Origin of the sequence: Spartinivicinus poritis (assembly GCF_028858535.1) — a bacterium.
GTDB lineage: Bacteria > Pseudomonadota > Gammaproteobacteria > Pseudomonadales > Zooshikellaceae > Spartinivicinus > Spartinivicinus poritis.
This window is the reverse complement of sequence record NZ_JAPMOU010000009.1, coordinates 57,672-114,661: the sequence shown is the minus strand read 5'-3', so window position 1 is coordinate 114,661 and position 56,990 is coordinate 57,672. Positions and strand designations below refer to the sequence as shown.

Below are 56,990 nucleotides of genomic sequence, written 5' to 3'. Positions count from 1 at the left end.
GCAGCTCCTGTTCCTGGAGAAAAGACGTTATATTGGTCCTCTAATTGAAAGGCTTTTATCAAGTTTTGGTTAATCACTTCACAGGCCCAGCCAATGGGGCAGGAATAAAAGCGGCCTTTACCAGGTGCTTCGCGATCTTTAAATAAATGTTTGTACTTGGGTAAATCGCTGACAGATTTTAAATCAGGGTATTTTTTCGCTAAGTACTTGGGAATAAACCAGCCTTCAATTCCGCCGGTATAGACATCGCCGAGGCTTTTCACTTGGCCCTCTTTAACGGCTTTATTCCAGGCTTCTGAGACACTGTTGATCCAGACTTCTGACATAATATCTACATCGCCGCGGCTGATGGCTGCCAGCATGGGTAAGGTATCACCAGTTTCAACTGTTGTTTTACAACCATAACCCTTTTCTAAAATAAAACGCTCAATTTCTACTGTAATTTGGTTGGATAACCAGTTCATTCCAGCGAAACGGATCTTTTTATCAATTTCGCACTCTTTTGCTTGTACTGTGTTCGCCAGCGTCATTGTTAAACATAAAAAAAACAGTAACTTTTTCATTAACGTAAACCTAATTTATTTCTTTTCATTTGAGATAAAAGGGCTTTAATCAGAGTGCCCAGAATCTTTTATGCCTGCTGAAATATTCAGACTGGAATTATTATTGTTGTCATATACTAACTTAATATTGTTAGTGTTCAAACTAAAAATTGGTTATGCCTCCTGAATAGCTTTAGCTAATATTACAACACAAAATTGATGAGTATGCCCATAATTTCCTTTAAAATCCGTTATATTGAACGATAGTTGGTGATATTTCATGGTTTTTATTGTGATCTGGTTGGTGTATTGCAGTTGCTGTAGTACTGATTTGTTTGAACTCTATTGTTTAGATGTGTAATATTTTGACTTCGTTATACTAGGAACAGGAGTGGACTAAGCTCCTTGGCTGGATAAAGAGTATTTGACGAGGGAACTTGATAAAATAGAGGCATAAACAAGCCTGCTACATTAGGTAAAGGCGCTGCCTGATGAGCGCTTGCACTGTATTAGCTTGCTTGGAAAGACAACCGGCTTTACACTTCGCAAGCTGTCTTGTTCACGACCTGTGCAGAGACCATAAACCATTATTAGCGGTGCCTTTAAATAAATACTTGAGTTTAGTGGTTCTTTACTAAAGAAAATGTGTTGTACAATGGGGCTAGTATCAGCATTAGCTGGTAGAATTTATTGTGGTATATTTGAGCATGGAAAAATATGAAGAACTGTTAGTTGCCTTGCGGAAAGTTATCCGGGCAATTGACTTGCACTCTAAACAGTTGAACAAAAATTTAGGTTTGACTGGCCCCCAGTTGTTGATTTTACAGGAAGTAGGGCGCCAAGAAGGCATTACCATTAGCGCAGTCGCTAAAAATATTAATTTAAGTCCAGCAACAATCACCAATATTACGGATCGGTTGGAAGCGCGTAGCTTGCTAGTGAGACAGCGTAGTCAACAGGATAAACGACGGGTGGGACTTTACCTGACAGAACAGGGGCAAGCGGCATTACAGTCTGCCCCTCAGCCTTTGCAGGACCATTTTATTAAAAAGTTTTGTGGGCTCAAAGAATGGGAGCAGTCTTTATTGCTTTCATCAATGCAGCGTATAGCCAGTATGATGGATGCTCAGGATTTGGATGCAGCTCCGTTGTTAGAGGTGGGAGCTATCACTTCCGCGAGCAAAAAAGACTTGCCTGAATAACAGGCTGTTAAGCTACAGATAATGAAGTTACACGGTGAAGTGGGTGATCATGGATAATAAAGTTTTTACCTTATTTTACCCATGAGCTACTCCACGAACGACTGGTGATGCATACATCCAGTGTGATTCATGCGCAAAGTAGAGTAGCCTATTTATTTTACGCATGGACCATTAATCACTGGAGTTCTGAGTGTGTGAATTAGTTGGGTAGCTAGCCGCCTGGTCGGTAAACTCTTCTGTGGTAGGTTTGGCTTTTGCGTCTGATTTAATGGCAGGTGGGCTCTGGATATAATGGACGATGAGCCTTGCACAATGAATTAATGCTTCAAGGTGAGTTCTTTCATAACCATGAGTGGCATCGGTGCCAAAAGTAATTAGCCCATGGCGTACATCATGTCCGGCATTGATTGCAGATACCGCATCACTGTAATAATAACGAAAAACGTCCCGGCTATGGGGAATACTATTAGTACGACACAAGTCGATTAAATGATGGGTTAAGTAATAGTCGTAAGGGCCGCTGGAGTCTTTCATTGCAATGGTAACGCCTCGTTCGATGGCATTTTGCCCCTCAGCAATAGGGCCAATGTCAATACCCACACATTCTGTTACATGGCAATCTAAGGCGTGTCCCAATCCCATTCCAGTTTCTTCGGATAAGGTAAAAATAGGGTGGCAATCAATAGTCACTGGAATGTTGTAGTCTTTTACGGCTTTAATCGCTGCTAATAAACTGGCGGTGCCGGCTTTGTTGTCGAGGTGGCGAGATACTAAATAACCATTTTCAAGCACTTCTGAGTTGGGATCGAATGCAACAAAATCGCCAACGCCTATACCATGATTCAGAGCATCTTCCTGAGAATGGATTTCTAAATCGACTCGCACTTCAACATGATCCCAGGTAACAGGCTGGGTATCAATTTCCTGATTAAATACATGGCCAGCAGCAAAAATAGGTAGCACAGTACCCCGTAGCTCTCCTAAATCGGTAAAAATACTGACACGCCCCCCCTCGGCAAAGCGGCTCGACCAATGGCCAACGGGGGTGATGGCCAAGCGCCCATTGGCTTTAATCTCTCTTACCATTGCGCCAATGGTATCCAGGTGGGTAACTACTGCGCGATCAGGTGATTGCTGTTTGCCCACCAGGTTACCAATGATCGTTCCCCGTCGAGTGAGGGAGTAATCTATTTTCAGCTGATCAAGTTCATGGCATACATAACACACGGCTTGATCTGTAAAACCTGTTGGGCAAGGGATAGTCAATAAAGACTGCAGTTGGTTAAGTAAATAATCTTGATCAATCGTAAAAGGAATATTTTTCATTTTATTTTTTTGTTACTTAGTGGAAATAATAAGTCAATAAATTTTTCTGCCGTGGGTTGAGGAGCGTGATTTTCCAAACCAGGGCGTTCATTTGCTTCAATGATGACGTACTCATTAGCACTGGGGCTTGGGACGATGAGGTCTAAGCCTACCACTGGGATAGCTAAGGCTTGTGCTGCTTGTTCAGAAACCGTGCGTAATGTGTCTGATAGGCTGGTTGTCACATCTTGCAAGGTGCCACCTGTATGTAAATTTGCTGTTTTGCAAACAAATAACTGTTTACCCTTTGGCAGTATAGTGCTCCATGAGTAACCTTGTTCAGTAACACAGCGCTCAGTTTCGCTATCAATAGGTATACGACTTTCACCGCCTGTTGCTGCTTGACGTCGGCGGCTTTGGTAGGTAACTAACCGTTTGATGGAGTGTATGCCATCACCAATAATTTCTGCCGGCTTTCGAATAGCGGCAGCCACCACTTGATAACCAATAACCACGACACGTAAATCCAAACCCAGATAAAACTTCTCTAATAAAATATCGGCAGACTCATGTTGGGCACGTTCGATAGCGCTCATTAGTGTCGTATGATTTTGTATGTTAACGGTAATCCCTCTGCCTTGTTCGCTATTGGCTGGTTTTACTACGATGGCTTGGTGCTTGGCTAAAAAAGCATTGGCTTGTAATTCTGATTGATAAGTACAATATTCTGGAGTATTTAAACCAGCATTTTTCAAGACTTTATGGGTGAGCGCCTTTTGTTGGCACAGGTGCATGGAGACCGCAGGTGTTACATCAGATAACGATTCGTGACAGCGGATTTTTCGTCCTCCTAGGGATAATGTAAATAAATTCTCAGCATAGTCTTGCACTGTGACATCAATGCCTCTTCGCATGGCTTCATCAGTAATGATTTTTGCGTAAGGATTTAATTTTTCAGGTTGGTTATCGCCTAAAAATAACTTTTCATTAATGGCATTTTTATTTTTGATCGCAAAGGTATTAATGGGTTTGAAACCAATTTTTTTATATAGCTCTTTGGCCATCTTATTGCTATGTAAGACAGATAAGTCTAGATAGTGACAACCCCGAGCGGCACAATATTCAATAATGTGCCGAACTAATGCCTCACCAACACCCGCGACTTGGGTATTAGGGGATACAGCCAATGACCATAAACTGCTGCCATGAGTTGGGTCGCCATAAGACTCTCGGTGATTAACGGCAATAACAGTACCGATAATTTCTTTGTTGGCAACATGTTCTGCTACAAAAAAAATAACTTTTCGAGAATTTTTATAAAACTCAACCTGTTGAGGATCAACTGGGACCATTTTACGTTGTTGGTAGAGGGCGTTGATAGCGGTTGCATCTTCAATAGAGCAGGCTCTACGAATTTGTAAGTGAGAAAAAGGCTTTTTAGCGGCCCGATAGTTATCCATCCAAATGCGCAGTGTATCTGAAGGGTCTAGAAATAGATGCTGAGGGGAGTAGCTCAATACTACATGGGGGTTTGATACATAAAGGGCGATGTCCCGTTGGCCTTCTGATTCTTCGGCTAAGGTGTTTGCCAGTTGTTGGGGGTCTTGAAATGTATTGCCGATTAATAAACGTCCCCAGCCACAGGGAATGATAATATTCTCTGGCAACTGCTTATCTTCGTGATGGTTAGCGACGGCTTTCAGATTATTAAATGAAGGTAACTGTTTTCTTAAGAGTCGTTCATTAGAGACTGGCTGATCAAGTTGCATGACTAAATTCCTTGGGTTTGAAGCCAGAGTTCAAGCAGGCCCATTTGCCACAGTTTAGAGCCATTTAATGGTGATAAATGGTTTTTAGGGTTGCTTAGCAAGGTATCAATATACGCTTGGTTATACAGTTTACGCTGCTTGGCTGTGTGGCTGGTCAATGCAGCAGCAACCCAATCTAACGTTGGCCCTTGTAAATACTTTAGAGCAGGAACGGGAAAATAGCCCTTAGGGCGATCAATAACTTTATCAGTGACAAACTGTCTGGCGACGGATTTTAGTATCCACTTACCATCGTTAGCCTTGACTTTGACTGCTGCGGGCAAGGTTGCACTAAACTCAACCAGCTCATGATCGAGAAAAGGTACTCTTGCCTCTAAACCATGGGCCATTGTCATGTTGTCCACGCGTTTTACTGGGTCTTCAATCAGCATTACGGTTGTGTCAAGACGTAACGCCTTATTAATCGGGTCATTGGCACCTGGTTGTGAAAAGTGCCCAGCAACGAACTCGCTGGCATAGTCTTGAGTTAGCCAGTCAGTTTGAAAAATTTGTTGATATTCTGAGTAATTGCGATCAAAAAAATGTTGCTTATAGGTTTGGACAGGCGTATTCGAGGTTAATAAGGGTGGGTACCAATGATAGCCACCGAATACTTCATCAGCCCCTTGACCACTTTGCACAGCTTTGCAATGTTTACTAACTTCAGCCGCTAATAAATAAAAGGCAATACAGTCATGGCTCATCATCGGTTCAGCCATTGCTGCGATGGCACTTGGTAAATTGTCCATGAGCTGGGTAGGGGAGACAAACAGCTTATGATGGTCCGTTGCAAATTGTTCGGCAATTAGATCAGAGTATTTAAATTCATCGCCTGCTTCATCATCAACAGTATCAAAGCCAATAGAAAATGTTTGAATCGGTGTGGATTTTACTTCAGTTAGCAGTCCTACTAATAAGCTGGAGTCTACACCACCGGATAATAGTACGCCAACATCAACAGCAGCGACATTTCTGCGCTTTACTGCCGTTAATAATTGCTCTGTTAATTGACTTTGCCACTCTGCCAAGGTATCGGTATTAATGGGTTTTGAAGTAGATGCATAATTTAATTGCCAATATTGATGCTTGGTTAGCTGGCCATCACCATCAAGCCATTGATAATGACCTGGTTCTAGCTTATGAATATGGCTAAATACAGTATCAGGTGCTGGCACGACGGAATGAAAGTGCATATAAAAATGCAAAGCTTTTGGATTTAACTGTTTGCTGATAGTGGGCACTGTTAATAAAGCGGGTAATGTCGAGGCGAATAAGCAAGCATTGGGTTGGAGTGAGTAATAAAGTGGTTTAATCCCCAGACGATCACGGGCCATAAATAATTTATTTTGATCTCGAAGCCAAATAACAAAAGCAAACATGCCATTAAATCGTTGTAGACAGTCTGGGCCCCAGGCATGGAATGCTTTTAATACGACTTCTGTGTCACCTGAAGAATAAAACTGATATCCCAATTGCTCAAGTTGCTGGCGAATTTCTGGGTAATTATAAATTGCGCCATTAAATACCAAGGTTAAACCCAGTTGGTAGTCATGCATAGGTTGGGCCGATGCAGCACTTAAATCCATAATTTTTAATCGAGTATGCCCAAGCCCTATATTGTCTTGGATAAATAACCCAGAGTGATCAGGCCCTCGTGACGTTTGTCGGGCATTCATTTGTTGCAGTGTTTTAATGGATGGTGATGTTTGGTCGAAGCGAAACTCTCCACAAATGCCGCACATAATTAACCTTTTGATTGATAAGTAATCCAAAAAAAGATAGCAGATATTTATTTAGAGTTCAAATCAAAAATGTGAAGGTATTTTGTTGTTTTAAGGGTTAAATGTCGAAAAACTATTTAGTATTGAATTGATATGAGTTCTAAATATATTTTTAGCAAGAAGTGAGTTACATGATGCATCTTTAACTAACTATTCAGTCCCGTTGAGTCATCCACTTGATGTAAAAAATATAGCAGTTAAAAAATGAAGTAGTGGCGATTTATTTTTGAATATAGTCTGTACCTTTATAAAATTATTTTTTTAAGTGATTCACATCTGCTTGATGGAATGTCAGATTCAAATACAGTCGTTAGCTGACACGTGCATGCTATAGTGATTAGCAGTAAATAGCCAATGACAGTATTGCTACCATTCTGTTAAATGGTGACTATACTAGAAAGAAACTTGCCAACTTGGCTCGACAGTATTATGAAAAAGCTCATTGTTTCGGTTGTTTTATTAGTAATCATTGTTGGTGGTGGCGGTGGTGCTTATTGGTACTTTTTTGCAAGTACTGATGCTAAGTTAAAGCAACATTATCAATCTATTCAAAATAAATGGTTAACAGATAAAGCACTGATCGATGCAATTATTGATTCCAATAGCAAGGCGGCTGATTGGGATGAAGCTAAAATTAAAGCACTTGATGATAAATGGCGACTGGAAAAAATCAGTGGAAAATATGACTTGATTAATGAGGTTGTTAACAGTCGGGCATCAGGTGTTGTGCGTGAAGTTCAGGAAAACAGTAATGGATTGTATAAAGAAGTGATTGTCATGAATAATAAAGGAACGAATGTGGGGGTAAGTGACATTACATCAGACTACTGGCAAGGAGATGAGGCTAAGTGGCAAGAGACTTATTTAAAAGGAAGTGGAGCCATCCATATTGCTGAAACAGAGTTTGATAAATCGACGCTCACTTATACCACTCAACTCAGTTTTACAATAACCAATCCAGCGGATCAAAAACCGATTGGCGCAATCACGCTGGGAGTGGCACTTGATAAGCTGAAATAACGCAGCATTGTGTACTAGCACTATACCTTGTATAAGAAGGTATCAGTGTTAGCGTTTATTATGTTTAGGCGTTACCCTCTGAAGAGAGCGCTGCAATTAAATCGGCTAATTTCACTTGTTCAGAAACACCGTGCACAATCGGCCTGAGTACATTATCTCTTAGTACTTGCTTACCAATATGACGCATGGTTTCTTCAAAAACGTGCACATTGTCTTTACCTGATGCCATATAGACTTTATTAGCCTTTTTTGTTATCCAATATTTAGCATCATTAGCTAATTGTTCAGTAAATAGCATTTGACAGGTTTTATTAAGATAGCTTGCTTCGGGGGTATTTGGTTTTAATTCAGTTAAATCCTGTAAAAAACGGTCACGATTAAATACATAAACGCTAGTATCTTTTTTGCCCCAGTTCATCGGTATAGAAAGGGTGTTAGATAACAACTTGGGATGGGCAACGGGCTTAATTAATTGTTTAACCAAGCGGCCTAAGTTGATTATAGGTGCAATTGGATTAGGAATTTGCCATGGACGTTTGGATTTATTAGCAGTAATTTTCTTGATGTAAGGACCATGTTCGAGTTTTTGTTCTTTAAGCAGCGGATAGCCGTTCTCGTTAACCAAACGTTTGACAATTCGTCGTTCAAACTCTTTAAGAAAACCTTGTTGCTCAGCAAACTGAAATAGCTGCTTGATTTGACCTGCTGCAGTATCAGATTGTTCTGCTACCCAAGGTACTTCTTGTAGCTGCTGAATATGTTGACTAACAAATGCTGAAAAGGCGGTATTGGAGCCTTTTTGTTGTAACAGTGATTTTGCTTGATTAATAATATCAATTGTGTTCTGGCTATCAGCTTTAATATTGTCTAATGCCTGTCTGTACAATTGACGGTAATGGCCAGAGTGCTCGGCGTCGTATTTTTGATAAGGTTTACCTGCGGCGGCCAATACTTCAAACGCATCTGCTTTGGGGTTTTTCATTATGGTCTGATAAATAGTAAGCCATACTTTGGGGGTGGCTTGTTCTTGACTTAACTGGTATAGATTCTGGATGCGTTGTTGAATAATATCCAGCGGTTTGGCATCTGGATCGGTTTGTTGGCTAATGGCTTCTTCTGCGGCAGACTTTTTATCTGATACATTAAATACTTTGTTGGAGTATTGGGCCGCTGCCTGGCTAATCGCAACGCCACCAATGGTAGCTCCGACACCTGCATACAGCACACTACTCACACCCACCCCAAATGGCCCACCTAGAATCATGCCTAATTGCCCCAGTGTTAGCACACTGTTACCCAGGGTTTCTGCAACGGTGACATTTCGTTGATGACGATAAAACTGGTCAATGATCGCCTTGGTCTTAGTTAATTCTGGGCTATTCGGCTTGTCTAATGCTTGCGTAGTATTAATTTGGTCTAACCACTCATTAAGCGATTTGATTTCATGGATGCCTAGCCCAGCTTTAGTTAGGCCGGCTATAACCATTTGTGCCTGGCCAATGACATTAAAGGTATCACCCATTTGGCTTAAAATGCTGCTAAAGGACTGAGCGGCCTCACCGGCTAATAGTTCGCTGGTGGCGCGGGCTTCAAACGACACCATCCCCCAATACATGCCACTTAATCCAGACTCAGTAAACGCAGCGGCAATGTGTGTATCAGCAAATTTTGCCAGTTTATCATCTTGATTGGCTTTATAATCCGACAGTTGTTGGATAAGAGCATGACAGTCTGGCGAAGTGGGGTCAAACAGCTGGCTGCTTGATAGTGTAGTCAGCAACTGTTGTAGTTCTGGTGATGGTTGTTTATCGGCTAATTGTTCATTGACTTGTTGATTATGATCAGCCAGCTGAGCTTTTAACGCATTCAGTTGACCAATAGTGGATTTTAACTGCGCTTGATCGCCATCGCTTTTTGCACTTAATAAGGGTTCAACACTGGCTAATAGATTAGTTTTAAATCCATTATGTTGGTTTAGTAGGTTCAGTAACTGTTGTTGTATATCATCATTGTCAGTGGAATTGAGTAACTGTTCTTTTATTGCTAATTCTTGGGTGACCAGGCTACGAACTTCGTTTTTTAAGGCTTGTTGAGACTCAAGCAGCTCCTGATATTCCTCTCGTGCTTCGCTATATTCGTCATTAGCACCTTGCCAGCCTTTATGCACCACACCAATAAAAGCCGGGTAAAGAGCCGTACTTTGTACTGCTAGCACTAACGAGCGAGGCAGGCCAGAGTTTTCTAAGCTGACGGCCAAATCATCACCACCATCAATCACTAATACTGGACCAGTGTCCATTTTAGTGATTGAAGTGACATTATGAATATCTCGGCCACGTATAAACCTCTCTGCTGCCGCCATATGCTTGGCAGTACGGCGTAAGTAGCCTTGTTCTAAGGCCTGTGCCATGTCATCAAGTGACTTAAAACGGAAAGTTTGCTCAAGCATATCGCCAGTGACTTTCCAAGGGTATTTTGCGTTTGCTGAGCGACTGATTTCAACGCCCCATTGTTTTTCCATCGTTTTGGCTTGATCAAGCTCTTTTGGGTAGCTTTCTTCTAGAAATGCTTCTAACTCTATACTGGATTCAAATGTCCTGGGTCTTGTATACAAATCACTGGCTAATTTCCAGCAGTAGGTGCCTGGCCGATTAATTTTAATGTCATGCTGATCAGTGAACTGAAAAACTTGCTGATTGCCGGGTGATATTTCATTGAGTTTATCTTTATTCAGTGCTGACTCTAGTGGCGTTGGGGCAGGGGTAGGTTCAGCGAGCTGCACACTATGTCCACCAATATCACCCTGTATAAGAGGTTGTGTAGAGGATTGAGATAAGGATGGATTGTTTAATATGCTGGGTTGAGTCGCGTTTACTGCTGTAGCTGGCATGGTCAGCAAATACCCCATTTGTTGTCGTATAAAAAAGTGTTGTTTGGTAATAAATACGTCATAAAGTAAGACGGCTGAATGAGAAAGTATGCTAAAAACAGTCGAGAATTATTATCATTTGCAATGATGGGATTAGGCTTAGGCTAGTCAGTGTGCTGCTACACTTTTTGATAAAGTAGCTAAGCCACACTTTAAAGCTGACGGTTGAGTTAATTTAAAAGAAATATGGGCTTAATAGGGAATAATTGGATGAAGGGGGCGGTATGCGTAAGTGGCAATGTATTGTTTGCGGCTTTATCTATGATGAAGCGTTAGGCTTACCAGAGGAGGGGATACCACCAGGTACTCAGTGGGAGGATATTCCAGAGGACTGGCTTTGCCCTGACTGCGGCGCAGCCAAGGCGGATTTTGAGATGATTGAACTGGCTTAAATGCTGATAACTCAGAGTTGTGAATATATACGGCTTGCATTTTATACATAAAAATGGTTCATGATGGGGGCTGTATATTATGAATGAACAATTCAGGAAAATTAGTTAAAAACGGTTTTTATGTTTTTTCAAGCCGCGATTAAACATCTCCAATAGCCCATTTTATTATTACAACAGCAGACTTGCCCGCCATGAGTGAAAAAATAGTGTGTTGTTATTTCCTGTCAGGCACTAAAGTTATTTTTACACCCATGCGCGACACCTTCTACTAGGGCAGAGTGTGTAAAGGTTAAATGAAAGCCCTACTGCCTCAACAGTCGTACATTGGCTGGTGGTGCACTTTCAAAATTACTGCGGAAGGGATTAATGTCCAGACCACCACGGCGTGTGTAACGAGCATAAACGGTGAGTTTGTCTGGTTGGCAATAGCGTTGAATATCGGTAAAAATTCGCTCGACACATTGCTCGTGAAACTCATTATGTTGGCGGAAAGAAATAATATATTTTAATAAGGCGGCCCGATTAATTTTAGCGCCAGCATATTTTACCATTACACTACCCCAGTCGGGTTGGCCGGTGACCAGGCAGTTGGATTTTAATAAGTGAGAGTGTAAGATTTCTTCAACAGGCTGTTGTGGGTCGGCTGCATCCGTTAATAAGGTTGAGTCAATTTCATAGCAATCGGTAGAGACATCCTCTTCGTCAATGCATTCGCCAGGTAAATTGCCAATGGTGGCGTTATGCTGATGCCATAAATTTACTTTGACTTCACCATTGGCAATTTGGCTTAAATCTTTGATAAGCGTGGCCTGAACGGTTTCAATATTGTCAAAATGGGTTTGATTAAAACTGTTTAAATACAGCTTGAATGATTTGGACTCAATAATATTGGTCGTTGTTGCATCAACAAAGGTTTCACCAACGGCAATGGCTGGTTTACCGGAGGGGGTGAGCCAGGATAATTCGTATAAATTCCACACATCTACCCCTGAAAAAGGTAGGCTTTCTGGGTAAAGACCAATAGGCTCCCGGTTGAGGCTGCGGGGCACACCTTCCAGCAATTCAGGGTTATAGCTGAATTCGTATTTAACTGACTTCCCTAAGGGTGTGTTGTCTAGTGGTGTATTCATTCTGATCCTTTTGTTTACTGTCTTCAGTTACAATGAATTGTCTCATCAATGCATGGGCAGCATAAGTCATGGGAACGCTAATTAAAGCATAAATTGACTTCACGATGATTTGTGAGGTGATCATAACAAGCACAATTTCTGGCCCAAGGGTGTGCCAGAAAGCAATAGTACAAAATAACAAACTATCAATGATGGTGCTTGGTAGCGTACTTCCCAATACTCGTAAGTATAACCAGCGGCTGTTGGTAAGACTACGGATTTTTGACAGAATTACCGCATTTAGGTTCTCGCTGACTAAGTAAGCAATCATAGAGGCAAAAAACACACTGAGTAACTCAGTACCGATCAAGTTAAAGCTGTCATCAAGCGGCCAGTGGTTGATAGGGGAGATTTGCAAAGCTGCAAAAATAACAGCACAAAAAAAGATGTTGGATAAAAAAGCAATTTGAATACCTTTACGAGCCATCCTCAGGCCGTAAAATTCATTAATCACATCATTAATAATATAGGTAATAGGATAAAACAGTAGGGCGATGGGAATAACCAGTTCAGTACCTAATAAGTTAATAGGCTTAAGGCCTGAGAAATTACTGCTGATCAAGATAGCACTTAAAATGCTGATCATGATGGCATAAGCTGTCCAAGAGCGTTCGCTGCGCTCTTTTTTATCAAATAAAATCGAGGTGTTGGTTTTTTTGTAGTAATGCATACAGATGAGCTTGAAGTCTCGCTCTGATACACTGTCCATCATTTCATCAGTAAAAAACAGCTCAATAGGAATGGCTAGCCGTTTACCTATGCCTGTTACAGTAAGAATGACCTTCCCTTCAATACTGTCAAACCCATGTAAAGCATATTTATGAGTGGTTTTATCCTCGTCACGAATACCTTTCTTCAATGAGCACTCCTTGGATGCTGTAGGTTTTTGAGTAAAGCATGGTGTTATTCGCATCGTTAAGCGATTGTAGATAAATCAGCCCATCAGAAAAATTTTTACATTTAACTAACGTCGGTTGCGGTTTATCTGTCACGGCTAGCACAATATTGTCTTGTTCAGGGGGGCGATTACCACTAAATATCAGGGTGACCCCTGGGTTAAAATAAGGTAGGTAATTTTGAGAGTCGATTGTTAAGGCAAAGCCTTGGCCGATTTTTCGTGAGGCACAAGTGGTGGGACGGTGCTGATACCAGTAACCAATAGGAAATCGTTTAAAATGAACAATATCTTGCCATTCTAGTACTGGCACAGCATAAAGTGCTTTACTCTCTATATACTCTATTTCGCTGTTATGGTATTTTTTTTGGCTTAAATCGACTTCGGTGAGTTCCCATACTTCAACACCAAAAAAGTTGGACAGAATACTAACCGTTGATTTCTTTGTGCTGGCAACATCACCATTGACAAGTTGGTAGATGGTGGTTTGTTTCACCCCGGTTTGTTGTTGAATATCTTGTTCCGATAAACCATTTTCTTTTAATAAAAACTTTATATTTTGCGCTAGCGTTGTTTTCGTCATGGCGATTTTTTGAACACTGCCATCCTTGTTTAATAAGCACAAAAATACTACCTTGTTTGTTAAAAAAAAACTAGCTAAACTGCCTCATGCTGCATTAGTTGTATATTATACAAATGTCTATACCTGACCTTGTGTATACTTTAGGCTATCATTAATAATTGTTTTCTGTAAGTATGCACTGATTAGCTAGTGGTTCATGCGTAAAGTTGGGTAACAGTCTTCAAAGCCATTTATTTTCTGGTAAGGCGCTTTTTTGCAGGCATAGTGGGTCTACGTCAAGAAAAAGTAACACAGCCAGAAGATAAATGGAGAAGAAGTTGTTACCTTAATTTTGCGCATGGACCACTAGCTGGTGATGCACATTTTAAATACAGCACTTGATTAATAACCCGTGAGCTCGACAAATCCCCAGCCTTGATGACTACCGGTTATTTTTACAGCGCCCTCCCAGTAAGTGAATAAATGTTTAATAAACTGATTAGGTTGGGTTGGAGTCAGTGTCAGTGATAAATGATAGTCAGGAAGGGTAATTTGCCATGCTACCGGCCACTGTTTATGGTCAATTGTTTGTTGGTATTGAGTGGCTTTGATTGTCACTTGGTTGGGGGTTAGCTGAATAACGGTTTGGTCAGCTTGAATAAGGCCGGCAAATAGCGTTTCTGGGTAGCCTGGCTGGCTGCGAATCCGATAAATCATCAACTCTTGTTGGTTTTCCAGTTGTAAGGAAAACCAATCCCAACCGGTTTGGTAATGATCAAGGGCACTAGTAGCCCATTCATGATCAAACCAAGCCTGTCCAGTAACAGGTATTTGCTGTTGATCCCACTGAATGGAGCCAACAACATTTAAGCGAGGGTAAGAGTAATAATAAGAGGCGTTACCCTGGGTAGTGCTTTTTTGACTCAGCCCTTGGTTGCCTTGTAAAACCCAGGACTTAAGCTTGTCGATGGTGAGCGCTAAACCGATGTGTTGCGCTGGTGCCTGGGCTGTTAATTTGGCGGGAAAAAGTGACTCTGCTGTGGTTGATTGTAGTTGCCAGTTTTCTAACCAGGCTTGCAGGGGAGGGGATGTAACACCTGCCAGCCCAGGCCCTTGGCGGCTGAACTTGGCAGCACTGCGATGGGTTTGTTGTTGAGTATTACTCAAAGCCAGGTGGGCCATATAAAACTGAGGTACCAACCAGGGGTTAGCAGCAGTTGAAGAGGGCTGGCTGGCAAAACGAAATAAAGTAAATTGAAAGCCATAATGCTGTTGATTACGATCAAATAAGTGACCAGTCAGATACCACCATTCAGTACGATAGGCAAAGTGGGGGCCATGGTCGCGAGGAAAAAGAAAGGCAATCGGTTGGGTTGCTTGTTTAAATGGGCTGTTTTTCTGCGTACCCAACAACTGTTGTAAAGTAACTGGATTATTTTTAGTGGTATGCTGCGCTGTGAAGGGTTTTGTCGAGTTGAGTACCCCCCCAGTGTTGATAAACAGCCAGCCAAATAGGCAAGTGCCTGTAATAATCGTACCTAAAGTGATGAGTGTTCGCTGACTCATGATTTTATAATTGATTGTGGTGGGCGAAGGAGTGGGTAAAGGCAGGCAACGCCTATTGCAGCTAATGTAAAACCCAGTGTGGATAGTGAGGTTGCCCAGCGAAATAACAAAGGCATACTCCAACCAAAGGCTCGTATATTCACCCCGGTAATTAACCAATGGGATAGCCAATAACCCACCGGTAAGGCAAGCAAACAACATAAGCAGCCAAACCACAGCATTTGACTGACTTGAAAACAATTAATCTGCCAGTGGGTAAAACCTAATTGATGCAGCAGAGTCACTTCATTGGCTCGGCTGAGTTGCAATGCCATTAAGGTGCTGGCCATGCCGATGGCTGCAATGATAATAGCAATGGTTCGCAGGCCATTGGTGACTAAAAAAGTTTGGTCAAAAATAGCCAACGAGCGCTGTTTAAGTTGTTCTGGAGTGGTTATTGCTAAATTAAGAGAATTATTATTTTCATCTACTGCAAGCTGATTAATTAATTGAATAATGGCTTGTTGCTGTGCAGGGTTAATTAAATAGACGGCAATTGATGTGATAGGTAAGACAGGCCAGTAACGCTGATAATTTGTTTTACTGATTAACGCTCGGCCATACTCACTGGCGTAGTCATAATAAATACCGGCTACTCGAAACGTTTGGATACCGTTAGGTGTATTAATTGCCAGCTGGCTATGTTGTTTTAAGTTTAATCGATGAGCTAACGGTTCGCTAATCAGCAGTTGGTTGGGTTGTTGCCAATTCTGCCAAATTTGGTTGGGGTTGCCGCCTGTAAATAAATACCCTTGCTGCATGGGTGGAGGGGCATTACTACTGGTTAAGCGAAAGAGCTGGTCTTGACTGTTGACTTGCCTGGACTGGAAATGAGCAATGTGGGCAATAGCTGGATGTTTAGTTATTCGCTGTAATAATTTGTCAGGTAACGGTTTGACCGGCTGCTGCCCCCATACTTCTTGTTTTAAGTAAATATGTGCAGATAGACGATGCTCAAGCCAATTAGCGACTGTCAGTCGAAAGCTGTCAATCATAATGCCAATACCAATCGCTGTGGCCAGTGCGATGACCAGCGCCATCATAGCAATGCTAGTGGTTATGCTGTGTCGTTGATTATCCTGCCAAAAATATTGCCATAAAATGCCTTTTAGTTGAGCAGGCCAGGGTTTTATTTTGCTAGCCAACTGAGCCGTTAACCAATTAACCACGGGTAGCCAGGCTGCATAGCCAAGCAGTAAACCACCAATGGCAATAAAACAGTGAGTGAGCCCAGTGGTGAAATAAAACACGCAAATACTGACAGTCAAGGTAATTCCCCCTAGCAAGACAAACCCCAGTAACTGGCTTGGTTGCCACTGTAATCGGGGATGTTGGGTGGAATAGCGACTGGCTTGCCAACAGTCAACACTGATGACAGCTAAGGGCCCAAATATACCAATAGTGACTGCTTTTATTAAAGTGGGTGCGGGCACATGAAATAATATAACAGGGGTTATGCCATAAAGATTACTGGTGGTTTGTTGTGCTATTTGTTGTATTTCACTACTGATCAAAATACCTGACAGGATGCCTAACAGGGTTGCAATGACGGCAATGCAAACGACCTCTAATAGTAGAAAGAGGGTTTTTTGTTGAGTGGTAATCCCCAGCTGTGTTAGTTGGGTGAGTAATTGGTGGCGTTGGAGTAGTGCAAAGCGGACGGTATTAAACACAATAAAAAATCCAGTGGTCACTACTAATAAAGCTAAAGCTGATAAATTAATACTTAATGCTTCACTCATTTGCCCTAATTGAGAGGTTATTTCATTGCTTGCTGCTAACTGGTAAGAGGAGGGAAGCCACTGTCGAATTGCATTAAGCTGCTCAGTTTGATGAATAGTTAAATCAATTCGACTCAGTTTGCCAGGTACATTTAACAGCTGTTGTGCCTGGCCAATATCCATTACTAATAAATGGTCAAATAGTTCACTAACCTCTTGGTTAAAAGCAGCTATTAATGTCACGGGGAATTGATTATTTTCGGTAAACAACGTTAGCTGATCACCTATTTGCCAGTGGTGTTGGTTAATATGCTGTTGAGCAATGATGACAGCAGGGGGGGATGACTGAATAAAATCCAATAGAAAAGCCGTTGTACTATGGGTTTGCGAGTTCGTGGCATAGGATTGAAAGTGCACAGCCTTAAACAAGTCTACGGCTAATAACGTATATAACTCGCCGTTTTTTGCTAGCTTGACGGAAGCTTGAATAACCGGGCTGGCAGTTACCGAAAACCGTTGGGTGAGTTCTGTATAAAGCTGCTCTGACAACCAGCCTGTTGTAGAGGTAATATGGTGGGTAGCAGGGCCACTTAGTTGTTTGGCTGCTATTGAAAAATTTTCCTGGCTATTTTTGATCAGTAAGTCAATAGTTGTCAGTAAACAGGTAGCAGAACTAATGCCGATTAAAATAAAAAATAATTGCCAAGGATGGAAACGATAATGCCTAAGCAAGGCAACAAACAGCAAATAGCTCATGACTTGAATGAAAGCTGTCCATAATGAATAACTGCAACTCGGTTAGCCCATTGGCAGAGTTGCTCATTATGGGTGGCAAGTAATACCGTTTGCCGGTTGGCATTGACTTGTGAAAAAAAAAGTTCAATTACCCTAGCAGCAGTTGTGTTATCTAAACTACCGGTGGGCTCATCTGCTAACAACACGCTGGGTTGATGAATTAAACTACGACAAATGGCAACCCGTTGTTGTTCTCCGCCTGAGAGCTGATGGGGAAATCGGTTGAGTAGCTGGCCCATGTCAACTGTCTGTAATAAATCTCTGGCTCGTTCAGCCACCTGACGTTGTTTGTTTAATAGTCCTGGCAGCATTACATTTTCCAACACAGTAAGTGATGGTAATAAGTTGTATTGCTGATAGACAAAACCAATATGCTGTCGTCTAATCGTGGCCCGAGTCGTTGCTGATTGGTGATGCATAGGCTGTTGGTGCAGGTAAATCTCGCCTTGATGGGGTAATTCAAGGCCTGCAATTAAATTAAGCAGAGTGGTTTTGCCAGAGCCGCTCTGGCCTAACAAAATCATTATTTCTCCTGCCTGAACCGTTAGGTTAATATTGGTAAACAAGGGGGTAGACTGATTACTGACAGGAATATAATGACTCACCTGTTTTAGTTCGATGACAGCCATTGACGACCTATCTCTTTAATATCTATTGTTTTTGGGTATTGGCTATAATGGATTGAACCACAAGAATATGTAAGGATAACTCAATGAATAATGTAGACCAACATTTAGGCCAATTAAATGAGACATTAAGTAATATTAATGACCAGCTTCATATTATTACTGATACGATTAATAATGTAATCAGTCTACAAGGCTCTGCTGATCAAGATGACCCTATTATAAAAAAACTATTACATAGACAACAGGAGTTGTTTGGCCAGTCTGATGCCATACTGAAAAAAATCGACGCATTATTAGGTGTTACAGTAGATGCTGCCTAGCAGACTGGACAAACCATAAGGCAACTTTTTTCAATCATTTAGTTATTGGCTGAGTTGCTTTTCTTTTATCGCGGCCCTTCCCACTATTATTTATAGAAAAGTGCGTGCGAAGTGCTATGCCAGAGAATAAAAGGCCCTGAACACGACTATTCAACTTTACACATAAACCACAAGCCTAGGTAGTTTGGTAGGTTACCGTATTTTTCAGGCTTATTAAGTGGTTCGTTGTACAGTATAATTACGTCGGCTTCGTTGTCGGTTATTATCAATGGCTTTATTTACCTTAATTGTGCGTCCTTCTACTTCTATACCATTGTGTTGCAGGGCTTGTTTAGCAGCCTGCTCGGAGGCAAAGGTAATGAAGGCAAAGCCTTTAGATCGCCCGGTTTCGCGGTCTAAAATTAATTTAATGTCGTCAATTTCGCCGTATTGAGAGAACAGATCATCTAACTGTGACTCGTTGATGCAGTAGGGTAAATTCCCTACATAAAGCTTATTTTGCTGCATGAGCTCCTCTAAAATCGCTATTTACAAAAAGCATCTATAACACCTGCATTGTTCTCACCACATGCTGGTATTTTCCTAAATGGTTAAACCTACTACTTGATGCTCTTGGTAAACAAGAACTGATGGGGCAGCAGATTATTAGGAAGAGTTAGATTGTTTAAGGTTTGCTTGATATTAAGTCACTAACATGAATGAAATAGTGTTTGGTTTTATATTACTTCTATTCACTAGTTTAGTGCATATCTCTAATTGATCAACACGTTGTTTAAATGCTGATATTTATTTAAAGAGCGCCTCTAAACCTGAGTATTCAGCAAGACAGAATATAAGAGTAAGGCTATGTTTATAAATAAGAAAGTGAATGAGTCATAGTGGATGTGCAAATCCGTCATATGACAAGATAAGTACACTTTTAGCAATAACCAAAGTGAATGGTAAAAATGTCATAAAGAAGGGAGAAACTATCAGAAGATAGCATCATTTCGTTGGCCTATGCCTGTTGCCAGTTACGATGAGGTGTCTGAGTTAGAAAACCACGCGTTTAAGCCTGGCTGGGCCAAATAGGGGCTGTTAGGCACTACGCTAAAGCCATTCGCAGTGCCCTTTATGTCAAAATAGTTGTGGGTAATTAGGTGTGAAGCAGACTGGTGGAATGGTGGGTAAATATGATTCGTGTATTAAGGTTGAATAAATCCGGGTTGCCGACCGCATGGATAAGCCGAGAAGAAGCAGCCACCTTGTATGTTAAACAGCAAGTGTTATGGAGTATCGGTGAGCAGCCACTACGTATTGTTGGAGGAATCAACAAGTTTGGCGTTCGCTCTGAAATCAATATGGACCCCATCATTGCCTGTATGGGGGAACATCGTCGACAAAACTTTGTGCCTGGTTTAAATAATGCACTGTTATTTCGTCGTGACGACTATTTGTGTATGTACTGTGGCAATACGTTTAAAGAAACGGAGTTGACCCGGGATCATATTGTGCCAAAAGTACAAGGTGGCAAGGATGTATGGAAAAATGTAGTCGCCGCTTGCCAACGTTGTAACCACCATAAAGGCGGCAGAACTCCAGAACAAGCAGGAATGGAATTATTAGCAGTACCTTTTGAGCCTAATGTGTTTGAGTTTATGTATTTAGCTAACCGTCAAATTCGTGGCGACCAGATGGAGTATTTACGATCACGCTTTACCGGCCAGCGTTGTTGGCAAATGTAGCTAGGCTTTAATTAACAACGGTTTCTGATATTGACTGCATCAGTGCTTTTACTGTGTTGGTTAATTGTTGAAAGATGTTTTGCCAATCAATATTGCGCAGCACTTCTTGAAAAGTATTGATTAATTCAGCAACGGCTTCTCCACCAGGACCAATTTCAGCGTATGTCAATACTGCTGCAGTTACCAGTGTCCATTCAAATGTTTTACGTAATAACCAAAAAAATACTAAACCCATACTGCCTAACATAAGTGGATATCTCTTCATGCCAATAGTTGATAGTTGCTATAAAAATTAACCTGAATATGTCGTGGTAATCAACAAACTAAACGATGTTTTTAACTGAATGATGGTTAATATTGCGATATACATAACATTTGGCTGAAACTACCTGAATTGAGGAAAGACTATCAAACGACGAATCGCTATCAACCTATAAATATAGTCACAGAGAAAGGTTTTTAGGGTGCTAACATACTACTGTGAGGTTAGTAATAGCAGCACGAATTGAAATAAAAAGTGCTAGCTAGGCTATCGGAAGCTATCTGGTGTAATAAAAAATTCAGAAGGTAATTTGTAAAACAAAAATATTACTATTTTGGGGTACCTTCAAAAGAATCCTTTTAAAGGTACCTTTCAGTGAATATTAACAATTTCAGTTGATATTAAAAATTAAGGGTGCGCTTAAGTGAGACTTCAAGTGGCTCTGATGCTTTACCCATCTCATCACAACCATTCGCACCAATTACCCGAACCAGTTGCTCACTTTCAGGGGCGAGATTGGATATTTCTGTCATAGTTGCTGTAGTACTCACTTCATCTTGCCAGGTTCCTTCGATTAGCCGTTGAACAGTATAGTGCTGGGCGTGCTCAGGGGCTAACCAAGATAATTGAAAAGTGTTTTTATCAAGAATTTGAGCGGTTAAGTGGGTGGGAGAGGCCGGTGTATGACACTGATGGCTGCCTGCTTTTAAATTAATTGTCCAGGTAAAAGCATCTTTAAGTCGATTGTTGCGGTCGACAATAACATGCTTTGTCTTATCTTGTGCTTCTACTGTTAGTTGGTAAGTACCGGGTGGGTAATTGTTACCCATAAAGGTAAAGTCAGTTGCTGAACTTACCTGCTTATCATTTAATTGCCATTTTGCTGTGACTGTCTTGGTGGTCGGCTGAAGTAGGGAGGCAGAAAAAGCCTGCTGTTGTTGTGTGCTAATATTAATTGTTTTGGTATTAGGCGTTTGTGATGAGAGCGGTGTAGTAAAACTGTAAATTCGTCGTATAAGTTGTTCACTGTTGACGGCATAAAATGGCTGACCTAATGCACGCATTAGTGAATTATTCGTTGGGCGATACATACCATAACGGCAGTATTTCGCTCCTTCAAACACGTTGACATTGTTAGCGACATCAAACCAATGGGACCATTTGTTGCCTGAACGATTATTGGTGACATTGGCTTCTGAAGCGGGAGCTACTCGGCAACTGCCGTAGTCGTATTCATCCGCTAGTAAACCAAAGGTATGTGCCACTTCATGTAAGGCTAAATCAACCGCTGATGAGTGGAGTGACATGGTAGCAACAGCACCGCCAGAGCCGCCATATTTGTCAGTATTGACCACTACCACAATAATATCCCGAGAATGACTGCTTAAACGCTGAGAGACATATTTTTGCACTTCACTAATATCAACACACAACAGCCGGTCGATATTATAGCAATTAAAATACGACTTGAAGCGGGTGTCTTTGGGATAACTATAGCCAGCACCAGATTGATTGCTGATTGATTCAACGCCCCACACATTAAAATAGCTTTTATACAGGCTTATCGGATGCTCTTCAAAAAAACCGTTAACGACGGCAGTTAAATCCTCTTTAAAGCGAGCAATTTCATTTTGAGTATAGCCTTCTGCTACAAATACCAAGTCGACCCGGTTACTGGATGGGCCATTATCAACCAGCTTAAAAACGGACTCTCCGATTTTTTCTTTAATTCCAATATTGGTCAAAGCTACATTACGCTCAGTAGAAAATTGCCAAGTTAAGCCAGTTTCAGGCATAGTTTTAGGTGAAAAAATCAATATTTTATTTATGCCCTCGTTTTCATCAATATCCAGGTAAAGGTTACCAGTGGCTAATGGTTGGTTAGTCACTGACTCAATAAGCCCAGTTTGTGGGTTGAACATTTCTCCTCTTAACACTAATGGGCTCGTTAACTGCTCTATCTTCACTGTTTGGTTGTGGCTATTTAACTGAATAATGGCTAGCGTATTTATGGATTGCGGTTGCCCCAGTTGTTTATTTAATTGGCTAAGGTAATCATTATAAGGCTGACTATCCCTGTCTAGTAATAATTCCTGGTTAGTTAAAACAAACTCTACTAGTTTTGCGTGACCAGCCAGAGTGACACAATAAAACAAGAGTAGTGTGACTAGTCCTTTAGTCATGGCTTTCATAACCGCTCCCTGTTTGCTCTCTACCGTTTGAAAAGGTGTTGCGTTGGTAGCTTATAAGTGTAGGAGAACCTCGTAAAAGAAAATAGAATAAATTGGTACTATAGTGTCAATTACTGATTATGACTGGTAATAAACATGTACCTTTCGCATTAAGGCTGTCGCAAAAGCACTTCAAATCAAATCCCTTCTCTCTGGGGGGAGGGTCGTCGCGAAAGTCACTTTTAGCTCCCTCTCCCTTTGGGAGAGGGCTGGGGTGAGGCTAAAAATACCTTTCGTAATGGGTATAGACATTGGCTATTTGTCCCTTAACTTTTTGGCTTTCACAATAATGGTTTCAGCTTTAAACGATTGTTTGTCTGGCATTGGGATTGCTCGGTTAAGATGACCTTGTTTGTCTATGTATAGGTCGGGTGCTACCGCTAATAACAGTGCAGCAATATCCTTGGCTGGAGAAAACAGGTGGGAAATATCCTGGTCGCAGTTCATATCGCTGCTAGCAATACCGATAAAGAGTAGGGTACCACCAGGGGCTAAAGCGTTAATAGCATTAGCCAGCATCTGTTTTCTTTCTGCCAGAGGTAAGTGGATAAACACCATATATACTAAGTCAAACTGTTGCTTTGGCTGATAAGTTAAAATATTGCTTACCTCGGTATTAATTGTTATCTGCTGTTTATCTGCCTGTTGGTTAATTCTATCGATGGCTTTTTGAGAAAAATCAATGGCAGTCACTTGCCAACCAGATTTAGCTAAAAACAAACAGTCTGCACCTTCCCCGGCACCTAATTCCAATGCATTACCTGGGGTTAACTCAGCCACTTCTGTGGCAAATACCTCATCTGGCTGGGTCCAAATGGTAGATTGTTCTTGGTAATAATGATTCCAAAATTCTGGGTTCATTTTTCAAGCTCCATACTTTATTTAATAAATGGTTAGGTATTTTGTTAGGCTAACTAACTATTTGATTAAAAAATAAATCTTAAAACATCTATCTCAGGTGGTGCTATTTACTCCTTTCCGCTAAAGCTCTAATTCCCCCCCCCTTTGGCAAAGGAGGGGTAGGGGGGATTTTAAATTAAAATAATACAACAACCTCTAAAAGTGTTTACACACCTTATCCATCACCTTCTCAAACAGTCGATATTCCTCCTTGGTTAATTGCTGTTTAATAGCAGTAGCCATATTTTTATAAATCGCCTGCTCTTTGCGTACCAACGCCATCCCGGCTTTGGTCACGAGTACATGCTGGGCTCTGGCATCGTAACGACATTGTACTCGCTGGATAAGACCACGCTTTTCCAGTTTATTGACCATGGTACTGGCTGATGCCCGCTTTACTTGCATTTTTGCCGCTAAATCAGTCAGGTGCGGCCCATCAAATACAGTGTCTTGGTGGGCATCGCAAATACCTTCAATAACGGCTAAGCAGGTTAAGTATTCATATTCATTAAAACTTAACTCTGCTTGCTGTTGGTCCTGGTTCCACAGCCGAGCCAAATAACGGTGAAAGCAATCCAGAGACTCATCTAACTTCATGATCGACCATCACTTCTCACTAGTTTGTTAGTTAAACTAACCAAATGTTACGTCGTTGTCAAATGCTATATCACTGTTAAGGTGACTTTGGGGCACCTCTAATAATTTTCTGCTGATATACCCAATACGAATGGTTTTTAGGTGCGGCCATCAAATGACGAGACCCCATGAGCCTATAAATAATAGGTGATTGGGGCGAGGAATGAAGATAACAAAACCTAGAAAGAAGGGTATAGTTTGCTGTTTTTGGCCTTTTGTCCGTCAATAAGGTTATTTGGAAAGGCTGCCAGCTTTACCACAAGTGTGTGGAGTTATATTATTCACTTTGAAAAAATAAGCACTGAAACTCAGTGAGTTTTGCCGAAGGCCCTAGTGTTTATGCTCAAAATTGGATAAAGCGAAAATGAAGTATATAAAGCAAGGTTCGGGAGAGTATTTAATATTGGTACATGGTGCTCTCACAGATGCAACCATGTGGTTACCGCATATTAACCACCTTAAGGCTGACTATGAAGTCATTTCAGTTACGCTGCGTTATTTTAATGGTGAGGATGAGGATAAAGGGGACTTTGGATTAAATACCCACGCAAATGATTTAGCAGAATTACTTGCCAAACTTTCTACTGATAAGCCAATTAATATTGTTGGCTGGTCTTATGGCGCTGATGTAGTACTTAATATGCTTTTACAGCATAAGGTAGAAAATATTTCAGGTATTTTCCTATATGAACCAGGTTTTCCTGGATGTTTAGCAGAACAAGAAATGGAAATGTGGTTATCAGATGCAAATACCATGTTTGGAAAGGTGTTTAAACACTTTTCCGAAGGAAAGCTTGAGCTTGCAGTGGAAACGCTTATTGATGCTTCAGGGAATAAACAAGGGTATTTTAAAAGCCAACACTTGGCGATAAGAGAGCTGCAACTGTCGAAAGCATATACATTGGCTTATCAACTTAACCAACAAGAACAGCCTGAAATAACCTGCACCAACGTATCAAATATACGCAACCCATTGGTTATTGGATTTGGCTCGCAAACACGTGACATTTTCAGGCTTGTTTCCACAAGCACTGCAACATTATCGGAAGCTATTGAAGTTAAAAAAATAGTAGGGGAAGGACATATGCTGCCACAAGAGAACCCTGAAAAATTCTCAGCACTGGTTAAAAATGTAATTTCATCACTAGTGGTACACCAGTAGGCTAACGGTTGGAGTATTATTTGAGCCTAAATAAGGAGATAGATATTGTCAGATATAAAATTTAGTAAAAATGAAAAGGATATTTTGATACAAAAGGTCAAGATGTATTTTTTGGAAGAGTTAGATCAGGAAATTGGTGGTTTTGATGCTGAATTTCTTATTGACTTTTTCTCCGAAGAAATAGGGGCATATTTTTATAATCGTGGTATCTACGATGCCCAAGCGCTGATTGCCAACAAAGTAGATGAAATTTCTGAATCAATATATGAGTTAGAAAAGCCAACTGAGTTTACCAGGTAGGGTGGCTATTCTCTGTTGGTTAGGCAAATCACTTCTGTTGCAATACAGTTATAAAAACCTCCAATAAGGTTAATAGGTTTTTTGGTAATACCACTCTTCCTCCTATATAAGAGGTTGTCGCAAAAGCTAGCGGATATGGGGCAACGGGATGTTCTGTAGCTGTGATAAGGAAGTCGCTTTAGCTCTTGATGGGGCAGGGATGGCACTTCAAGAGCGGTGGAAGAATATCCTGTTATTCCATATTGGACACTAGACTTATTTTCAACACCCTCATAAAAAGAGGGATGGTTGTATGTTGTTACATTGATGATAAGAAATGTAACAACATACTTTTTCATGATAAGTATAGTAGGTGTAACTGTCTGCTATGCTTTAGTAAATAGGTAGGTCTGGCTATCTCATCATATAATGAAAAACTATTTTTTTATCCTTCTCCTTCTTTATTATTCACTATCAACCAAAGCACAAAATTTTATTGAGCTAGCAAATGGCGAGTGGGCGCCTTTTTTATCACAAAACTTACCCTATTTTGGTTTTGCCTCGCATATTGTAACTGAGGCTTTTGCAGAAGAGGGTATTCATACTCAATACTTGTTTTTACCATGGGGTAGGGCAGAACATGATGTGAGGACAGGAAAAGTGTCAGGGTCAGTCGTATGGATGAAAACACCTGAACGAGAAAAGTTTGCCTGGTTTAGCAAGCCGGTTATGTCCTTAGGGGAAGTGTTGTATTATCGTCGTGATAAACAACTTAATTGGAAAGAGTTCAGTGATCTGTATGGGTTGCGTTTTGCCATTCCACTAGGGTCTACCCTTGGAGGTTGGCATGAGCATGAAGGTAACGATAAAATCAAGTTTATACGTGCTAAGGATATTAAACATAGCTTGTTATTGTTACTTAAACAACGAGTGGATGGTTTTCCCTATAATAAAATGGTGGCAGACCATGTGTTGCGAACAGAGTTTCCTCTGGAAAAAGACCTTTTAACACATTCAGAGAAAATTATATCGAAAAATATATATCGGTTGATGTTGTCAAAAAAAAGATCAAGCAATAAAAAAATATTGATGAAATTTAATAAAGGTCTTGATACTCTAATGCATTCAGAAAAGTATCGGAAAATGATAGAGTCATATAACAATGGAGAGTATGACTCTATTAAATGATATTTTGCTATTTTTTGTACAGTAGTTGATTATGTTTTTTCAATGAGCGAGAATAAATAAGTCATTAATGCTAAAGCTCCAAACCAGGCTAAACCCCAGCTGTATTTACCCCAGGCTTCAAAGATAGATGACCGTTGTTTATAGTCTTTATAAAAAAGTTGGAGCGGTTCTGGTAAATCAGTTAATGCTGATTTTCTTTTGCCTTTAATAGTATTTTTATCGATCCACTCTCTGATAGCAAAATATAAATTCTGGGTGATTACCTTGTTGGTAGGGTCGAGTTGGACAATGTTGTAAAGTACATCAATAGCGTCGCGAAGTTTTCTTTTTTGGGCTATTAAACTCCTAGCGAAACCATTTAGTAAGCTGATGTCTTCAGGGTCATACTTAAGTGCTTCTCGATAAGCATGTTCAGCTGCAGCATATTTTTCTTGTTCAAGCTCAATATCACCTAATAAACGAAAGGCTTCTTCGCTATCAGGTTCAAGTTTGATGACTTGTTGAAGTATGGTATGTGCTTGCTTAATTTCACCATTTTGCAAGTGTGCCTTGGCTAAACGTTGTAGGAAATCTGGGTCTTCTGGGTCAATCTCTGCTGCTTTTTTAGCGTAGTCAAGTTCAAGGGTAAATTTACTTAAACAGTGACTGGTAAAGCTAAGTAAATAGTAAGCACCACCAAAATCAGGGTTGAAACCTAATGATTTTAGCAATGCTTCTTCTGCTGCTTGATAATTTTCTTGGCACATTAACACTCGACCTAAATTAAGCAACCAATAAGCATCTTCAGGGTCTTGGGTAAGCTGCTGGCGTATTTGCTTTTCTGCTTCATCATATTTACCTATATCAAACAAGGCATCTATACGCACATCAATAGTTCTTGTACTATTAAAAGTTCTGTCGCAAACTTTTACCCCACATGATAGCCTTTCCCGTTCCTGCTAGCCCTATGGTTGTTTGGTAGTCACTATGAGTGTTGATGAACGTTTTAAAGGTTGTCACTTTCCCAAGTGCGTTGTACTACAAGCCGTGTATTATTACCTTCGGTTTGCATTGAGCTACCGCGATATAGAAGAACTCATGCAAGATCGGAATGTGCCTGTCGATCACTCCAGTATTCAACGATGGGTAGTAGCCTACTCAGCCAAGCTCGAAAAATCGTTCCGAAAAAAGAAGTCACCTGTTGGCCGCAGTTGGCACATGGATGAAACCTATATCCGGGTAAAAAAAGACTGGTACTATCTGTATCGGGCCGTCGATAAACAAGAGCGGACCATTGACTTTTTATTTACCAAACACCGGGACACTAAGGCTGCCAAACGTTTTTTCAAGAAGGCCATTCGTGCGAATGGCGTGCCAGAGAAGATCACCATTGATGGCAGTGCAGCGAATAATGCCGCGATTGAAGAAGTAAATGAAGAGCTGGAGAAGCCTGTTATTATAAGGCAAGTGAAGTACCTCAATAATAGGGTTGAGCAGGGTCATCGCTTTATTAAGCGCATGACTCGACCCATGTTAGGTTTTAAATCATTTAATAGTGCTCGATCGACACTGATGGGTATTGAGCTGATCCATAGGCTTAGGAAAGGTCAGTCTGCTGACCCAGCAACAAAACATAAAACACTATTTGAGAAATTTTGTGCATTAGCAGGTTAAGTGTGTCTTGAAAACAGGCATTTTTGAAACTGAGAAAAGTTTGCGACAGAACCCATTTAACTTCCTACCTTGACCTACCTTATTTAAGCATCTAGTTTTTCTCATAGGTTTGTCTTAAAAGCATGTGTTAAGTACAAATAATAAATATAATTAACTAGTAGTAAAAAGAATAATGATATATTGGGGTAGTCAGGTTCCTACTAATCAAAGGTTACTCTGTTTACTATTGTCGTTTGTCTTGCCCTGCCATATTGAAGCTAGTGAAGATAACGGAAATGAATTGCTAGAATTAGAGCTTGAGGAGCTTTTAGCGATAGAAGTTTCTGTGGCTTCGGTAAAACCGGAAAACATAACCAATACACCTGCCGTTGTTTCCAGTTACACAATTAAAGATTTAGAAAAACTGGGGATTAGATCGTTACGTGATGTAATTGCTTTTATCCCGGGGTTTGTATTAGAGCGAAGCCGTGCCGGGTTGCCGCAAGTGCTTGTGCGTGGCTCAACAGTTACCTTTGGAGCCAAGCTGTTGGTAATGTTAGATGGTGTACCTATCTGGTCGCCTTCTCACAGTAATATCCCTTTGTTTGGAATCCCTTGGGCATCGATTGAAAAAGTTGAAGCTATTCGTGGTCCAGGAGCTGTGATTTATGGATCAAATGCTATAGCAGGGGTATTAAATGTCATTACTAAACAACAGGATGAGGGAGTGCTTCAGGCAAGTGCAGCTTCTAATGATTCATTGAATACTACAGGTTTTTACCGCCATAGTTTTTCTAATGATAGTGCTGTTGCGTTTGGCTTTGAGCGACAACATAAGGATGATGGCTTTGATGCTGAGGCTTTTTCGTCAAGTATTAATGCATCACCCGCCGAATACCAGCAAAAAGAGTTATTCGAATCTATTTTTTTACGTTACCAGCATGATAGCGGCCAAGTGCTGTTTTCCTATTTTAACGACTTCATTGAAGGCTCTTCGTTAAAAGGACCTCCTAGGCCAATGCCAGGAATGATGCCTCCAATGCCCGGAGGTATGATGCCAGGCCCTATGCCTGCTGTGATTGTCACCAATAAAACCCCAGATAATAAGACAGAGAGCTTATTAGTACATAGTGATTATTCCTTTAGTTGGGAAAACCACTCGTTAATGATTTATGGTGATTACAATCAGTACGCCCCTACATTTTTTGCTGTCGGAGAAACTGGGCAGTTTGACGATGTTTGGCGGGATAACTTTCGGATTCGCGCTGGCATACGTGGGGAAGGCCAGTTAGTGGAATGGGTAGATTACCTGGTTGGAATAGAGTCAGAATTGCGTAAAATTGATGATTTTCGTAATATCAATAAAAACCCCAATATACCTGCGCCAGTTTTGCTAAGGGCCGATGATGTGAGAGAAGACTCAGTCTATGGCCAGCTTGATTTTCACCAAGATCAATGGCGTTTTTTAATGGGGGCTAGAGCCTCAGATAATGAAAGGAGTGGTTTTAAGGTTACCCCGCGCACGTCGTTAATCTATTCTTTTGATGGGCCGCAATCCCTCAAGCTACTTTATTCAGTTGGTTTTACATCACCTAATTTTGATTCTGCTATGACTCAGGATGGTGGTATTGTTGATGCTGAAACCATTGAGATGGTAGATTTTGTATATTCTTACGTTACAACTAATACACTATTTGCTGCCAACCTTTATTATTATAAAGGTGAGGACTTTATTACCAGGGACTTAACAGCCCCAACACCAACACCTGCATTTTTAAATAGTGATTCCTTCAGGCGCAAAGGCTTGGAATTGGACTATCAAGTTCAAATGGATAAAACGCGTCTTCACTTTAATGTAGCTTATAATCATGAGGGTAATAAGACGACTATTAGTGATGACCCTTTAGCTGCACTAGTGCCAGAATTGACATTAAATATGGGGGCTCACTATAGACTTGGTAATCATTTATTCGGGATGAATTATGGTTATATTAGTCGCAGACAAGTAGCAGATAGATCAAATGGCTTATCTGTAAACTATCAATACACATTAGGTGAATTTGAGTTTTTTATTAGTATACATAATCTTCTGGAAGATGAATTTTTTTCGGTAGAACCAGATAGGGGTGATTCTTTTATAGCAATTCAGCGTAAAGATAATGGTGTTAATTATAAACTTGGTTTTAAAATTAACTTTTAAATACTGGTAAGCTTGGCTTCTAACGCTGCTTTTGCCTGGGCTTTGGTTAAATCGGCTTTTTCTGCAATGAGGTCGATTAGCTCTGACTTGTTCTCCCTACTCGATCCCCTTGCAAGTGGCTATTTACCTTTATTATTCAAGAGTAAGATATATAGGGTTGTGCCTCAAAAGTATGTCTAAAGGCTGGATTGTATAATTATCACAATCAAGCCGGATAAGCGAGTAGGTAGTGCTGGATCGAAAACAAAAAAACCCAACAACTGCTGGGTTTAACTGAAATTAATTAGTATTGAATTATTAAAAACGTTGGATATCTATAATTTCAAGTGTTGGATTAGATGAGTCAGCAGAGGTCAATTGTGACTTCTGACAACCATTTCTTTCAATAACAGTAATTTGGTTAGGCTTTAATTCTACGTACTCGTTGTCAACCATTGTTTTACCACGGTTATAACAAGTCATTTTCACATAGCCACCAACCTTAGAGCCGCGAATTTTAACAGCTAAGTTGACAGCCTGACGATTACGGAAATGCATTCCACTTTCATCTTCAAAAGTGTTATTTAGAGAAACAGATTGCTTACCTTCACAACCTTCAATTTCGTTAACAACGTAGTTAGTTTCTAACCAGTTGCGATCAAAAATACGCCAGCCATCCATATTGATATTCGATACATAGTCATTACAAGAAGCAACTGACGAATGCCTTGGCTCAACGTTCTTAGCTACTGGTTTCTTCACAGAGTTTATAGAAATTGAAACTGAACTGCTGCAGCTTGAGCTACCTTGACCTGAATGACTGCAAGAAGAAGTCTTTTGAATACTATTTGATGTAACAACAGTCTTTTCGATTTTTATCGGCTGGCTAGTGTTGTTGTTTAGCCAAGGGTACATTTTATTTTTTAAGCTAGTTGCTTGCTGATTGGTAAAACGGCGCTGCTTCCTCTCTTGTTTAGCAACATAACGATTATACCTACGCTCAAATCTAGCATCAGTAATTGACATCCAACCTGGAGCATACATATCAAAAAATTGCTGTTTGCTCATTGTATCAGCAGCAACCGCATTAGCTCCAATAACAGAAGCAATAACAACAGAGCTAGACAAAAGAAGCGTCGATAGTTTCATTATAAATTTCCTTTTAAATTTCGTGTAACTAATAATTAAGCGTTTATCTTTACCATAAATACAAATAATCCACCGAACATCATTAATGAGACTATTTTACGAATATATTTTATGGCTAATTATTAACCAATTTGTTTTGGCGAGCGCTACAGTAATTCCAATACCAATAAAAAACAACACGTATACAATAAGCTTTACATCACCTTTACATAGTTAAAGAACAGACTTCACAATTTTAGGTATTACAGAGCCCTCAGCTAGCATGCAGAAGCAGAAATTGCTAGCAGCCCTGATAGTAAATACTTGTCTGCTGGTTACTTAAATGTCAAATATTTGGGTGTCCTTTATTATTGTCTACGATACCCAAGCGCTGATTGCCAACAAAGTAGATGAAATTTCTGAATCAATATATGAGTTAGAAAAGCCAACTGAGTTTACCAGGTAGGGTGAAATGTTTGATGTAGGAAATTTATCCATGTTGTGAATAAAGTTGGATGAATATGGCTAACTCAATGTAAGAAATGGATGAATGTGACCATATAAAAATAAGCAAGGTTGGTAATGCTTACAAATAAACTGGCAAGCAATTTGCTGTTATATAACTTGTAAGTCATAAGTAGTCGTACTCCTTGTTTGAAATCCTTAAATTCTGTGCCCCGCAGTCGCGGGGCTTTTTTTGATGTGTTAATAAGTTGTTGATTAGCTAAGACTTAAAACAAGTTTAGCCTTTATTAAATAAGCTTCTCGATCAGCTAAACCATTTAAACCACCATTAATGCGACGTGTGATACTGCGGATGTCATCATTATCAGCATAGGCGCTCAAATTGTGCTTGTGCCAATGCCAACCTGCAACATCGATAGTAAATTTACTGTGGTTAAGGTTTTCTCGCACATATATTAAGCCATCACTTTCATGGGCAATTTGGGCTAAAAAATGGGCAGTCCGTAATGGGGGGTGAATATTATATCTATAAACACAGGCGATAATCGGTGAGTGGTATTTTTGAATAAGCTCAGCAGGTGTCTTAGTTAAAATAGACTGTAGCTGTTGCTCAGTGAGTCAAACTTCTCCAACAGTAATTATATTTGTTTTCATTGTAAATCACCAAGTTGTTTAATAAAAGAAAATGACGACCTGCAAAGACTGTGCCTGTTTAGTTTGATTTTTTACGCAACGATTAAATTGGAGGATTATAACCTGTTTAAAATATAAATGGCCAGTTTTGACCGTTACTACACAGTTAAAGCGAAGGGTAGAAAATCTTATCTTCATTCAACCAGCAGAGTAGGTAATGAAGCATTTTCTTTATAGGCAAGAGTTGAGTTGTAAACCTAAAATATTGGCAAGTATTTTGCTGTATTAAATACAGGAAATATTTAGGTGAATATTTTCTATTCCTTGATTGATGGTTTTTGTAAAACCCGTGAACTCGTACAGCGAGCTATTTTATGGTTAGTTAGGTGTTTAATAAACTAAACCTAAAAGCTCGTTATTAAATCTAATGAATAAGTGAGGATGAAAATGAATACTCCTTTAATGGTAGGTTACTTACAGAGCTGGTCTAAAGATATAACCTTTTCAGATGCTGCTGCTAGTGGTTACGACTGCATTGTTATGGCTTTTGGTGCGATAAATGGTGTTAATGTTGATATTTCTGATGGTTATTTTTCTCCTTCTCCAACTCCCTATGATCTTAAAGAAGATATTAAAGATGCTAAGCAGAAGGGGGCAAAGCAAATATTATTTTCTGTTGGAGGAGAACGTAACACTTACAATCCTAATAATGCTAATACGAGAGAATTAGCGAATAATTTGATAAGTTTTTTCAATGAGTATGGTTTTACTGGAATAGATTTTGACCTAGAAATAGATGGTGATTCTGATTATCTAGATGAGCTATGTGCAGCTCTTAAGCACGTTGATCCTAATATTTACATTACTGCTGCTCCTCAACTTAATCAAGCTGATCATGGTAGTAATTTGTTTTTAGTGTCCACCGGTAATGCAAAAATGTATGATAAGGCTATTGCTAATAATCATTTTGATTATTTATTTATTCAGGCATATAACAATCCATGGCCTCTGCTGGATGGAAGTGGTGAAACAGATGTCGATTTTATTTCAAAGAGCTTCAATAATTTGAAAAAGACAATCCCTACGAATACTTTAATTACTATTGGTGAGCCTGCAAATAAAGAAGCAGCTGGGACTAGTATCTTTACTGTACCGAATCCTCCTGAAGATATCTATCAGGCTATTGCGAAACAATACAACTCTATAGCAAGTGATAGTCAGTTTGGAGGTGCTATGGTTTGGAGTATTAACCATGATAAAAACGATGACTATCAGTTTGTGCGTGCGGTGAAACAATCATTTTCTTAAAGTATTTCACTATTTATGAATTAATTATATTGGTCATAGTAGAATGATATTATGGCCAACTTTTCGATTGTAACTACCTCCTAAAATGGCACAGCCTGAACGTAGAAATTTCTATATAATAAACGTATAGGAGTTTTCCCTTTATTGGGGGAGGGAAATATATTTTTTAAAATCCTCGTGTTAATGAATCAATACATTATTTTTATATTTGAGAGTTTTTCCTAAGCTTGGTTCAAATTATGTTAACTGACAGAAGGGGTATAAAATTGCTGACTTGTTGAAATTCCTTGGCTCCAACAATTCCCCACCTGTTTGCACCATTGTCGCATTCGGTCAACAGCCCCTGCACACCGGTGATATCGTTTACCAAAATGCTGTACAGTCGGTAGCCATTCATTAGGGTTAATATTCAGTCGTGTTAAGATCGGTATTAGATGCTGGGGTATATGACCTTGTTTATCATCTCGAATCGCTCGGCCGGTATAATCGACTAAATCAAAATAGTCACATTCATTAAATTGAATACCACGATCAGTTGAACAGCAATCGGGTTTAATATTGCCTGTAAAAGGAACTAAAGCGGGGTGGGGAGCTTGTTCGTCGTTGTGTTCTTCTCGATTGGTTGGGGCTTTTGCCTGTGAGGGGGCTGTTTTAGTTGAGTGAGTTTCATCACTCGTGCGTTGGCGAATACGGGCTTGAATAGAGGTAAAATCAGAGGCTTCTGGGGTGTCAGCTAACTTAGCGCGGATAGGGTTTAAATCCACATAAGCCATACAGGTGAGTAGGGCGGCTTCATCTAATAACGCTTGGCTTTTAAATCTACCCTCCCACAAAATTGTCAGGAACAATTTTGAACAGCTTTAGCTGGCCCTGAAAGGGTAAACGCCAGGGAGGGTGTTTATAAAAGCGTCCTCTGCAATTGTCTTCTTTATTAGCTAACCGCGCTATATATTCATTCAAATAACGCACTTGTGCCCTAGGGGTATAAACCAACTAATATTGGTTAACCGCTCTCGCCATTCTTCAATAATGTCCTGCACAGCGCATAATTCAGCTTCATTTAGTGGTTTAGCCCCTTTGTTTAACCAACGACTGACTAATAAATTCCCCTTAAACAGCTGGCACCAGCGCTGTGCAACGGTTTTGTCAGGCCACTGTTTGGCGGTATCCGCATCCACGCGTAAAATCAAGTGAAAGTATTTCAGGCCTCCTGCCTTACACCCTCCGGGCCATCCTTCGGATGTTAAAAATTGTTCCAGACAATTTTTTGATTACTCATTACAGCATAAGCACAGACATCTATGGAAAATACATCAGATAATTCCGCAATACGGTCGACAATCCATTGTTTTCGGTTATTTACAAGGAGGTAATGTATGCTAGTTTTGCAGGACGCAAAAACTAGTGTTCAAAGCTTCGGCCAGTCATCTTATCTTCTCCACATAAAAACGCACGCCTTACACATCGCATAATGCAATGGTAGTAGGGCGTGTCCAGAAGGCTGGCTTGTTCTTGTCGGGCGCGAGTCATCGATTGTTACTGCTTAGTAATGATAGTTGATGCTGTTAATGTTAGAGTATTGGGTGTTGGTTTTAAAATATTTGGGTGTCCCAAATTCCTCCAATTTCCTCTCTTTTGTCCCAAATTCCTCTCATTGAGGGATCATCTCCGTTATCCATGTCCTGGTTGTAGCTATCATTTGTTCCACCCTAAGCGCTTCGTTTCGGATGTGCTCTATTTTCGTGTCTACTATTTTTATAGTTGTTTCAGAGCCATTCGTTTTCAATATTTTTATCGATTCAGCTAGTTCTTTTATAGTTGTAGCAGCTTGGCTAGCTATTAGGTTTAACCCGCTGACTCCTATTTTGATTCTTTCGGTTAGCGTCGTGCATGCAGATTCTAGTAGAGCGTATTCGATTTTATTAAAATTATTGGCTCGTTCTAGGCTTTTTAGTAGCGTGTCTTTCGTTGCAGTCATTAGACATTCGAGACTGGTTAGTTTATTACGCATCTTAAACAGTACTTCTACATCATCGTTAGTTAGGTTCTTAGGGTTCAACTGTGGTCGGTCTTGTATTTTTTTCATAAATTCCTGTCGTATTTCGTCCGTCTTTTCGGTAATCACGTCTATCTGAGCGTAGTACGTGTTAATCATGTCAGTGCTTAGTTGTGTTAGTTTGCTAAGGTATTTGTCGTTATTCTCTATCCCATTTTTAATCCCTGCTAGTAATGTAAGTTGTTTTTCCGTCCAGTACGAGCCCGCTGTTAGGGTGTATTTCATCACGTGATATTTTTTACGCGTGTATTTCTTAGGCATTAGTGTGATTATTTGTCCCATTAGTTTTTTGTCTTTGATTTTTTCTCTTATTATCTCAGCATTCCCTTTTACGTTATATTGAATTTCTGAATTCGTATATTTTTGTGGTGTCTCTATTATTTTGTCTAGGATGTCTAGTAATGTTACGAGTGTTTTCGCACAGTTGTAGAAGAAGAACACTTCATAGAGTTCATCCTTTTTTTCATTCTCTTTTATTTCTATTCGTTTTATAGCTCCTTGGTTCACCGTTGCCCATGCATTCAGTACAGTATGTTTTTCCATTGTTTCACTGCTGGTTCCGGTGGGTGAGATATACAGCTGCGCTTTTTTCGCATCTATCGTCTTTATTTTAAACTTTTCATACCAGTCAGTTCTGTCGATGTCATCCCCTATAATGCCTATACCTAGGAATTTTCTGGCTTCTTTTACTATGGTTCGGCTCGCGGTCGTTTTTGTTAATGATTTTGAGTTGGCGCTCGCGTTTTCGATCTCTTGGTATGCCTCGCTCGTTATTATTTCTAGCCAGCTTGTGAATAGATTATTTATTTTCTGTGTGTACCATTCAGCCATTTCTGTGTCCTCTTGGGTTTTTATAAATTTGCTTGCAATTAATTACTCTAAAATTAAAAAAATAGGGAAAATTTTATTAAGTTATAATACAGCTCATCATCCCAACCACCCAACCCCACCCCTAACCCAAATCCACCACCGCTTAGCATAAGCCGCCAGTGCCTCTTTCGAAGCCCCTTGCTCATAAAGCCGGCATAACTTAGTTAAGTGATTATGATAAGACGTCGCATTAATAAATAACGCAAAAAAAGGTGTACGATTTTTAGTCTTTTCTAAGACCAGCTCGATACGATAACCCAGCCAGTCATAGCCTTTATTCACTCGCCCGATAAAGGTTTTATTCTCAGCAATTTTTACATTTAATCGTGCGAGTATGTGATGCATGTTTTTTACCGCCTTACGTAAATACCAGCTGCTATTACATAAAAATAACCAGTCATCCATGATGCCTGACATGATGGCCATAGTTTTCACCCAACCCGTCGTTCAAAATCCACCACATCATTGGCTTCATGAGTGTTATTTTCAGCTATCGGCTTAAACCCAGCTTTGCATAGTGCCCGTTGCGATGCAATATTATATGCATAGGCTTGAGCCATAAAATGCGTTAAAACTAATCGTTGCAAGCGGTTGCATAATAATAGCAGCGCTTTAGACCCATAGCCTTTACCTTGAAAACCATCCCCTAGCCAAAAGCTAACCACCGCATGTAGATTGGGAGATTGCTCTATGGAATAACCTATGCCACCCATTAGCCCATATCTGCTGTGGCAAATCGCTATTCTTTTTTTAGCTGCAAACCCTTTTCGGCTAATAAAGTCTTTGGCATCCGCAACTGAATAAATAGGCTTAACCCCTAAATGGTTACATATCATATCGGTCATTAAGGTTTTTACTCTCGTAGCGTCTTCAACAACCATAAGCTGTAAAAATAACCAAGGGATACCATTTATTTTTCTATTACCAGTCGTCATCATCAAACAACTCATTAAGCAAATAATACTCATCCTCATCAGAGAATGTATTGTTTTCCTCTTCCCGGGGCTGTGTTTGCTCAGTTTGAGCGTTATCTTCTTTTAAATCTATGTTTAATTGAGAGAAATCACTGGCAAGCTCATCCATTCGTTTTTTTAATAGATCTGCTTCTTGAGAGATTTCTTCAGCTTTATCAGAAACACTGATAACCTTATCTTTAGTGCGTTGTATACTGGTTTCTAGTTGATTCATCGAATGAGTCATCATTTTTTCTCATCACTTAGTTGAAAATGGGTATCCAAAACACCAATTGATTAGCCATAAAATAGAGGTGCTAAAAAACGGTACTTATTTGTTAGTCATTGCAACAGGTTTTTTAAATTACGTTGTAAATAAAACTTGGTCGTGTGGATGTATCTCATGGCAATAATCCTCATTATTTATCTTTGTTGTTTATAAGGAGCAACTACCTTGCCAGGTTGAAAAGCATAGTTAAAACTATGTGCAAGCCTCAACGCCAGTAACTTACACGACAGGGTAAATAGTAACTGAAGATAGATTTGGTCAAATTCAGCTAATATATCCTTTACCACTGGTTATAGTTGACCAGTTAATAATAATTCCTTGATCACCTTTTTCCTAGCACTTACATGTCTTCAGGGGTGGATACATGGCTTGTTTGACGAGATCTAGTTAGCCTTTGAATAAAGGTATTTTTAATATAGGATGGTCTTGTATAACTGGCACAAATAATGATTCGCTTATGTATTAATAGTGGAATTATTATGGTAAGTGAACTCTATGATGAATGTGCCAAACTATCTAACCCTATTAGACTTCATCAATCAGCTTTTTAATAATCAAAAAACAGAAAGCGTTGATCTATCAGCTGAACAACAAACCTTAGTCAATTGGGCTCAGCGGGTTAACCTATTAAAAATTCAACTCACAGGTAAGGTAGTATCAGTTGAGTTAAAGCAAATGCTTATGAAAGAACTTGATGAATTATTAACTATTTTTGCTAAGCTTAACCAGAAAAAACCAAACGATGAAAAACTAACCGAGTTTAAAACGTTAGTTGACCAGTTTTATCAAGATTTGAATGAGTTGACTCATACGTTAACAAATGAAGTGTTGAAATCGCAATGGAAAAAGTCGACCGCTATGTGGCGTGGAAAGGACAATAATGACCAACCGAAGTGGCTCTGTGATAAAGATGAACTAGACAAAAATGGAGAAACATCGAGTGATCCCGCTGATAGCGCCAATGATGAAAAAGAAGGGCAGAAAAGAGCATCTATTGGCACGTATGAAGAGGGTGAAGAGTACATATTATTGCAAGAATTATTTGATGACGATGATTGGTAATAGAGACCCTTCGCGAATCATTTAAAAATTAGGTATGAATAATGTGCAAAGACCAGAACTTTTTAGCTATAAATACCATCTTAGATCAAGTGATTGATAGTAACACACTTCCTGCCGTCATTCAGCAACAATTAGGTGAACAGTTTTACCCGGAGTTACGCAGGTTTTTTATTAAAGTTGAGCAATGCAAGTTGTTATCAACGGATATGAAAGATTGTCGAGAAACACTTGAAACCTTTGCTAGCCTTTTTTTGCCACTACAAAATGGTTTAACCCAGCTTTATATTAACTGCCCTGACCCGGAAGAGGTGAGAGGGAACTTTGATGAAGGGAAAGCGCATAAGGCGAGAAAACAGTTACTAATGAATGTAAAGCAATTATACGATTTTGTAGAAGCATTTTATGTAGAGCTGGTCAAACAGCATCCTCACTTACCCATCCCTTATCCTCCTGAGCAGTTAACAGAGTGGTTTAATAATGAACAATGGAAACCAGAAAATGAAAACAGCCAAACTGAAACCTCTTCAGAAAGCCAGTCATTAACACTGGTTACCAACTAGTTTAAAACCCCATGGAAGATAAAGATAACCCAGATACTGCTTATGTTGTGGATTATGATTTATTTGGTTGGTACTGGCAGCCAAAAGCACTATTACAACAGCGCAATCTAAAAATGGTCACTGATAATACTCATACCGTGATTGAAATTAGTCAGCAAAAAGTCCAAACAGAAGCGATGTGTGAAAAAGTAAAAAGACAGTTTGAAAGTTATTATAATGAAATAAAAAAGATCAAAGGTAAAATAGACAGGTTAGATTAGTTTTCTTTAGCGTTTAAAAAAAGTAAGTCGCTGTTGAAACAACTTACTTTACTATTTGGTTTATGGCTCATCAACATTTTCTTTTTTATTGTTATTTTCTTCGAATTTACCTAGGTAATAATTAAATATTTCTCTTCCTAAGTTCATCGGTGTTTCAGCTTTGGGATACAGTTGAGCTTCGTCAATTATTGCTTTGTATTCATCTTTCATCATAGGATTATTTAGCCACTTAGCAAAAGCATTGCCCATAGCGGTGGCTTTAATAATATTACGGTTACGTATGGCATCAACCTGGTCCTGGGCAGAATTGGCAAAGGATTGAGCAACTGCCGCTGCGGCGGCATCTTCCGGTTTGATGCCCATTGAATAACAAGGTTTGTCTCTTTTAGTATCTTTGTTTTCAGACATATTTTTACCTATTTATTGTGAATAATTAATAATTGTAAACAGTTCAGTTATTGTCGTCTTTTATAGGCTTTTGCTGAAAAGCTGTTTTTACTTGGCATAACCAATATATTAATTGATTGATATCCTCAATTGTTAACTTTGACTGAAGGCTTTGGCAAGTATTGTCAACTAATAATGGAGGCGTACTGATATTAACTGCCAGACTGATAGTGTTTTGCTTTTTGTTGTAGCAAAATGACCATTTATTATTGGCTGAATCTGATTTTTCTGAGCTAAAGGTTCCGCTCATGCAGCTGGAAATTCCTATACTATTATTGTTAGAACTCATTATGTTATCCTTGCTTTTTTTGTTAACAAAATATAAGCTTAATAGGATATAGCTCTTAGTAATTAATAACTTAAAAGTTGATGCTAACTACTAAGGATTTTTTCACAAGTAGATACCATGGCGGTATTCGCTAGAGTCTGTGATGCATATTGATTAGAGGTATTATTTAGCATGGTTAATGACAATGCATTAACTAAACTACCGAGCGACAGTGTTCGCAAGGTGTTGACACTTTGTTCTTGCACTTCATCGTTAATTTCTTTACTAATTTTAACATTTTCATCAGTAGGCATATGATTACCCTTTTCTATTTCAAACCGTTTGTTCCAAACATGAATTTGCTGAGGTAGAATACAGTTATGGTATTTAAAAAGTGTGTGGCAATACCTAAGCTGTAGACGATACCTCAGCTGTTTTTAGTTATTGACCTTTATTCTGCGCAAACAGTTTAGTCACACCCAGTGTTGTAGCGGCTTGATAGGTTACATTGGCTTGCTGCTGAGCGTAGACGGCATTGGCGGCAGCCATGGCAACGGAGTTACCGATGGTTTGGTACAAGCTGCCCATTGCCATGGCAGGCGCTTCGGCTAATACTTTGGTATTGGCAATGGTAACGGAATCGACGACTTGGCCATTTAATTGATCTGGCATGGTTGTTTTCCTTATTTAACTAAATTATTGAATATTTTGAGGAAAATTAAGGTTTATTTTGCGCAAACAGTTTAGTAACCCCTAAAGTGCTTGAAGCTTGATAACCGACATTGGCTTGTTGTTGCGCATACACCGCATTAGCGGCAGCCATAGCCACGGAATTACCAACGGTTTGATATAAACTGCCCATTGCCATGGCAGGGGCTTCAGCTAATACTTTCGTGTTAGCAATGGTTACGGAATCAACAACAGCGCCATTGACGTTAGTGGGTTGAGTTGGCTCAGCCATGATATTTCTCCTGGTTTAATTGATAAATGTTAAATTGGTTAGAGCTATGGTTTATTTTGCGCAAATAGCTTTGTTACACCTAAGGTGCTGGATGCTTGATAGCCCACATTGGCTTGCTGTTGCGCATACACGGCATTGGCGGCAGCCATAGCTACGGAATTACCGATGGTTTGATATAAACTACCCATCGCCATCGCGGGCGCTTCGGCTAGCACTTTAGTATTGGCAATCGTTACGGAATCAACAACTGCGCCATTAACATTGGTAGGTTGGGTGGGTTCAGCCATGATTATTCTCCATTAAAAATGACAGTATTAATAAAACGAGGTAGTTAATGATTAAGCATTAGCCTTTATTTTGTTCAAACAGCTTAGTGACACCTAAAGTGCTGGATGCCTGATAAGTGACATTGGCTTGTTGTTGCGCATACACCGCATTAGCGGCAGCCATCGCAACCGAATTACCAATGGTTTGGTATAGGCTGCCTAGTGCCATGGCTGGGGCTTCAGCTAATACTTTTGTGTTAGCAGTAGCAACTGAATCAACAACAGCGCCATTAACGACAGTAGGTTGTTCGGCCATGTTTATTCTCCATTTTTACGATTGAGTAGTTTGATGGGTGTTTATTATTACTAAGTACATTCAATTAATGATTGTTCAAAATGCTATAGCAACACAGTTATGGCATAATTTGCGCCAGTTTTGAAAGCGAGTAAAATAAACTATAACTCACTGATTTTACATGATTTAATTTACTCGGCTTTGGTGTTGTTGAGATAACGATTGAATTATTATATGGAATTATTCGACCTGTTTTTATAATTCTGTGGGCCTATATTGACCATTTTTACATATGATTATTTTCTTTGGCAGTAATTTACATATCTAGTTGCATACGGGTCGTATGAATAACCGCTTGAACCTGGCTATTAGCTTTGGTAGTTTTAAAGCCAGTTATGTGTAGCAGTTGTTGGACGTTAGGGTTATAGACATCCGTAATAATCTGCCTGCAGCCATTTTGGCTGGCATATCGAGTTAGCTTATTAATTGTCAATTTAAGTAACTTGGCGTAAAAGTTCATGGCTGGGCTTGAGTGAAGTGGAGCAAATAAACCAAACTCCGCTGGCAATAGACGTAAGTAAACTAGGAATAGCAGTGGTTGTTTTAATAGGGTAATCACTTCAGCCACAGTTTTATGATTGGATAATATCAACGTTTCGTGCAGTATGTTAGTAATAGGTATTAAATTGATAATGCCACTTGCAGAAATGGTCTGTAAAGAAGCAAGGGCTAAGAGATGTAAACTATCTTGATTACTTTCCTCACTTGCTGGTTCCAACCAATAGTTCGCCAACGCATAGTAAGCAATTGGGCAGGCTTGGGCTAGTTTTTCAAGGCTCAGGTCGTCTTTATAATAGAGTTGCACTCTTAATTTAGTTTGTAACAGCTGCTTGGGTAATAGCATAATGTTATTTTTATAAAATCTGGTCACCCGACAGATAGCAGCTGCACATTATTATAAAACCTAATTTCAAATTATACCCAATGTAGGGTATAGACAAACTAACATGAATTTAACAGGTTATTAATAGCATTAAGACTTTCGTCTTCAGTTGGCTGTGAAGGCGTATTGTTTGGAGCTGCCGCTGTTATTTGATTACTATTGATTATTGATTGATTAATAAGTTCACTTGATTGCTGGGGAAATAATGAAGCTGTTTGTTGCTGATATAAATCTTGTGCTTGAATAAAAAAGTCAATATTTTCTAATGGTTGAGTTGGGGTAAAGCCATCTTCTGAAATCGGCTGAGGCATATTTAACAGCGTAGGTTGAAAGCCTTCAAGATTATAAGACTCTAGTGTTTCATTGAGTAGCTGCATGGCTTGTTCACATAAAGCAGTTGCGGCGTCTTTTTGTAATGCTGTATCTGATTGATCAGTATATAATATGGTCATGAAATATCCTTTATTAAATGAGTGATTTTTTATAATTAGATAAACGAAGTATGAAATCTATTATTTAGAGAATATTCGCTGTATACCTACTATAGTAATTGCTTGATGATTAATATTAGCCTGATATTGACTGAAGACTTGATTCATTGCTGCTAAGCCAACATTGTAGGCGAGGGTTTGATATAAATTACCCATTGCCATTGCAGGTGCCATGCCAACCACAAGTGTCGTGATGGTAGTGACTGCATCAGTTGTTTTTCCATTGACACTGCTGTTTTCTCTATCTGTTCGATTACCATTTGTTTCGCCAGGCATGATATGCTCCTTTCAGTTGAATAGGTGCATTATTAAAGTAAGCAGTTACTATGCCGATTGTTTTTTGGTTGGTGAGATCACATCCATAATGTTATTGAATTAACTATAAAAAATAGTTAGTCAGAATAAACTGTATGACTAAAGCTTACTCAATTGGCAGGGGTTAACTGGATGAAGATGACCAAAAAGGAAATTAGATCGGTTTAAAACAACCGCACCTTTGCAAGGTATCTATTATGCTGTAAACGCTTCGATGATTTTTTCAACCTATAATGCTTGGTTATTTAGGTTGTAGGTTGCTGATGACACTGGCACCAGCTTCACCCACATCTTTTAAATTTTTTACAGCAAACTCGATATTATCTTTAGCATTATTTATAATGTCTTGATAAGCAGGGTTGAGTGGTTCAGCAAGCCATTTAGCCGAAGCGACGCCAATAACCGTCGATTCAATTGTACTAATATTTTTCAGTAAATCCGTTGCACTTTGTACGGCGGCAGCAACAGACTGATTGATGCTCGGCTGTATCAGTTCAGTAGCGCTTTTGGTACTATCTTGCTCGTTACTCATTCATCTTTTGCCTTTGTTTCATCGCATCAAGCACCTGCTCATTTTGTTTTTCAATATACTGATAATATTGCTGAGTATTGTTGACCATCATTTCTGGGTCAGTAATATGATCTAATTTTTCTACATACGCTTGGTTTTTCTCAAGGATAAGCAAAGGAGAAGAGTGGTCTGTAGCGTTTGCTTTGTCCCCTGTGTTGTTTGTTTCTTGCAGTAGTTGGTTCTTCAAATCAGTAAATGTTTGTTGTGCTTTCTTTTCAGAAGCATTGGCACTATTGCTTAGCTCAATACTCAAATCGACAAACGCCTTAAACTGTTTAACTTGCTCTTCTTGAAACTCAGCGATTTTACCTACTATTTTGTTTAGTTCGATAGCCATAACATGTATTATTAGTTAGTACTGGAGTTAAACGTATTATTGAGTATTGTCTGACTCATTTTATAGAGATTTTGTACCAATTGATCCAGATCCTTGTTTTTTTCAGCCTTACAGTTTTGCTCATAGGTTTGATTAAACACTTGGCTGATAAAAAAAGGATTATAAGTTGTTTGGCTATTTTGTTTTTGAAAACGATTGAATGTTGTTTTATCGTTAGATTCAATCGTCTCTTGCTCCTCTGTTACTTCAGTAACAGAGTCACAGGTATAGGTTCCATCATGATTGAGTGTGGCATCAAATTGATAATAAGTGGTTCTGTTCATGGGGCTTCCTTATTAATATGGGTGTTTTCTTCTGTTTCAAGGTTGGTATTCATTTGTTCTAGATACTCGATCAGGTGTGTTTGGTGACATTTTTGTATTTTGTTCATCCCTTGTAATGGGGGCAGTAATCCATCTTTTAGTTGCAATCCACCTAAAATGTTTGTATTAGCAGTTTTACTATTCAACGGTACTGCTTCCATATTTGATGTTATATCGTTAGAAAAGAATGAGTCATGATCTGACTTATAATTAAATGAAGGTGCTGATGTTGAGTTAGCTAGTGTTTGCTTTAACTGGTTAAGGATATTAGTTAGCTTTTGTTGTTCTTGTTGCTTTAATTTAGCCAGACTGTTTGCTGCTGCTTGCTTGAGTTGTTCAGCATGTGCTTCTCCTGAAGACTTTGCTGCATCTGGTATTTCAGTTAAACGTTCTTGTTCAGCCTGCTCAGTGGTGTGGGGGAGTTCGGTTGTCATAGTTAACCTTGTTTTCTATCAGTTTGTGGAAAGTGATTTGGTATAATCTTTAGCCTTATCTGTTGCAATTTTCGTTCTATTACTTTTCTATGTACACCTAACAGGCGAGCGGCTTGAGTTTTATTGCCTTCAGTAATGGATACTGCCTCTTCAACCAATGCATCATGAATAGCCTTTAATTTATTACTGAGTGGCATGGCAATAATTTCTCTGGCTAACTTAGATATAATGGTTTCGTCTGGCTCGCATACAGCGAGTTCTTGTATACAATGAGCTGATAAATAGTCGTTTTCAGCAAGTACGGAAAGTTTGTCAATGGTGTTTTTCAGCTGCCTGATATTGCCTGGCCAACTGGCATACTTAAAAAACTCAAGGGCACAGGGGCTAAAAGTGATGTTGCGTTCTTTTTTAGCAAAATAGTTGACTAGCAAGGGGATATCATCCCGTCGCTCCTCTAAACTGGGTATATCTAATTCAAACAGGTTTAGGCGATAAAATAGGTCTTCACGAAATAGTTTATCTTCAACCAGTTGACTCATATCAACATGGGTGGCGGAGACTATTCGTCCAGTGAATTCAATCTCCTCGTTACTGCCAATGCGGCTAAACCGTCTGGTTTCAAGTACGCGCAATAGTTTCGGTTGGTGAATTAATGGCAGTTCAGCTACTTCATCAAGGAATAGAGTACCATTATTGGCTTGAGCAAAAAAACCATGATGACGTCTGTCTGCACCAGTGAATGCCCCTTTTTCATGACCAAACAGCAGTGATTCAAACAGGTTTTCGGGGATTGCACTGCAATTGACTGCTACAAATTGGCCAAGTCGTTGGCTTAACTGGTGTATAGCATTGGCAAAGAGTTCTTTACCTGTACCGGTAGCCCCCTTTAAAAATACAGGTCGATCACTTTTTGCAATTTTTTGAATTTGGCTAGCTAATTTATGTATTGTAGGGTTATTACCGATTATTCCAGGTAACACTGGTTGTGCTTTATTTTCATATTTATTCACGACGTTTCCCTGTCACTATTATCTGATTCCTACCTGTTTTATTGAGTAGCATTATTTGTATGAGTTTTACATTTCAAAAGAGTAGGCTTCTCTTACACCAAAGATAGTGTAGATAGTTTTGATTGCGTACTTAATGCTTTTGATTTTGTCATTTTTTTCTAAATACTAGAGGGGAAACTTGATAGCTAGCTTTAAATGTGGTTGAAAAATTGGCAGGGTCACGATAACCTACTTCATAGCAAATTTGTTTGATACTTAAATCCGTGGTATTTAACAGTAGTTTGGCTTTGGCCATGCGTTGTTCTCGTAACCAAGCCATTACCCCAATGCCCAGCACTTGCTTAAATGAGGAAGTTAGTCGGTTTCGATTAGTACCCATTTGGATAGCAAGTGTGGCAAGTGAATGGGCATCAGCAAGATGGGCCTGTAAATATTCACAAGTCTTTTTCACTAACACTGTTTCTTTATCAGACATGTCGCACATGTTTGCTGGTGAGTGATTACTTTGATCGTTATTAGTTTGTGTGCTGGCTTCTAAACTGTGGGTTTCTAAAGCTGTTTGGCTCAACTGAGAAGCTTGTATAAGTTGAGTATAATAGCACCAGTAGTTGATGCGTATGTCTAATTCTTCAGGAATAATGGGGTAAGTAATATAATCTTGTGCGCCAGTGGAGAAAGCTTGTTGCTTAGTAAAGTAATTACTACTAATAAGGCATAGAATAATACTACTTTGACAGAGGTTTTTTTTCGCTTGATGAAGTAACTTAAAACTATTTTGGCAGTCAACGATGACTAAGGGAGCATTTTTTTTGCAATGTCTGGTGGTATTGACTCTAAATTGGCCTCATGAGTCAACGATACTATTTGTGTACTTAAATGCTTTATAATACTGTGTTTAAGCTCGTCATTGTAGCTCAGTAGTAGAATTGATGGACATAATAAGCAACACATTGCACTGACCTTTTTCTAGAAAGAATCATTGACAAATAATGACAGAGAGTCATTATTCGTGTTTTATACCCTTTATTAATAGGATGCCTATTTGGTTTTAACACCTAATTATGATTTGGGACTACTCTAAAAGTTAGAAATTATCATTAAATGCGCCTATTATAGTCAAGTCTTTTTACAAAAAAATCTATATACCTTATTTTTAAAACTGGTCACTTTATACCACTAGTTAATGGTATATGGCCAAAATTGTCCTCTTTGATCACTTGAAACCATACATTGCTTATGAATTTATTATAACTTAGCCGTTGATATGGTATTGGCAATCTTATTGCTATAAAAACTATAGGTGATGTATACCCAAAACGTAGGGTTTTTAGGGGAGGCTGTCGAGTGACGAAGCCTCATGAGCCTATAAGTAATAGGTGATTGGGGTGACAGTTAAATGCTCCATGCATTAACTGCATTTCCACCATCCTTGGTGGTCAAGGGCGACGACAACAAACCCTAAAAATCATTCGTGAAGGGTATAAGCAGTACTAAATAGTAATATGCAATTGAAACTAATTTTCTCAAGGAAGAGAATGAAATGCTGCATCAGCTCCCCTTTGTTGATAAGAGTCCTATCGATGAACCTGGTTATACTCGGGTAAATGCCTATTTGGTAAATGATGAAGAAAGCTTGCATCAGTATGCCCAACAGCATGTGTGCCCCTGTTGCCAACATAGATTGTCATTTATGAAATCCAATCAATTGGCCATAGTTAAGGATAATCAAGGCCGACTGGTTATCTCTATTTTGGATAAGTGCTATTGCGGTTTTATGGTGCCTTTTCATGCTATTTTAAATATCTTAGATGACCAATCATATGATGCACATATATTAATCAGTCAACATGAAGTAGTGACTGATGCTGAAAATGACAGGGTGGAAGCAGCGCTGCTTGAGAGTCGCTATTTACTTCATAAAAGGTTGTATCATTCAGCCATCTACCGAATTGATCAACTAATAAACTCCCTTCAGTCAATAGCCTTGTTAGCTTTTTATCGAGGGTATGCATTTGATCAACTGGAGCTATATGAGTCGGCATTAAAAAGCTATGATGATTGTTTAGATCTTGATGCTGAATGTAAAGAAGCATGGCATAACAAGGCGCTTATTCTTAAAAAATTAAAACGAATTAAAGAAGCTAACTTTCATTTGGTTAAATACTGTAAATTATGTCCAGTTAAAACATTGAATGAAATTGATGGCGAAATGCATGACGAAAAACAGTTGTGTAAACCTCTTTATGCTAAAAAGGGAAAGTTTGGGAAAATTACAATAGTACAGACTTCTTGCATGCGTTATTTGGCTATTAATAATGAAGTAGAAGGTAGCTTTTGGCTAACAGATGAAGAAGCCAGTGATGTACCTGCGGGTGACTATGTAGCAGGATTATTACTCGCAGGGTGTCATTTCAATGCTCAATTTCAGCAGACTAAGGGGCTCATTTTGGGTTTAGGCGCAGGAGCTGGTGTCATTGCCTTATTGGCAAATTTTCCTAAACTGCATCTTGATGTCGTTGAAATTGACTTTGATGTTATCATGCTTGCGTGTTGTTACTTTCCCTTATTAAATGAATATATAAAATCTGGCAGATTAAGTTTGATCTGTGATGATGGTCTTGATTATGTCACTAAAACCCAGCAGCATTATGATTTTGTATTGTTGGATATCTATCAAGGTGATCATCAGTTTGCCAAAAAGCTAAGAGAAGTTAAATTTTTGTGCAGAATTAATGAACTAACGAGGTTGGTTGGAGTGAATTTACTTCCTCTAGATAGCATTCATTCCTATGAAAGGATTACTGAGGATTTTAAAAGTGCTGGAATTCAATTAAAGCAGTGCTATCCTACAGGAAATAGGGGGGATGATAACGATAATCTTAAAAAAATGTCGTATCAAAATCGCATCTTATACTCTGAGAATATAGATAATATTACTGGTTTTATTCCTTATGCTACAAGAAATGGGTATTTAGAACATGCCTTTAGGCGAGACTTTAGCAATATGGTTAATAGATGCGAATATTTTTAAAATAGATGAATACTTTATATGAGGTTTTAAAGAAAAAATCATCCATTTAGTAAATTTCTTAGTAAAGTTGGCTGACAATATAAAATGTGTGAACAAGTTATGAGTTATTTGTATAAGTTAATTATTTTACTACTTAGTTTAATGATATTAACGATAGCGATTGATGTTGAAGCCTGTTATGACGATAGCGAAGAAATACAAAAAAAGGCCAGCAATGCTGGCCTTAACTATCAAAAATAATAATACTAATAAATAAGCTAGTTTATCGCTAATTTTCCACTAGCCACGGGTTGTTGACTGTGATCCTTTGCGAAGAAGGTATACATGGTGGGTACCACATATAAAGTAAATAACGTTCCAATGGTCATACCAGTGGCGATTACCAGGCCGATATCAAAACGGCTGGCCGCGCCGGCGCCAGATGCCATCACTAAAGGCACAACGCCTAATACCATGGCGGCGGTGGTCATTAATACGGGGCGTAAGCGAATCGAAGTCGCTTCGATAACCGCTTGATGCTTGCTTAAGCCTTTTTCTATTTGCAATTGGTTGGCAAACTCTACAATTAAAATGCCGTGTTTACTGATTAAGCCAATTAAGGTCACCAAACCGATTTGGGTATAAATATTAATAGTACTGACGCCTAAGGTGAGGGGAATTAAGGCCCCACAAATAGACATTGGCACACTAATTAATACTACAATTGGGTCCCGGAAACTTTCAAACTGCGCTGCAAGCACCAGGAAAATCACGATCAGTGAAAATAGGAATGTATAGAGTAGGGCACTGCCTTCCTGCATAAATTGGCGCGATTGACCAGAATAATCTTTGCCAAACCCTTGGGGCATTAACTCATTGGCTTTTTGATTTAAAAAGTCCAATGCCTGACCTAAGGACACCCCAGGGAACATAACCCCTTGTAATTTAGCGGCATTTAACTGCTGAAATTGATTCAGTTGATTAGGTTTGCTGACGGAGGTTAGCTCGATAATACTGGCTAATGGAATCATATCCCCTTGTCGATTTTTAATATAATAACGGTTTAACCAGTCAGCGGTATTACGACTGCTTAAATTAGCCTGGGGTATTACCTTGTAACTGCGCCCATCCAAGGTGAAGCGGTTTAAACGTCCTTCACTTAAAAAGGTAGATAAGGTTTCGCCCACTTGTTTCATATCAATATTCAATTGTGCAGCTTTGTCACGATTAATATTGATTTGCAACTCTGGCTTGTTAAATTTTAAATCACTGGAGATAAACATAAATAAGCCACTTTGCATCGCTGCAGCGACTAGCTTTTCACTGACTTGGTGGATGGTTTGATAATCAGCTGTACTGTTGAGAATAAACTGAATAGGTAAACCATCGCCAGCACCAGGTAAAGGCGGTAAGTTAAATGAAAAGATTTGCAGTCCTGCTATTTGATCCAGTTTTTGTTGTACCAAGGGTTGTATTTGCTGTTGACTACGTTCCCGTTGGTCCCAAGGTTTTAATAGCATGCCGGCAATCGAACTATTAACGGTACCCATGCCATTTATCATAAATGAGCTGTCGTATTCGGGAAATGAATTAAATATATTTTCATAGAGTGACGTATATTTATTCATATACTCCAGGTTGGCATATTGGGGGGATGATGAAGAAATAAAGACAATGCCCTGATCTTCTGTTGGGGCGAGTTCACTTTTCGTCATCAGAAATAAAAAAGGAATGCTAACCAAGACAGTAATTGCAAATAATACAGTCACTGGCCGATAATTTAGTGCACCTGATAATGAACGCTGGAACCGTTGTTTGAGGCGGTCAAATAAATGGTCCAGCTTTTGTGCCACTTTGCTTTCATGGCTTTTATCCTGTAGCAGCTTAGAGCACATCATTGGTGACAGCGTTAAAGCGATAACACCCGAAATAATAACAGCGCCTGCCAAGGTGAAAGCAAACTCGGTAAATAATGTACCCGTTAAGCCGCCCATAAAACCGATAGGTGCATAGACAGCTGCCAAGGTAATTGTCATGGCAACCACGGGTAAAGCAATTTCCCGAGCACCGACAAGTGCTGCATTATAAGGTGACAGGCCTTCTTCAATATGACGGTGAATATTTTCCACGACTACAATAGCATCGTCCACTACCAGCCCAATGGCTAATACCATTGCTAATAAGGTCAGTAGATTGATGGAGTAGCCCATGACTAACATGAAAAACAATACCCCAATCATTGAAAGGGGGATGGTAACTACTGGAATAATGACAGAACGAAAAGCACCCAAAAACATTAGTACCACCACAATAACAATTAAGGTGGCTTCAGCTAAGGTTTTTACCACTTCATCAATAGAGGCATTAATAAATTCAGTTGCGTCATAAACTACTTTGGCTTTTAAGGCATCTGGCAATTGTTTTTCAATTGCCGGCATTGCAGCCCTGACCCGCTTAATCACATCAAGCGGGTTAGCTGAAGGAGTAGGGCTAATCGCCACATAGACAGACTGAATGCCATTAAAAGCCACAAAGCTGTCGAAGTTTTCAGCACTTAATGTTACTTCAGCTACATCTTTTAATCGTACCAGAGAATCTGCCTGGCTTTTAATAACCATGTCTTTAAATGCTTCTACATCACTTAAGTCCGTTTTAGCATTGACATTGGTAACCACCCATTCCCCTTTAGTTTGCCCTGCAGCGGATAGAAAGTTGTTGCTGAGAATCGCTTGGTTAATATCCTGGGCAGACACTTGAAATGCAGCCATGTTGACTGGGTCTAACCATAGCCGCATGGCAAAGGTTTTTTTACCTAATATATCAGCACTGCCAACACCATCAATAGTAGACAGCTTAGGCTGTACAACACGTGTCAGATAGTCTGTGACTTGCTCATTAGACATTTGCTCACTATAAAAGCTCATATACAACAGCGCTGTACCACCACTGGTTTCTTTAGATATCACTGGTCTGTCAGCAGCATCGGGCAACTCATTTTGCACCTCTGCCACTTTGGCCATGATCTCTGTCAGTGCACTGTTGGTATCGTAACCTAAGCGTAAATACGCTTTTACACTGGAAGCACTTTGCATACTGGAAGAGGTGATGTAATCAATCCCTTCTGCACTGGCAATAGCCTGTTGAACAGGTGTGGTAATAAACCCCTGAATCACATCAGCATTGGCACCAGCATAGGTGGTTTTAATGCTGATGACGGAGTTTTCGAGTTCGGGGTACTGTCGTATTGTTAAATTTTCAAAGGCCTTTGCACCCAGCAATATGATCAGTAAACTGACCACTGTTGCAAGCACCGGCCGCTTGATAAATATGTCAGTAAATTGCATAGCATTTCCCTGCAATTAAATTTTTACATCATTATTAATAACAATGCGGGCGCCATTACTTAATTTAAGTTGACCTGAGGTGACTATTTGATCGCCTGCTTTTAATCCTTCTAATACCGCTACGTTGCCATTTTGTTGAGGCCCGGTTTTTATATATTTGCGGTTAACAACCAAAGCAGGTGCCTCATTTTTATCTGCTTCTGTCGTTGAATTAGGGCTGGAGTTGTTAGCTGGTTTACTGTCTGTCGCTTTATTAGTTTGCTCTGTAATGATAAACACAGAATCACCATACAAGCTGTATGTCACAGCAGTGACAGGCACAGTTACCACTTGAATGGATGCTTTTTCTAAAACAGCTAAGTCAGCAAACATACCAGGAATCAGTTTATGATCAGCGTTATCTACATTGGCTCTGACTAAAATGTTCCGGGTATTGGGGTCGACTTTTGCATTTAGTGCAGACACTTTGCCAATAAAATGCTTATCTGGGTATGCATCAATATCAAATCTTACTTGCTGTCCTACATAGAGTTTGGGGTAAAACTGCTCAGGTAGACTAAAGTCAACATATAATGAGTCGATATTTTGTAGGGTCGCAATACTGGCTCCTGCATTGATATATTCCCCTAAATTGATTAAGCGAATGCCTATTTTGCCAGAGAATGGGGCTCGGATTTTCTTTTGGGCAATAATGGCTTTGGTTTTTTCCATGTTAGCAATAGCTTCTTCCAGTTCAGCACTGCTTAAGTCAAACTGGGTTTGTGGAATGGCTTTTTTTGTCAGTAGCTGTTTATCTCGAGTGTAATTAAGCTTCGCCAGCTTGAGTTGGGCTTGCTGGCTTTTAAGGGTTGCCTGCTCAACTTCATCATCAATTTGTACCAGTAATTGGCCTTTTTCAATGAGCTGGCCTGATTCAAAATGAATCGATTGCACCATACCACTCACTTCAGTGGCTAGCTCTACACCATTGACCGCTTGTAAGGTACCAATTGCATGGATTTCTGGTTGCCAGGTTTCGGCTTGGCTTTTAGTGGCTGATACGGTTATTGGTGGCGGTGTAAAGTTAGCAAAGTACTCTCCAACCATTTTTTTTTCGAACACTTTATAACCGAAAATACCGCCAAAAATGATGGTCAGTAACAAAACCATTATGGCTAAGCGTTTAAACATGTATAGAATCCCTGCAACAGCAATAGGTTGAGAACAAGACGTAATTTTCTGTGTAGTCTATAAAAAGCGTATTTGTTGTATTGTTGTGGAAGTGAGGTATTGTTTAAATCATGATCCATGAATATCCTAATGTCATGTAAGCCATAGCACACAATAGGCCGTGTGGCTATAGGCAGTTACTATACCTCATGTATTTTATAATAAGCAACGCTATGCCAGTATAAGACCTTAGTGTGGAGAGGTGGTGTCGCGAAAGGGTATTAGAGAATAAATATAGAGCAACAGGATATTTTTCCACTGCTCTATAAGGCCATTCATGGCCTTTAGAGCTTTTGCTGTTCCCAACAGCAGTTCCAAAACACCCTATTACTCCATATTCTCAGTTTTTGGACTAAGCAGGCTTATCGTAAAGGTTAACGGATATGGGGTAACAGGGTATTCTGTAGCTAAGACATGGATGTCTTTTTAGCTTTTGATGGGGCAGGGAAGACCCTTCAAGAGCGGAGGAGGAATAGCCTGTTATGCCATATCGGACACTAGACTTACTTTTAACATTTTAGTGACACTGGGGAATGGAGAGTAAAAGGGAGGGAAAAATGCGTATTGGCTGTCTGTGTGCCATTGGCGTACTATATTGCACCTGATGTATCGGCTTTCTTGATAGCCGACATGATTACATTGGAACTCATTAAAAGGTACTGTTAATGCGCTTTAACGACAAACTTAGGCTTGCCTGGAAGAAAAACAATTCTTTAGTGTGTGTGGGGCTTGATCCTGACTTATCAAGGTTGCCTGCTGGTTTGGCGCAACAACGAGAGTCTATTTTTGAGTTTAATAAAGCCATTATCGATGCTACCCATGATGTAGTTTGTGCTTATAAACCGCAAATCGCTTATTTTTCTGCGTACTCTGCTGAAGAACAGTTAGAACAGACCATCCACTATATTAAGACCCATTACCCTGATATTCCTGTTATTTTAGATTCAAAAAGAGGTGATATTGGTAGTACTGCCCAAAAGTATGCAGTGGAAGCATTTGAGCGCTATCAGGCAGATGCTGTGACGATTAACCCTTATATGGGGTTTGATTCTGCTGAGCCGTTTTTAAACTACCAAGATCGGGGGGTGATTTTACTGTGTAGAACTTCTAACAGTGGCGCGGGTGATATTCAGGATTTAATTGTTGATGGTGTGCCTATTTATGAAAGGGTGGCTGATTTAGTTGCTAATCAGTGGAATAAACACAACAACTGTTTACTGGTAGTCGGTGCCACCTGGCCTGAGCAAATGGCAAAAGTTAGAAGTATTGTGGGGGATATGCCCTTTTTAGTCCCTGGGGCCGGTGCTCAAGGGGGGGATGTTGAACAACTGGTAAAAGCAGGCAAAACAGAGGATGGCACAGGACTGATTGTGAATTCCTCAAGAGGTGTTTTATATGCCAGTAATGGACCTGACTTTGCCGAAGCGGCACGAAATGAAGCGATTAAGCTTCGGGATTTAATTAATCAATTTAGGTAAGGTGTTTTTAGTTCCTATCTCGATATTTACAGGATGTCGCGAAAGCCATTCCCCCTTTGAAAAAGTGGGCTAAAAATACTCTTATACCGCTGTCGCTGTCGGCGTAGAAGCTTGAGCAAATCCTTGCTTACGATAGCCCAATAACAGCATCAAGCCAATAATCAGTACAGCAGCAACTGACACAGCGCTTAGTGGAAAAGTGCTGGTGTGGGGGAGTTGACCAGCCAGGTAGCTGATAGGCGCTGCTAAGGCCATTTCAACGAAAAAAATCAGCCCAGAGGCTGTGCCTATATTATCTTTAATGTTTCGTAACGCAGTGGTTTGACAGGCAGGAATAAAAATCCCCATACCCAATTCGTAAAGGAACATACCGACTACATAACCAGCCACTGCTTGGCTGCTTTGTAATGTATCCATCACAAAACCTAGCCCTGTAATACAAGCCAGGCTGGCACCAACTGCCATCATACCAAAAGTGATGTACAATACACGTTGTATACCAAAACGCTCAATGGTTCGAGAGGCTAATAAGCTACCCAGCACATAGCCTGTAATCATGATGGCTACACAATAGCTGAATTGCTGAGTGCTAAACCCAAGGTGACCAATAAACACAAAAGGAGCTGCGGCAATAAACACAAATACACCAGAGAAAGCGATGGCTGCCATCAATGTATAAAAACAGTAGTGGCGGTCTGTCAAAACAGCTAGAAACCGTTGGTATAGGTTTATTTCCGCAGGGGCACTTGGCTGAGGTGAGTGAGTTTCTGGTACAAATAACCACACAACTGCCATCA

The 56,990-nt window shown here is 39.7% G+C and carries 62 protein-coding genes and 1 pseudogene (2 of these 63 cut by a window edge); 18 read left to right on the top strand and 45 right to left on the bottom strand.

What is annotated here, in order from left to right; translation table 11 throughout:
* Positions 1-563, bottom strand: the 5' portion of a protein-coding gene (locus ORQ98_RS09540) for an ABC transporter substrate-binding protein (protein ID WP_274688574.1). It extends 421 nt beyond the left edge of the window; only the first 563 of its 984 coding nucleotides appear in the window; its start codon is at positions 561-563; its stop codon lies off the left edge, out of view.
* Between the two features lie 686 nt (positions 564-1,249).
* Here ORQ98_RS09540 and ORQ98_RS09535 point away from each other — a divergent pair.
* Positions 1,250-1,744, top strand: coding sequence for a MarR family winged helix-turn-helix transcriptional regulator (locus ORQ98_RS09535; protein WP_274688573.1), 495 nt, complete (start codon positions 1,250-1,252; stop codon positions 1,742-1,744).
* Between the two features lie 171 nt (positions 1,745-1,915).
* Here the strand turns inward: ORQ98_RS09535 and ORQ98_RS09530 are convergent, their stop codons facing one another.
* Genes ORQ98_RS09530 through ORQ98_RS09520 form a run of 3 tightly spaced genes read right to left on the bottom strand, consistent with a single transcriptional unit; the run spans position 1,916 to position 6,599 of the window.
* Positions 1,916-3,070: an osmoprotectant NAGGN system M42 family peptidase gene (locus ORQ98_RS09530; protein WP_274688572.1), complete on the bottom strand. Its 1,155-nt coding sequence runs from the start codon at positions 3,068-3,070 to the stop codon at positions 1,916-1,918.
* Positions 3,067-4,818 carry an N-acetylglutaminylglutamine synthetase gene (ngg, locus tag ORQ98_RS09525; protein ID WP_274688571.1) on the bottom strand — a complete coding sequence of 584 codons (1,752 nt, stop codon included), beginning with the start codon at positions 4,816-4,818 and terminating at the stop codon, positions 3,067-3,069. The genes ORQ98_RS09530 and ngg overlap by 4 nt, the downstream gene beginning before the upstream one ends.
* Before the next feature lie 2 nt (positions 4,819-4,820).
* A complete protein-coding gene (locus ORQ98_RS09520) occupies positions 4,821-6,599 on the bottom strand; it encodes an N-acetylglutaminylglutamine amidotransferase (protein WP_274688570.1) in 1,779 nt (592 codons plus the stop codon).
* Positions 6,600-7,067: 468 nt separating this feature from the next.
* On the opposite strand from ORQ98_RS09520, the gene ORQ98_RS09515 reads away from it, so the two are divergent.
* A complete protein-coding gene (locus ORQ98_RS09515) occupies positions 7,068-7,658 on the top strand; it encodes a hypothetical protein (protein ID WP_274688569.1) in 591 nt (196 codons plus the stop codon).
* Between the two features lie 64 nt (positions 7,659-7,722).
* Here the strand turns inward: ORQ98_RS09515 and ORQ98_RS09510 are convergent, their stop codons facing one another.
* Positions 7,723-10,548, bottom strand: a complete 2,826-nt coding sequence (locus ORQ98_RS09510; RefSeq protein ID WP_274688568.1) for a hypothetical protein — start codon at positions 10,546-10,548, stop codon at positions 7,723-7,725.
* Positions 10,549-10,811: 263 nt separating this feature from the next.
* On the opposite strand from ORQ98_RS09510, the gene ORQ98_RS09505 reads away from it, so the two are divergent.
* Entirely contained in the window at positions 10,812-10,979 is a 168-nt protein-coding gene (locus tag ORQ98_RS09505) for a rubredoxin (RefSeq protein ID WP_274688567.1), read from the top strand.
* A gap of 302 nt (positions 10,980-11,281) precedes the next feature.
* Here ORQ98_RS09505 and queF read toward each other — a convergent pair whose 3' ends face one another.
* The 6 genes from queF to ORQ98_RS09475 form a co-directional block, all read right to left on the bottom strand.
* Positions 11,282-12,109 (bottom strand): NADPH-dependent 7-cyano-7-deazaguanine reductase QueF, encoded by an 828-nt coding sequence (gene queF / locus ORQ98_RS09500; protein WP_274688566.1) that lies wholly within the window; start codon positions 12,107-12,109, stop codon positions 11,282-11,284.
* The gene (locus ORQ98_RS09495; RefSeq protein ID WP_274688565.1) at positions 12,066-13,007 is read right to left on the bottom strand and encodes a queuosine precursor transporter; all 942 of its coding nucleotides are present in this window, start codon (positions 13,005-13,007) and stop codon (positions 12,066-12,068) included. The genes queF and ORQ98_RS09495 overlap by 44 nt, the downstream gene beginning before the upstream one ends.
* On the bottom strand, positions 12,988-13,668 hold the full coding sequence (locus tag ORQ98_RS09490; RefSeq protein WP_274688564.1) for a helix-turn-helix domain-containing protein: 681 nt from the start codon (positions 13,666-13,668) through the stop codon (positions 12,988-12,990). The genes ORQ98_RS09495 and ORQ98_RS09490 overlap by 20 nt, the downstream gene beginning before the upstream one ends.
* 339 nt (positions 13,669-14,007) lie before the next feature.
* On the bottom strand, positions 14,008-15,171 hold the full coding sequence (locus ORQ98_RS09485; RefSeq protein WP_274688563.1) for a lipocalin-like domain-containing protein: 1,164 nt from the start codon (positions 15,169-15,171) through the stop codon (positions 14,008-14,010).
* Positions 15,168-17,687 (bottom strand): ABC transporter permease, encoded by a 2,520-nt coding sequence (locus ORQ98_RS09480; RefSeq protein WP_274688562.1) that lies wholly within the window; start codon positions 17,685-17,687, stop codon positions 15,168-15,170. Before ORQ98_RS09480 ends, ORQ98_RS09485 begins: the two co-directional genes overlap by 4 nt.
* Positions 17,684-18,355 (bottom strand): ABC transporter ATP-binding protein, encoded by a 672-nt coding sequence (locus tag ORQ98_RS09475; protein WP_274688561.1) that lies wholly within the window; start codon positions 18,353-18,355, stop codon positions 17,684-17,686. Before ORQ98_RS09475 ends, ORQ98_RS09480 begins: the two co-directional genes overlap by 4 nt.
* An 83-nt stretch (positions 18,356-18,438) precedes the next feature.
* Here ORQ98_RS09475 and ORQ98_RS09470 point away from each other — a divergent pair, with 83 nt between their 5' ends.
* Positions 18,439-18,675, top strand: a complete 237-nt coding sequence (locus ORQ98_RS09470; protein ID WP_180566983.1) for a hypothetical protein — start codon at positions 18,439-18,441, stop codon at positions 18,673-18,675.
* Between the two features lie 213 nt (positions 18,676-18,888).
* Here the strand turns inward: ORQ98_RS09470 and ORQ98_RS09465 are convergent, their stop codons facing one another.
* Positions 18,889-19,182, bottom strand: coding sequence for an RNA recognition motif domain-containing protein (locus tag ORQ98_RS09465; RefSeq protein WP_180566984.1), 294 nt, complete (start codon positions 19,180-19,182; stop codon positions 18,889-18,891).
* Positions 19,183-19,847: 665 nt separating this feature from the next.
* Here ORQ98_RS09465 and ORQ98_RS09460 point away from each other — a divergent pair.
* Positions 19,848-20,399 carry an HNH endonuclease gene (locus tag ORQ98_RS09460; protein WP_274688560.1) on the top strand — a complete coding sequence of 184 codons (552 nt, stop codon included), beginning with the start codon at positions 19,848-19,850 and terminating at the stop codon, positions 20,397-20,399.
* A 7-nt stretch (positions 20,400-20,406) separates the two neighbouring features.
* On the opposite strand, the gene ORQ98_RS09455 is transcribed toward ORQ98_RS09460, so the two are convergent.
* From ORQ98_RS09455 to ORQ98_RS09440, 4 genes are all read right to left on the bottom strand, one after another.
* Positions 20,407-20,646 (bottom strand): hypothetical protein, encoded by a 240-nt coding sequence (locus ORQ98_RS09455; protein WP_274688559.1) that lies wholly within the window; start codon positions 20,644-20,646, stop codon positions 20,407-20,409.
* 416 nt (positions 20,647-21,062) lie between these two features.
* Positions 21,063-22,853 carry a M64 family metallopeptidase gene (locus ORQ98_RS09450; protein WP_274688558.1) on the bottom strand — a complete coding sequence of 597 codons (1,791 nt, stop codon included), beginning with the start codon at positions 22,851-22,853 and terminating at the stop codon, positions 21,063-21,065.
* A gap of 294 nt (positions 22,854-23,147) precedes the next feature.
* Complete coding sequence (locus tag ORQ98_RS09445; protein WP_274688557.1) at positions 23,148-23,753, bottom strand: class I SAM-dependent methyltransferase; 606 nt, start codon at positions 23,751-23,753, stop codon at positions 23,148-23,150.
* A gap of 195 nt (positions 23,754-23,948) precedes the next feature.
* Complete coding sequence (locus ORQ98_RS09440; RefSeq protein WP_274688556.1) at positions 23,949-24,389, bottom strand: MarR family winged helix-turn-helix transcriptional regulator; 441 nt, start codon at positions 24,387-24,389, stop codon at positions 23,949-23,951.
* Between the two features lie 403 nt (positions 24,390-24,792).
* Between ORQ98_RS09440 and ORQ98_RS09435 the strand changes: the two genes are divergently transcribed.
* The 3 genes from ORQ98_RS09435 to ORQ98_RS09425 all read left to right on the top strand — a co-directional run bounded on the left by ORQ98_RS09435 (position 24,793) and on the right by ORQ98_RS09425 (position 27,057).
* Positions 24,793-25,590: an alpha/beta fold hydrolase gene (locus ORQ98_RS09435; protein WP_274688555.1), complete on the top strand. Its 798-nt coding sequence runs from the start codon at positions 24,793-24,795 to the stop codon at positions 25,588-25,590.
* A gap of 45 nt (positions 25,591-25,635) precedes the next feature.
* Positions 25,636-25,890, top strand: coding sequence for a DUF2164 domain-containing protein (locus tag ORQ98_RS09430; RefSeq protein ID WP_274688554.1), 255 nt, complete (start codon positions 25,636-25,638; stop codon positions 25,888-25,890).
* A gap of 408 nt (positions 25,891-26,298) precedes the next feature.
* Complete coding sequence (locus ORQ98_RS09425; protein WP_274688553.1) at positions 26,299-27,057, top strand: substrate-binding periplasmic protein; 759 nt, start codon at positions 26,299-26,301, stop codon at positions 27,055-27,057.
* 29 nt (positions 27,058-27,086) lie between these two features.
* Here the strand turns inward: ORQ98_RS09425 and ORQ98_RS09420 are convergent, their stop codons facing one another.
* Positions 27,087-27,923, bottom strand: a complete 837-nt coding sequence (locus ORQ98_RS09420; protein WP_274688552.1) for a tetratricopeptide repeat protein — start codon at positions 27,921-27,923, stop codon at positions 27,087-27,089.
* A 100-nt stretch (positions 27,924-28,023) separates the two neighbouring features.
* Here ORQ98_RS09420 and ORQ98_RS09415 point away from each other — a divergent pair, with 100 nt between their 5' ends.
* Both ORQ98_RS09415 and ORQ98_RS09410 read left to right on the top strand, forming a co-directional pair.
* Positions 28,024-28,710 carry an IS6 family transposase gene (locus tag ORQ98_RS09415; protein WP_274688551.1) on the top strand — a complete coding sequence of 229 codons (687 nt, stop codon included), beginning with the start codon at positions 28,024-28,026 and terminating at the stop codon, positions 28,708-28,710.
* A 172-nt stretch (positions 28,711-28,882) separates the two neighbouring features.
* Positions 28,883-30,889, top strand: coding sequence for a TonB-dependent receptor plug domain-containing protein (locus tag ORQ98_RS09410; protein ID WP_274688550.1), 2,007 nt, complete (start codon positions 28,883-28,885; stop codon positions 30,887-30,889).
* Here the strand turns inward: ORQ98_RS09410 and ORQ98_RS09405 are convergent.
* Positions 30,886-30,969 (bottom strand): annotated as a pseudogene (locus tag ORQ98_RS09405) (hypothetical protein); the annotation flags it as partial. The gene ORQ98_RS09410 and the pseudogene ORQ98_RS09405 sit on opposite strands and share 4 nt — an antisense overlap.
* Before the next feature lie 217 nt (positions 30,970-31,186).
* Positions 31,187-32,017: a hypothetical protein gene (locus tag ORQ98_RS09400; protein WP_274688549.1), complete on the bottom strand. Its 831-nt coding sequence runs from the start codon at positions 32,015-32,017 to the stop codon at positions 31,187-31,189.
* A gap of 322 nt (positions 32,018-32,339) precedes the next feature.
* Between ORQ98_RS09400 and ORQ98_RS09395 the strand changes: the two genes are divergently transcribed.
* The gene (locus tag ORQ98_RS09395) at positions 32,340-32,462 is read left to right on the top strand and encodes a hypothetical protein (RefSeq protein ID WP_274688548.1); all 123 of its coding nucleotides are present in this window, start codon (positions 32,340-32,342) and stop codon (positions 32,460-32,462) included.
* A gap of 254 nt (positions 32,463-32,716) precedes the next feature.
* Here ORQ98_RS09395 and ORQ98_RS09390 read toward each other — a convergent pair whose 3' ends face one another.
* Entirely contained in the window at positions 32,717-32,911 is a 195-nt protein-coding gene (locus tag ORQ98_RS09390) for a hypothetical protein (RefSeq protein ID WP_274688547.1), read from the bottom strand.
* 630 nt (positions 32,912-33,541) lie between these two features.
* Here ORQ98_RS09390 and ORQ98_RS09385 point away from each other — a divergent pair.
* Complete coding sequence (locus ORQ98_RS09385; RefSeq protein WP_274688546.1) at positions 33,542-34,402, top strand: glycosyl hydrolase family 18 protein; 861 nt, start codon at positions 33,542-33,544, stop codon at positions 34,400-34,402.
* A 242-nt stretch (positions 34,403-34,644) separates the two neighbouring features.
* On the opposite strand, the gene ORQ98_RS09380 is transcribed toward ORQ98_RS09385, so the two are convergent.
* The 6 genes from ORQ98_RS09380 to ORQ98_RS09355 form a co-directional block, all read right to left on the bottom strand.
* The gene (locus ORQ98_RS09380; RefSeq protein WP_274688545.1) at positions 34,645-35,250 is read right to left on the bottom strand and encodes a hypothetical protein; all 606 of its coding nucleotides are present in this window, start codon (positions 35,248-35,250) and stop codon (positions 34,645-34,647) included.
* Positions 35,251-35,358: 108 nt separating this feature from the next.
* Entirely contained in the window at positions 35,359-35,592 is a 234-nt protein-coding gene (locus tag ORQ98_RS09375) for a hypothetical protein (RefSeq protein WP_274688544.1), read from the bottom strand.
* Between the two features lie 461 nt (positions 35,593-36,053).
* On the bottom strand, positions 36,054-37,289 hold the full coding sequence (locus tag ORQ98_RS09370; RefSeq protein WP_274688543.1) for a hypothetical protein: 1,236 nt from the start codon (positions 37,287-37,289) through the stop codon (positions 36,054-36,056).
* A 96-nt stretch (positions 37,290-37,385) separates the two neighbouring features.
* Positions 37,386-37,754, bottom strand: coding sequence for an RNA-dependent RNA polymerase family protein (locus tag ORQ98_RS09365; protein ID WP_274688542.1), 369 nt, complete (start codon positions 37,752-37,754; stop codon positions 37,386-37,388).
* A 5-nt stretch (positions 37,755-37,759) separates the two neighbouring features.
* Positions 37,760-38,266 (bottom strand): GNAT family N-acetyltransferase, encoded by a 507-nt coding sequence (locus ORQ98_RS09360; protein WP_274688541.1) that lies wholly within the window; start codon positions 38,264-38,266, stop codon positions 37,760-37,762.
* On the bottom strand, positions 38,250-38,531 hold the full coding sequence (locus ORQ98_RS09355) for a hypothetical protein (protein ID WP_274688540.1): 282 nt from the start codon (positions 38,529-38,531) through the stop codon (positions 38,250-38,252). The genes ORQ98_RS09360 and ORQ98_RS09355 overlap by 17 nt, the downstream gene beginning before the upstream one ends.
* A 534-nt stretch (positions 38,532-39,065) precedes the next feature.
* Between ORQ98_RS09355 and ORQ98_RS09350 the strand changes: the two genes are divergently transcribed.
* From ORQ98_RS09350 to ORQ98_RS09340, 3 genes are read left to right on the top strand one after another with little or no spacing between them, the layout of a single operon-like run.
* A complete protein-coding gene (locus ORQ98_RS09350; protein WP_274688539.1) occupies positions 39,066-39,632 on the top strand; it encodes a hypothetical protein in 567 nt (188 codons plus the stop codon).
* 41 nt (positions 39,633-39,673) lie between these two features.
* The gene (locus ORQ98_RS09345) at positions 39,674-40,192 is read left to right on the top strand and encodes a hypothetical protein (protein WP_274688538.1); all 519 of its coding nucleotides are present in this window, start codon (positions 39,674-39,676) and stop codon (positions 40,190-40,192) included.
* 11 nt (positions 40,193-40,203) lie between these two features.
* Positions 40,204-40,452 (top strand): hypothetical protein, encoded by a 249-nt coding sequence (locus ORQ98_RS09340; RefSeq protein WP_274688537.1) that lies wholly within the window; start codon positions 40,204-40,206, stop codon positions 40,450-40,452.
* 60 nt (positions 40,453-40,512) lie between these two features.
* Here ORQ98_RS09340 and ORQ98_RS09335 read toward each other — a convergent pair whose 3' ends face one another.
* The 16 genes from ORQ98_RS09335 to ORQ98_RS09260 all read right to left on the bottom strand — a co-directional run bounded on the left by ORQ98_RS09335 (position 40,513) and on the right by ORQ98_RS09260 (position 47,720).
* A complete protein-coding gene (locus tag ORQ98_RS09335) occupies positions 40,513-40,860 on the bottom strand; it encodes a hypothetical protein (RefSeq protein ID WP_274688536.1) in 348 nt (115 codons plus the stop codon).
* A 43-nt stretch (positions 40,861-40,903) separates the two neighbouring features.
* On the bottom strand, positions 40,904-41,149 hold the full coding sequence (locus ORQ98_RS09330) for a hypothetical protein (protein WP_274688535.1): 246 nt from the start codon (positions 41,147-41,149) through the stop codon (positions 40,904-40,906).
* A gap of 122 nt (positions 41,150-41,271) precedes the next feature.
* Positions 41,272-41,481, bottom strand: coding sequence for a hypothetical protein (locus tag ORQ98_RS09325; protein WP_274688534.1), 210 nt, complete (start codon positions 41,479-41,481; stop codon positions 41,272-41,274).
* A 127-nt stretch (positions 41,482-41,608) separates the two neighbouring features.
* The gene (locus ORQ98_RS09320) at positions 41,609-41,839 is read right to left on the bottom strand and encodes a RebB family R body protein (protein ID WP_274688533.1); all 231 of its coding nucleotides are present in this window, start codon (positions 41,837-41,839) and stop codon (positions 41,609-41,611) included.
* 46 nt (positions 41,840-41,885) lie between these two features.
* The gene (locus ORQ98_RS09315; protein ID WP_274688532.1) at positions 41,886-42,128 is read right to left on the bottom strand and encodes a RebB family R body protein; all 243 of its coding nucleotides are present in this window, start codon (positions 42,126-42,128) and stop codon (positions 41,886-41,888) included.
* A 44-nt stretch (positions 42,129-42,172) separates the two neighbouring features.
* Complete coding sequence (locus tag ORQ98_RS09310; RefSeq protein WP_274688531.1) at positions 42,173-42,415, bottom strand: RebB family R body protein; 243 nt, start codon at positions 42,413-42,415, stop codon at positions 42,173-42,175.
* Between the two features lie 58 nt (positions 42,416-42,473).
* The gene (locus ORQ98_RS09305) at positions 42,474-42,710 is read right to left on the bottom strand and encodes a RebB family R body protein (protein WP_274688530.1); all 237 of its coding nucleotides are present in this window, start codon (positions 42,708-42,710) and stop codon (positions 42,474-42,476) included.
* A 295-nt stretch (positions 42,711-43,005) separates the two neighbouring features.
* Positions 43,006-43,620, bottom strand: a complete 615-nt coding sequence (locus ORQ98_RS09300; protein ID WP_274688529.1) for a hypothetical protein — start codon at positions 43,618-43,620, stop codon at positions 43,006-43,008.
* 71 nt (positions 43,621-43,691) lie between these two features.
* The gene (locus ORQ98_RS09295) at positions 43,692-44,084 is read right to left on the bottom strand and encodes a hypothetical protein (RefSeq protein ID WP_274688528.1); all 393 of its coding nucleotides are present in this window, start codon (positions 44,082-44,084) and stop codon (positions 43,692-43,694) included.
* A 60-nt stretch (positions 44,085-44,144) separates the two neighbouring features.
* Positions 44,145-44,399, bottom strand: a complete 255-nt coding sequence (locus tag ORQ98_RS09290; RefSeq protein ID WP_274688527.1) for a RebB family R body protein — start codon at positions 44,397-44,399, stop codon at positions 44,145-44,147.
* A 280-nt stretch (positions 44,400-44,679) separates the two neighbouring features.
* Positions 44,680-44,970, bottom strand: a complete 291-nt coding sequence (locus ORQ98_RS09285; protein WP_274688526.1) for a hypothetical protein — start codon at positions 44,968-44,970, stop codon at positions 44,680-44,682.
* A complete protein-coding gene (locus ORQ98_RS09280; RefSeq protein WP_274688525.1) occupies positions 44,963-45,346 on the bottom strand; it encodes a hypothetical protein in 384 nt (127 codons plus the stop codon). Before ORQ98_RS09280 ends, ORQ98_RS09285 begins: the two co-directional genes overlap by 8 nt.
* An 11-nt stretch (positions 45,347-45,357) precedes the next feature.
* Entirely contained in the window at positions 45,358-45,669 is a 312-nt protein-coding gene (locus ORQ98_RS09275) for a hypothetical protein (protein ID WP_274688524.1), read from the bottom strand.
* Positions 45,666-46,142 carry a hypothetical protein gene (locus tag ORQ98_RS09270; RefSeq protein WP_274688523.1) on the bottom strand — a complete coding sequence of 159 codons (477 nt, stop codon included), beginning with the start codon at positions 46,140-46,142 and terminating at the stop codon, positions 45,666-45,668. Before ORQ98_RS09270 ends, ORQ98_RS09275 begins: the two co-directional genes overlap by 4 nt.
* Before the next feature lie 2 nt (positions 46,143-46,144).
* Positions 46,145-47,152: a sigma 54-interacting transcriptional regulator gene (locus ORQ98_RS09265; RefSeq protein ID WP_274688522.1), complete on the bottom strand. Its 1,008-nt coding sequence runs from the start codon at positions 47,150-47,152 to the stop codon at positions 46,145-46,147.
* 148 nt (positions 47,153-47,300) lie between these two features.
* Positions 47,301-47,720, bottom strand: coding sequence for a helix-turn-helix domain-containing protein (locus tag ORQ98_RS09260; RefSeq protein ID WP_274688521.1), 420 nt, complete (start codon positions 47,718-47,720; stop codon positions 47,301-47,303).
* A gap of 972 nt (positions 47,721-48,692) precedes the next feature.
* On the opposite strand from ORQ98_RS09260, the gene ORQ98_RS09255 reads away from it, so the two are divergent.
* Both ORQ98_RS09255 and ORQ98_RS09250 read left to right on the top strand, forming a co-directional pair.
* Positions 48,693-50,183, top strand: a complete 1,491-nt coding sequence (locus ORQ98_RS09255) for a spermine/spermidine synthase domain-containing protein (protein WP_274688520.1) — start codon at positions 48,693-48,695, stop codon at positions 50,181-50,183.
* An 84-nt stretch (positions 50,184-50,267) separates the two neighbouring features.
* On the top strand, positions 50,268-50,423 hold the full coding sequence (locus tag ORQ98_RS09250) for a hypothetical protein (protein ID WP_274688519.1): 156 nt from the start codon (positions 50,268-50,270) through the stop codon (positions 50,421-50,423).
* Between the two features lie 17 nt (positions 50,424-50,440).
* On the opposite strand, the gene ORQ98_RS09245 is transcribed toward ORQ98_RS09250, so the two are convergent.
* Entirely contained in the window at positions 50,441-53,506 is a 3,066-nt protein-coding gene (locus tag ORQ98_RS09245) for a MexW/MexI family multidrug efflux RND transporter permease subunit (protein WP_274688518.1), read from the bottom strand.
* A 15-nt stretch (positions 53,507-53,521) separates the two neighbouring features.
* Positions 53,522-54,676: an efflux RND transporter periplasmic adaptor subunit gene (locus ORQ98_RS09240; RefSeq protein ID WP_274688517.1), complete on the bottom strand. Its 1,155-nt coding sequence runs from the start codon at positions 54,674-54,676 to the stop codon at positions 53,522-53,524.
* A 704-nt stretch (positions 54,677-55,380) separates the two neighbouring features.
* Here ORQ98_RS09240 and pyrF point away from each other — a divergent pair.
* Entirely contained in the window at positions 55,381-56,193 is an 813-nt protein-coding gene (gene pyrF, locus ORQ98_RS09235) for an orotidine-5'-phosphate decarboxylase (protein ID WP_274688516.1), read from the top strand.
* Between the two features lie 81 nt (positions 56,194-56,274).
* Here the strand turns inward: pyrF and ORQ98_RS09230 are convergent, their stop codons facing one another.
* On the bottom strand, positions 56,275-56,990 hold the 3' portion of the coding sequence (locus ORQ98_RS09230; RefSeq protein WP_274688515.1) for a multidrug effflux MFS transporter. It continues 535 nt past the right edge of the window; the window shows 716 of its 1,251 coding nt (coding positions 536-1,251); its start codon lies beyond the right edge, outside the window; the stop codon is at positions 56,275-56,277.

Coding starts and splice junctions, on each gene's coding strand:
- ORQ98_RS09535 (WP_274688573.1), top strand. CDS start 1,250: ATGGAAAAATATGAAGAACTGTTAGTTGCCTTGCGGAAAGTTATCCGG.
- ORQ98_RS09530 (WP_274688572.1), bottom strand. CDS start 3,070: ATGAAAAATATTCCTTTTACGATTGATCAAGATTATTTACTTAACCAA.
- ngg (WP_274688571.1), bottom strand. CDS start 4,818: ATGCAACTTGATCAGCCAGTCTCTAATGAACGACTCTTAAGAAAACAG.
- ORQ98_RS09520 (WP_274688570.1), bottom strand. CDS start 6,599: ATGTGCGGCATTTGTGGAGAGTTTCGCTTCGACCAAACATCACCATCC.
- ORQ98_RS09515 (WP_274688569.1), top strand. CDS start 7,068: ATGAAAAAGCTCATTGTTTCGGTTGTTTTATTAGTAATCATTGTTGGT.
- ORQ98_RS09510 (WP_274688568.1), bottom strand. CDS start 10,548: ATGCCAGCTACAGCAGTAAACGCGACTCAACCCAGCATATTAAACAAT.
- ORQ98_RS09505 (WP_274688567.1), top strand. CDS start 10,812: ATGCGTAAGTGGCAATGTATTGTTTGCGGCTTTATCTATGATGAAGCG.
- queF (WP_274688566.1), bottom strand. CDS start 12,109: ATGAATACACCACTAGACAACACACCCTTAGGGAAGTCAGTTAAATAC.
- ORQ98_RS09485 (WP_274688563.1), bottom strand. CDS start 15,171: ATGAGTCAGCGAACACTCATCACTTTAGGTACGATTATTACAGGCACT.
- ORQ98_RS09480 (WP_274688562.1), bottom strand. CDS start 17,687: ATGAGCTATTTGCTGTTTGTTGCCTTGCTTAGGCATTATCGTTTCCAT.
- ORQ98_RS09475 (WP_274688561.1), bottom strand. CDS start 18,355: ATGGCTGTCATCGAACTAAAACAGGTGAGTCATTATATTCCTGTCAGT.
- ORQ98_RS09470 (WP_180566983.1), top strand. CDS start 18,439: ATGAATAATGTAGACCAACATTTAGGCCAATTAAATGAGACATTAAGT.
- ORQ98_RS09465 (WP_180566984.1), bottom strand. CDS start 19,182: ATGCAGCAAAATAAGCTTTATGTAGGGAATTTACCCTACTGCATCAAC.
- ORQ98_RS09460 (WP_274688560.1), top strand. CDS start 19,848: ATGATTCGTGTATTAAGGTTGAATAAATCCGGGTTGCCGACCGCATGG.
- ORQ98_RS09455 (WP_274688559.1), bottom strand. CDS start 20,646: ATGTTAGGCAGTATGGGTTTAGTATTTTTTTGGTTATTACGTAAAACA.
- ORQ98_RS09450 (WP_274688558.1), bottom strand. CDS start 22,853: ATGAAAGCCATGACTAAAGGACTAGTCACACTACTCTTGTTTTATTGT.
- ORQ98_RS09445 (WP_274688557.1), bottom strand. CDS start 23,753: ATGAACCCAGAATTTTGGAATCATTATTACCAAGAACAATCTACCATT.
- ORQ98_RS09440 (WP_274688556.1), bottom strand. CDS start 24,389: ATGAAGTTAGATGAGTCTCTGGATTGCTTTCACCGTTATTTGGCTCGG.
- ORQ98_RS09435 (WP_274688555.1), top strand. CDS start 24,793: ATGAAGTATATAAAGCAAGGTTCGGGAGAGTATTTAATATTGGTACAT.
- ORQ98_RS09425 (WP_274688553.1), top strand. CDS start 26,299: ATGAAAAACTATTTTTTTATCCTTCTCCTTCTTTATTATTCACTATCA.
- ORQ98_RS09415 (WP_274688551.1), top strand. CDS start 28,024: ATGAGTGTTGATGAACGTTTTAAAGGTTGTCACTTTCCCAAGTGCGTT.
- ORQ98_RS09410 (WP_274688550.1), top strand. CDS start 28,883: ATGATATATTGGGGTAGTCAGGTTCCTACTAATCAAAGGTTACTCTGT.
- ORQ98_RS09400 (WP_274688549.1), bottom strand. CDS start 32,017: ATGAAACTATCGACGCTTCTTTTGTCTAGCTCTGTTGTTATTGCTTCT.
- ORQ98_RS09395 (WP_274688548.1), top strand. CDS start 32,340: ATGTCAAATATTTGGGTGTCCTTTATTATTGTCTACGATACCCAAGCG.
- ORQ98_RS09385 (WP_274688546.1), top strand. CDS start 33,542: ATGAATACTCCTTTAATGGTAGGTTACTTACAGAGCTGGTCTAAAGAT.
- ORQ98_RS09370 (WP_274688543.1), bottom strand. CDS start 37,289: ATGGCTGAATGGTACACACAGAAAATAAATAATCTATTCACAAGCTGG.
- ORQ98_RS09365 (WP_274688542.1), bottom strand. CDS start 37,754: ATGGCCATCATGTCAGGCATCATGGATGACTGGTTATTTTTATGTAAT.
- ORQ98_RS09360 (WP_274688541.1), bottom strand. CDS start 38,266: ATGATGACGACTGGTAATAGAAAAATAAATGGTATCCCTTGGTTATTT.
- ORQ98_RS09355 (WP_274688540.1), bottom strand. CDS start 38,531: ATGATGACTCATTCGATGAATCAACTAGAAACCAGTATACAACGCACT.
- ORQ98_RS09350 (WP_274688539.1), top strand. CDS start 39,066: ATGATGAATGTGCCAAACTATCTAACCCTATTAGACTTCATCAATCAG.
- ORQ98_RS09345 (WP_274688538.1), top strand. CDS start 39,674: ATGTGCAAAGACCAGAACTTTTTAGCTATAAATACCATCTTAGATCAA.
- ORQ98_RS09340 (WP_274688537.1), top strand. CDS start 40,204: ATGGAAGATAAAGATAACCCAGATACTGCTTATGTTGTGGATTATGAT.
- ORQ98_RS09335 (WP_274688536.1), bottom strand. CDS start 40,860: ATGTCTGAAAACAAAGATACTAAAAGAGACAAACCTTGTTATTCAATG.
- ORQ98_RS09330 (WP_274688535.1), bottom strand. CDS start 41,149: ATGAGCGGAACCTTTAGCTCAGAAAAATCAGATTCAGCCAATAATAAA.
- ORQ98_RS09325 (WP_274688534.1), bottom strand. CDS start 41,481: ATGCCTACTGATGAAAATGTTAAAATTAGTAAAGAAATTAACGATGAA.
- ORQ98_RS09320 (WP_274688533.1), bottom strand. CDS start 41,839: ATGCCAGATCAATTAAATGGCCAAGTCGTCGATTCCGTTACCATTGCC.
- ORQ98_RS09315 (WP_274688532.1), bottom strand. CDS start 42,128: ATGGCTGAGCCAACTCAACCCACTAACGTCAATGGCGCTGTTGTTGAT.
- ORQ98_RS09310 (WP_274688531.1), bottom strand. CDS start 42,415: ATGGCTGAACCCACCCAACCTACCAATGTTAATGGCGCAGTTGTTGAT.
- ORQ98_RS09305 (WP_274688530.1), bottom strand. CDS start 42,710: ATGGCCGAACAACCTACTGTCGTTAATGGCGCTGTTGTTGATTCAGTT.
- ORQ98_RS09295 (WP_274688528.1), bottom strand. CDS start 44,084: ATGACCATATTATATACTGATCAATCAGATACAGCATTACAAAAAGAC.
- ORQ98_RS09290 (WP_274688527.1), bottom strand. CDS start 44,399: ATGCCTGGCGAAACAAATGGTAATCGAACAGATAGAGAAAACAGCAGT.
- ORQ98_RS09285 (WP_274688526.1), bottom strand. CDS start 44,970: ATGAGTAACGAGCAAGATAGTACCAAAAGCGCTACTGAACTGATACAG.
- ORQ98_RS09280 (WP_274688525.1), bottom strand. CDS start 45,346: ATGGCTATCGAACTAAACAAAATAGTAGGTAAAATCGCTGAGTTTCAA.
- ORQ98_RS09275 (WP_274688524.1), bottom strand. CDS start 45,669: ATGAACAGAACCACTTATTATCAATTTGATGCCACACTCAATCATGAT.
- ORQ98_RS09270 (WP_274688523.1), bottom strand. CDS start 46,142: ATGACAACCGAACTCCCCCACACCACTGAGCAGGCTGAACAAGAACGT.
- ORQ98_RS09255 (WP_274688520.1), top strand. CDS start 48,693: ATGCTGCATCAGCTCCCCTTTGTTGATAAGAGTCCTATCGATGAACCT.
- ORQ98_RS09250 (WP_274688519.1), top strand. CDS start 50,268: ATGTGTGAACAAGTTATGAGTTATTTGTATAAGTTAATTATTTTACTA.
- ORQ98_RS09245 (WP_274688518.1), bottom strand. CDS start 53,506: ATGCAATTTACTGACATATTTATCAAGCGGCCGGTGCTTGCAACAGTG.
- ORQ98_RS09240 (WP_274688517.1), bottom strand. CDS start 54,676: ATGTTTAAACGCTTAGCCATAATGGTTTTGTTACTGACCATCATTTTT.
- pyrF (WP_274688516.1), top strand. CDS start 55,381: ATGCGCTTTAACGACAAACTTAGGCTTGCCTGGAAGAAAAACAATTCT.